We start from the raw sequence: 57,671 nt of genomic DNA, 5'->3' as shown, positions 1-57,671 counted from the left end.
GGCAGCGAGTTTTTTCTCAAACCAGGCCTGAACAAAATGATGGGTGGCGTAACCATCGCGGCAGGCGGACAACAGGTGCTCTCCGGCGCAGCGCAGATGGTCGCGCAGTTGCGATTCCACCGCTTTTGCGCCGAGAAGATTCACCAGCGTCGATTTTCCCTCATCCTGATGGGCATCTTTACCGGTGTCACTCATACCGTCAGTGAGATCGTCCAGCAGCTGAAACGCCTGACCGAGATTCAGCGAAAAGCGGTGCAGCTGTTCGCGGGCTTCTTTGGGGGCTTCCGCAACAATAGAGGCCATCTGCATAGAGGCGCAGAACAGGGTGCTGGTTTTGAAGTGATTGGTCATCAGAATGGCGTCGGCGCTGCGGGGTTTATCTCCCTCCGAGAGATCCTTGAACTGCCCCTGCACCAGCCCCTGCATCCCAACCGCCTGAGACAGCTCTGCAACCGCGTCCGTTCTGGCGCTGGCGGTTAAGCCCTCTGCCACGGCGACCAGACCAAAGGCCTTACTCAGCAGGGCCACAGCAGCGAGGATGGCGACATGTTCACCATACTGACAGTGGATGGTGGGGCGTCCGCGCCGCAGCTGCGCATCATCCATGCAGGGCATATCGTCCAGGATCAGCGAAGCGGCGTGCACCATCTCAACCGCGCAGGCGAGGTCAAGCAGACCGGCTGCGCTGGCATTGCACCCCAGATCGCGCGCGGTCAGCAGCAGCAGCAGCGGACGAATACGTTTTCCCGGCGCCAGCGCGCCGTCGCGCATTGCCGCGCCGACCAGGTCACGTTCACTGTCGACCGGTAAAAGCTGATCGAGCCGTTGCTCGATATCGTTCAACAGAATCGCTGCATCGCTGTGTATGACATTGACGTGTTTTTCTGCGCAGACCGTCATCAGGGCTGTCCTTATCTACAGAGGAAGTCACAGCAGGTCGAAATGATTCGATGCCATCTTCAATCATCGTCCCCGGCTGCCCCGGCATAGTGGGCAGGTTTTCAAAGAACGGCGGGTAAATCCATTACAACTAAGCGTAGCTTACGGTAATAAAAAATGTCGGGAAATTCAGGAGCATTCCGCGATTTGCGGCGTCAGCCGGGTGAAAACTAAGCGGTTATCAGCCCAGCAATGCCCGTAGCTGTTTCATCACGCTGGCGACGTTGTCAGCAGATAATGCGCCATCTTTAGCGAAGCGCACAATACCTTGCTGATCAACGACCACGACGGCTGCGCTTTCTGGCTGAAGATGCCAGCTATGCGCCGTCACGCCGCTGCTGTCGATGATGAATTGCTGCCAGGGAGCGGCTTTTTTGCTGGAGGCGATGCTGCGCACCACAAAAATGGCGCTGCCGGGCAGGGCGTCGTCGGTATTCACGATGGTGGTGGTCTGAAAGCGATCGCGCGGCAGACTGGCCTGCTGAACGGCCTCAATCAGGGCAGCACTCTGCTCTTTGGCTGAAAGACGGCCCGCGACATGGATCACCAGCCGCACTTTGCCGGTCAGCGCCTGACTGTTCCAGCGCTGGTAGCCGATATCGCCCTGATTCAGCACCATTTCGCCTTTATCGGCCACAAAGACCGGCGGAACCGGCTGGCCGGGTGTCAGGGTGTGGGCGGACGCAACGCCGGAAAACAGCAGGGCTATCATCAATCCATAATGGCGCACAGGTTCCTCACTTCTTTCTCGGTTTGCGGTGGGCGAGGCGAGCTTTCTCATCAGCAGGCAGAAGATTAGTACCACATCCATGTTTCAGATCAATAAAAGCAGTAAAGATTTAGCCTGAGAATGCAGAGGAAAGTTAATTGCCGGAGGTGGAAGATGAGTGCTGCACTGATGACGTTGCCTGAATTTGCCCGTTACATTGGTATTGCCACGCCGACCCTGGCGCGCGCCTTTTGCTGTCGGGGTTCACTGGATGGGGTGCCGCTGCCGCAGGCACTGGATGATGCGCCGCTGACGCAGCGCCACTGGTTACTCGACGATGTGCGTCAGTTTGACCACGTCTATAAACGGGTTCAGGCGAAGCAGCCCCGTAACCGGGAGTAAGGACAAACATTGCCGCGCGGGAATCGTCCCGCGTGGCGCTTTTTAATGAAGCGTGGCGCTGCCTGAGACCTCACCGGGAAAGGCAGCGCGTTTTTTATGCAGCGTGATCGGGCCTGATCAGGAAGCAGACCAGATTGGCATCCCGATCACCCGTGATTTCACTCCCGGCCGCCAGCCCGCTGACCGCATCACCCCGACCCAGTCGCGCCTCGCCGATACGAATGCTGCCTTCCAGCACGACGAGATATGCCACAAAGCCCGGCAGAGCGGGCACGTCCAGCGTGTGGTTGCGCTCCAGCAGGGTGTCATAGATATAGGCTGCCTGGCGCAGTTCCAGCGGGGCGTCTGACTCCTCCGGCCCGGCCAGTTCGGTCCAGCCATTACTCATAATGCCCTGATCGCGCTCCAGCACCTGGGTCATCGCTTCACCCCCAGGCTGGGCGGGACGGATAACCGCCTGTAACAGTTCCGCTTCAAACAGAGGCACCGATTCTTCGTACTGAACGCCGTCACCCGCATTGACCACCATCACCCGCTTAGCCGAGAGCTGGGTCCGCTCGCCGTTACTGTCCTGATGCTGCATCGATCCCCGCCACAGATAGGTAAAAACCTCTTCATTCCAGTGCTGCTGCATCGGGATCCGGGCATCCAGCTTCAGCGACATCAGGTCAACGCTGACCAGCGGGCTTAGCGCCTCGCCAGGTCGCTGACGGCGGACGGTAAAGGGGCCGTACTCAAACAGCTGTTCAGGATTAGCACGCAGGATGTTCATGATTTGCCTTTAAACAGAAGGGTCAGTGACAACGATCATAGCCTTTAGTGGGAGAATGAAAAGCCGGGAAATTTGCCCGGCTTCGTCAGTTATGTTGAAGGAGAGACTGCCAGCGGAGGCGGCAGCCTATTTGCCCTGCTCATCGCTTTCACCCAGGAAGAAATACCAGAGTGGAATCGACAGCAGTCCGGTAAAGACCGTCGAGTAGAGCAGAATCATCATCGCCTGCGTGATATACATCGTCAGCGACCAGTGGCTGAAGGGGATCTGATACTGATCAATCACGCCGCCTATCATCGCATTCGCCATCACCGAGATCACAATCAGCGCCAGAACCGTCACGCTGCGCAGAAAATAGCGCATCTCTTTGCGCTTCACGGCGAAGCGGGACTGCACGATCGCCAGCGGCGACTGCTTGTCGGGTGCAATCTCGGTGCGGGCCTGGCTGCGACGCCGGGCGCTGCGCCAGCGCTGAATATCCAGCAGCAGAAACAGCAGCAGGCTGATGCCCATGACCGGCAGGGCATAACCGAGCGCCAGCATCACAATCAGGCTGGTGCCCTGCGCATAGCGTGGCAGTGCCAGCCAGGCGGTTAACAGCGTCTGTGAAGGGTTAAGCTGCGGAACCGCCGGACGACGAATCCACCACATGCGGTAGCCCAGCACAATCATCGTGCAGAGTCCGAAGCCAAAGAGCGCCAGAATCAGCTGATTAGGCAGGCCGAACAGCACACCCATGTGCGCATCGACGCCCCAGCGGGTCAGTTTCGCCACCAGCGGGAAGCTGGCGAACGCCACTTTGTCGACCACGGTAAAGTCGGCCGGATTAAGTGAAACGGCATCCACCTGACTTGGCCAGCTGCGGTCAATCTCCGAAACCGTCCATGCCTGTCCGGCGTTTTTGGGCTGGCGCAGTTCGAGTTTTGCCGCCTTCAGTCCTGCCTGACGGGCGGCAGACAGGGCCTGATCCCAGCGGGCATCCGGCTGATTAGGAATGACCCGCGCGGGAGTCTTAGCGGGCATCGTCATGCCCGACATGGTCATCCCTTCCATTGCGCCGCGATGCTCTGCGTGGGGGTCGGCAGATTCAGCCGGGGCGTCACCGTTCAGCGCGGTTTTCACCTGCGGCGTTTTCCAGTTCAGGTCGCTGCGCATCTTTTCAATGTTGCTGCCCGCCCACTGCGACCAGGTCAGCCCGGTCACCGAAAAGAAGATCAGGCCCAGGGCCAGCAGCAGTCCCAGCGTGACGTGCCAGTGACGCAAGGCGGCAAACCCGCTGCGGACGTTCTTTCGGGTACGGGGAGGGCGGCTACCGGCCCACAGGATGAGCCCGCCCAGCGCGGCGACCCAGAGCCAGGACGCGGCCAGTTCACTGTAGTTACGGCCGAAATCGCCCAGTAACAAGCCACGATGCAGCTGATCCAGCCACATGCGCAGCGGCAGCACGCCGCTGGTGCCATATACGGTCATATCCCCCCTGACCTGCAGGGTATAGGGATCAATAAACACCGAGCGTGACTCAGAGGGACCCGCATCCGCGGCAGTGAACTGCACCCGCGTCGTATCCCCGGGACCCGGCGCGGGACGTACGGCGTAGATGTGCACTGACTGGCCTGCCCAGGCCCGTGCAGCGGCAACCTGCGCGGAGAGCGGCTGCGGCTCGCCCTGCGCACGGGTCGTCAGGGCATCGTGATAGATCGCCTGTTCCAGTTGCGGAGTCAGAACGTAGAGCGTTCCGGTGAGGGCCGCGATAAAAATGAACGGCGCAATAAACAGACCAATATAAAAATGCAGGCGGCGTAGCAGATTAAACAGCGTGCCGCGTGGTGCAGGGGATGTTTCCTGATAAGAGGACATAGCATTCCACACTTTTCAAAAGACAGGGGCGATCGGGTGACGTTGTCACGCAATCGAAATGTTATGGCGTCAGTGTGATGCGTAACAGGGCGGTGCCCGGGGGCGATGAAGGCGCAACGTTCGCCGCCGCCGGAGCGGCGTGACCGCTCGGGGCGGCGGGGCGCGACTGATGAGGCACATCCACCAGATGAACGGGACAAAGTTCCAGAGCATCAGGGGCACATGCACCAGTAAATCACAGTATCCGCAGGCAAAGCCTGCATCGGGCATCATCACAGGGTCCATCATGGACATCTCGCCGTGATGATGCATCATCGGTATCTCTGCGCTCATGCTGACGTGCTGCATCCTGGCATGATCTGCCGCAAGGTTTTTAGAGACCATCGGTGCAACAAACAACAGCAGCACGGCCAGTATCGCAATACCGGCTGTGAGTCGTTGTCTGAATAAGCATTTCGGCATCATTTACACAGGCACAATGGGACAAATTTCCGGGCGGCAGTGTAACGCGAAGGGAATAAAAGGGTTAAATAAAGTGGCTGCTGAAGCAAAGAAATTCGCACTCTTTGAACATATTCACTTTAATTTCAGCTTCATTTAACTTAGTTGTTACCCGCTGAACACATACAGGTAACATCACGGCTGAGCCTGTGGATGACACTCTGAGCAATTAAGGACAGATAATGAAAATAGTTATGCTGGATGGCGATACGCTGCCGATCTCACTGCCGATCTCACTGCCGATCGAACAGCTACAGGGTGAGTGGGAGATCCGCACACACACGCCGGTTAATGAGATCGTGTCTGCCCTGCAGGGGGCGACTATCGCGATCACCAATAAAGTTCCGTTACGCGCCGCCACACTCAGGCAACTGCCGGATCTGCGCTTTATCTGTGTTGCCGCAACCGGTTATGACTGTATCGATCTCGACGCCTGTCGCGATCGCGGGATCACCGTCAGCAATGTGCCCGGCTACTCCACGCAGAGCGTCTCCGAGGCGGTAATTGCAGCCCTTTTCGCGCTGCGCCGGCAGTTATTTGACTATGCCAGCACCACCCGCCGGGACTGGCCGCAGGCGCAACACTTCTGTCTGCATCGTCGGCCGATTCAGGATATCGGCGGGGCTATGCTGGGTATCGCGGGCCGGGGCGAAATCGGTCAGGCGGTAGGAAGGCTGGCGCAGGCGCTGGGGATGCAGGTCCAGTTCGCCGAGCGCAAAGGGAGTCAGACAGTGCGTGACGGCTATGTCAGCTTTGAGCAGATGCTGGCCACCAGCGATGTGATTTCACTGCACTGTCCGTTAAGCGATCAGACCCGACAGATGATTGACCGTGAGGCGCTGGCTAAGATGAAACCGCAGGCGCTGCTGATTAACACCGCGCGTGGCGGATTAATCAACGAAGCCGATCTGGCGGCTGCCCTGGCGCAGGGCGTTATCGGCGGGGCGGCGCTGGATGTGCTGAGTAGTGAACCGCCTGCTGCCGATAATCCGCTGCTGGCGGATCTGCCGGGTCTGCTGCTGACACCGCACATTGCCTGGGCAAGCCGCAGTGGCGCAGAGAATCTGGTGAAGGGCGTGATGAAAAATATCGCCGCCTCTCTTCAGGGCGAGCCGATTAACGTGGTGAGCTGAACCTGGTCTGAGTGGGGCATCTTCGGCATGGGGCAGCGCATGACGCTTTCTGCACTGAAAAGCGGGCCACCTCGTAAATTTAAAGCGTGTCGTTTTACCTGCCTTGTCTGGAGTGATATTCCCGTCATAGCCTGATTCATTACCGCGAAACAAAGAGCAGGTGGATCAGGTTAAGGGGATCAGGAACAGAGCCAGGATGGCACGATGAAAAAGAAGAACGGCACGCCTGTGCCTCATGATGCAACATTCCGGCAGTTTCTGACGCAGCCTGAAATTGCCAGAGATTTTATGGCGCTGCACCTGCCGCCAGACCTGCGGGAGATCTGTGATCCCGACACGCTGAAGCTCGAATCGGGGTCGTTTGTGGAAAAGGATCTCAGGCAATATTTCAGCGACGTTCTTTACAGTCTGAAAACGACTTCAGGTGAGGGATTTGTCCATGTTCTGATTGAGCATCAGTCTGCACCAGACAAACACATGGCGTTTCGGTTACTTCGTTATGCCGTTGGGGCGATGCAGCGCCATCTCGAGAATGGACATAAGCGGTTACCGCTGGTGATACCGGTGCTGTTTTATACCGGTAAACGTAGCCACTATCCCTATTCTAACCGGTGGCTGGATGAGTTTAACGCTCCGGTACTGGCGGGCAGGCTTTATCATCAGGCTTTCCCATTGGTTGACGTCACAGTTATACCTGATGACGAAATTATGCAGCACCGCAGCATGGGGATTCACTTATGACGATTGCACAACAGCTGGAACAAACAGGCATTGAGCAGGGACGTATGGAAGGTATCCGGCTCGGTATGGTAAAAGGTGAACGTGCAGCAACATTTAAGATCGCCCGCGCAATGCCGCAAAGCGGTATGGACCGCCATACCATTCTGCAAATGACCGGGCTGAGCGAAGCGGAACTGGCGGATATCCGTCAAACAGACTGAGACATGCTTTCAGTCTGTTATGCAGACTATGATCCCACTCCCCGGCGTCCGGAGTCGTCGTGCCTGTTCATCATCAAACCGCCTTGCACAGACGACTACTCTACTTCGTCGGGTCCAGGGTCAGAAAATAGAGCGGCCCAGCTTTTCCGTCAGTAACTCCAGCACCGCCGTGCCCGCCAGGGAATTGCCCGCGCCATCGAGTCCGGGTGACCAGACGGCGATGCTCATCTCACCGGGAATAATGGCAATGATCCCGCCACCTACCCCAGACTTTGCCGGCATGCCGACCCGCCAGGCAAATTCGCCTGCGCCATCGTACATCCCGCTGGTGATCATCAGCGCGTTAATCTGGCGCGCCTGACGCGCGGTAATCATCTGGCTGCCATCCAGCGTCCGGCCCTGATTCGCCAGATAGATAAACGTGCGTGCCAGTTCAACGCAGCTCATTGACAGTGAGCAGTAGTGGAAATAGGTCTGCATCACGCTGGTCACGTCGTTATCGAAATTCCCGAACGACTTCATCAGCCAGGCAATCGCCGCGTTGCGGGCCGAGTGTTCAAACTCGGAACGGGCAACGTGGCGGTCATAGTTGATGTCCGGCTGCTGACTCAGCTGCCGGACAATCTCCAGCATACGCTGACGCGGCGCGGTCAGCCGGGTTTCCAGCAGGTCGCAGATCACCAGGGCACCCGCATTAATAAAGGGATTACGCGGTTTACCCTGTTCCAGTTCGAGCTGCACCAGCGAATTAAAAGGCTGACCCGACGGCTCTTTTCCGACCCGCTGCCAGATTTCGCTATCGTCATAGCGGGTCAGCGCCACGGTCAGCGACAGCGCTTTAGAGATCGACTGAATCGAAAAGCGCGTTTGGGCATCGCCCGCCTGAAAGAGGGTGCCGTCAGGCAGGCAGACAGCGATAGCCAGCCGGTCTGCGGCCACATCGGCCAGCGCGGGGATATAGTCCGCCACTTTTCCCTGATGAACCAGCGGACGCACCTCATCCAGGATCGCCTGCAACAGCGCATTATTCAGTTCAGACACACTCGCTTCTCCTGTCGCTTCCCGCTGGACGCTGATGCTGTGCATCGGCGACCGGCAGATCATATTGTTAAGGGCCGATGGCGGCATGGCCGCACGTTCAGCTGATGGGTTTTGACTGTGCGGCCAGGGGTGCCAGCAGCATCTGAAGCAGGCTCAGCAGCACCAGTACGCTGAAGGGGATCGTCCAGTTTCCGCTCTGCTCATGGAGCACGCCAAACAACAAAGGACCGAGCGCGGCCAGCGCATAGCCGACGCACTGGGCCATACCGGAGAGCTGTGAAGCCTGACGATGATTGCTGGCCCGCAGATTAAAGAGGGAGAGGCAGAGCACCAGTGAGGCGCCTGCGCCCAGACCGGCAAGGGTCAGCCAGATCGCCGCCCACAGCGGGTTAAGCAGTAGCCCCAGCATGCCGAGAAAGATAGCCGACGAGGCGATGAAGGCGGTGAGGCGGGCATCCTTCACCCGCTTCAGCGCCATCATGCAGCCAAGATTGGCGACAATCGCGATGGCCTGATACCAGAACAACAGCCAGCCCGCCGTGGCCTGACTGAAACCCTGGTCCTGGGCGAATAGCGTAAACCAGTCGATCAGGGTATAAAACGCCAGCGACTGCAGCGCCATAAACAGGGCAATCTGCCAGCCGCCTGCCGAGCGCCACGGATGGCGATGGAGAACTGTCGTCTCGCCGGATGCCTGCTTTAACGGACGCTGGCGTAGCAGTGGCAGCCAGGCCAGCAGCGCTATCAGCCCTGGGATCGCCCAGACCACCAGCGACAGTCGCCAGCCTGCGGAGGAGAGCTGGCTCAGCGGAACGGCAATCCCGGAGGCCAGGCTGGCAGTAATCGACATGGTGGCGGCGTAAAGCCCGATATAGCGGGCGGTATGAGCGGTGAAATCTCGTTTGATCAGCGGGGGCAGCAGGACGTTGGCGGCAGCAATCCCGGCGCTGAGCAACAGGGTTCCGCCCCATAACGCCGCCTCCACAGGCAGCCAGCGCAACAGGGAACCCGCGGTCATCATGCAGAGTGCGCCCCACAGGCTGCGTTCGAGTCCGATGCGATTGCCGAGCCAGGCGGCTGGTGGCGCAAGCAGGGCAAAGAGGATCAGGGGAATAAAGTTGAACAGACCCGCTTCACCGGCACTCAGTCCAAAGGTCTGACGGATATCCTGAAGAACCGGGCCGACCACAGTCACCGGTGCGCGAAGGTTGGCCGCGGTCAGCAGCAGCACAAATAAAAAAAATGAGGCGCCGGAGAGCGCAGCATGAGATTTAACACTAAGTTGCAGAGGCTTCATGGCAGGGATCATCACAGGCAGCAGCGCTGCGGGGGCGTTGGTTGACGTTAACGCTTACGCATCAGAAATGATGTCTGGGCGCTACTTTACTGACCGGCCATCGGCGTGTAAAGCCTTGTTATGCGATGAAATAGCGCAAATGCGATCCCGTAACACAGTGTGCGGGTGTGTCAGTGAAATTCCGGTTCGGGAAAGTGACCGCAGTCATTCTGGCTGGGATTGGTGCCAGGCTGGCAGGTCTGCTGACGGGTTTCTGCCGCCGGGACCGGTTTTTCGGCGCCCCAGGGTCCGCTGCAGGCACTGAGAAGGGAAATCAGAATCGCCACACTGATTACGCGCATAACCTCTCCTTATATGAGTGATGAGCAAGCCGACATCAGCGATCGGCGCAGAGCGGGTCAGTGACGTCTAATCTGAGTGTGGTCGGTAAGGCGAAAATGTCAATTAAAACAGCGCGAACATCAGCGCGACGGGAAAACTCATCGGCCAGGTGGCACCCACCAGAAAGGCGCTGAGCAGTTTAATGCTGAGCTTATCTTTGGCGATGAAGAAGGTGATCAGCGTAGCGAACAGTGCAACAACGGCATAAAAAATCAGCATACCCTGGTACAGTGTCATCAATATCTCCGCAGCATCGTAAAGGTTTTCGCTGCGCATGATGCGGATTTTTGTGATCCAGATCAAGTGACTCAGGGTTTAGCATCTAAAGAAATTGTCCGGTCAGGTGGCTCATGCACCGGAACCTGCAGAAAACTCGCGGGCGATTTCAGGCTGAAACGGGCATCTGAAAATCGAGAAAACCCCGGCCGTCACCGCGCTGACTGGCTTTATCCGCCGTGGCGAATCGCGACAGATCCAGCGCGATAAAAAGCCCGCTGGCGTGAGCGGGCCTGACGTCAGCGGCGGATAAGCTGGCGCGCGTTAACTCTGACGGTAGAGCGCCATCACCGCCTCAAGATCGGGCGTGCGCGGGTTGCCACCGGTACAGACATCATCCAGCGCGGCCTGCGCCAGGGCCGGGATATCAGCCTGCTGTAAACCCACTTCACGCAAGGAACGCGGGATGCCCACATCCCGACAGAGCTGACGAACGGCATCAACCGCGGCCTCCCGCGCCTGCTCCAGCGAGAGGGTGTCGACCTGCTTCACGCCCATTGCGCGCGCAATGTCGCGATACTTTTCGCCGGTCCAGGCGGCATTCCACGCCATCACCTGCGGCAGCAGAATGGCGTTAGCAATGCCGTGTGGCACATCATAAAAGGCGCCCAGCGGATGAGCCATGCCATGAACCAGCCCGAGTCCGACACTGGAGAAACCCATCCCGGCGACATACTGTCCCAGCGCCATCTGCTCCACCGCGTCGGGATCCCCCGCCACCGACTTGCGCAGTGACTGGCTGATAATCTCAATGGCTTTGAGATGCAGCATATCGGTCAGCGTCCAGGCGCCACGCGTGATATAGCCCTCAATCGCATGGGTCAGCGCATCAATGCCGGTTGCGGCTTTCAGTGAGGCGGGCATGCTCGCCATCATTTCCGCATCAACAATCGCGACTTTCGGAATGGCATGCGGATCGACACAGACAAACTTACGGCGTTTCTCTTCATCGGTAATAACGTAGTTGATAGTGACTTCAGCGGCGGTGCCTGCGGTGGTCGGGATAGCGATAATCGGAACGCAGGGATGGCGGGTGGGGGCCACGCCCTCCAGGCTGCGCACATCTTCAAATTCGGGATTGTTGATAATCATACCGATCGCCTTGCTGGTATCCTGAGGTGAACCGCCCCCGATCGCTATCAGATAGTCTGCCCCCGATGCCCTGAAGGCCGCCACGCCCTGCTGCACCACCCGAATGGTGGGATTGGGTACCACCTCATCGTACACCGTCCAGGCAAGCTGGTGGCTGGCCAGCCGATCGGTCACCCGCTTCAGCGCACCGGCTGCCACCAGTGCACGGTCAGTAACAATCAGGGCTTTGCGCATTCCACGACGCTCTACCTCTTCCGGCAGATGGCGTAACGCGCCGGCACCAAACCAGGCCGTTTCATTCAGAATCATACGTTGAGTCATAAAAACATCCTCTGTTTGTGAATGCGCTCTAACTTCCACCATTCCCTATCAGGGTTCTGCGCAGAACCTCTCAGTTTCGGATAAAAATATTTGATATAAATCAATAAATTAGTCCGTAATGGCGCGATGCTTTTGCCAGATGCCGCGCCGGGCGCTGAACGAGACGGGCTGATACGCCGGGTTTCGCAGTGGATTTCTCCCCGTATGGCGGTTATGTGCAACACTTGTTTACTTCCCCTTCGCACGCCCATGAGGAATGAAGAGATGACCCGATTTGTACTGAATAACAAGGACGACCTTGTCGACAGCGCGTTAGATGGCATGATTTACGCCAGCCCGTTGCGCAATCTGGTGCGGCTACAGGTCGCGCCGCGAATCCGCATTGTCATGCGCAGGGACTGGCAGAAACAGCAGGTGGCGCTGATCTCCGGCGGGGGAGCCGGACATGAACCGGCGCATGTCGGATTTATCGGTAAAGGGATGCTGACGGCCGCCGTTTGTGGCGATCTCTTTGCTTCACCCAGCGTAGACGCGGTGTATCACGCCATCGTCAATCTTACCGGGGAAGCCGGATGCCTGCTGATTGTAAAAAACTACACCGGCGATCGGCTTAACTTTGGCCTGGCGGCAGAGAAGGCGCGTAAGGCGGGATACCGCGTCAACATGGTGATTGTCGGTGATGATGTGGCCCTGCCGGAGAATCCTCAGCCGCGCGGGTTGGCCGGTACCCTGCTGGTACACAAGGTGGCGGGCTTCGTCGCCGAACGGGGTGACGACCTGGCGGCAGTCACCGCGGCCGCGCAGGCGGCCAGCCAGGCCATCGCGTCGATGGGCGTGGCGCTCTCCGGCTGCCATCTGCCGGATGAGCCGGTCAGCGAGCGGGTGCCGGAAGGCAGTGTTGAAATGGGACTGGGCATTCACGGAGAACCGGGTGTTGAGGTGATGCAGAGCCAGAACAGTCAGCAGATTGTTCAGCAGCTGCTGGAGAAGGTGATGCCGGAGAATGAGGAACCCTGCGCGCTGCTGGTGAATAATCTGGGCGGTATGTCCGCGCTGGAGATGAGTCTGGTGACGCGGGACCTGATTGCGTCACCGCTCAGCCGGGGCAGTAACTATCTGATGGGGCCTGCGCCGCTGATGACCGCACTGGACATGAAAGGGTTTTCCGTGACCTGCATGAGGCTGACTCCCCTCTTCGAAGAGGCCCTCTGCGCGCCGGTTGAGGTCACCGGCTGGGTAACCCCAGTGAGAATCGCCCCACTGGAACCGGTAAGTGCCGCCACTCCGGCTTCAGCCCACCCGGTCCAGCCCTCTGCAAACCCCCAGGTTGCCGCCTGCGTGAACACTATCTGTGAAACCCTGATGGCCTGCGAAAGTGAGCTGAACCGGCTGGATGCGCAGGTCGGGGACGGTGATACCGGTTCGACCTTTGCCGCGGGTGCGCGTCAGATCCAGCGCGAATGTGCCGATAATCAGCTGCCACTGAATGCTTTACCCGAGCTGCTCGCGGTCACGGGAGAGCGGCTGGCGACGGTGATGGGCGGCTCCAGCGGCGTGCTGATGGCGATCTTTTTTACCGCTGCCGCCCAGCAACTGGCGGAGGGCGATACCCTGCCTGTCGCCCTGCAGCAGGGGCTGGAGAAGATGAAGGAGTATGGCGGGGCAAAGCCGGGCGACCGGACACTGATCGATGCACTGCAACCGGCCATTGAGGCGCTGGTGGCGGGCCAGTCACTGCAGGCGGCAGCAGAAGCGGCGCAGCAGGGCAGTGAGGCGACGGCCACCATGGGAACTGCAAAAGCGGGTCGCTCCTCCTATCTGAACAGCACAAACCTCAATGGCGTGCCCGATCCGGGGGCCGTCGCGGTCGCACGCGTCTTTACGGCCCTGAACAAGGTGAAGTGAAAATGCTGACGCTGCTGTGCGGCCTCTGTCGCGCAGCCGTCAGAGTAAGCAGGCAATAAAACAGTGTAGCGGGACAATTTTCTCAGGTGCTATCTGATAAGGAGTGACGGTTGAAAAAATTACTCTGCGCGGCGGCGCTGGCCGTTCTGCCCATGACCACGCTGGCGGCATCCGTATTTACGTTGCAATCCCGGGACTTCAACGACAATGCGCTGCTGGACAAAAAGTTTGCCGGTGCCAATAAAAGTAATCCTTCCTGTACCGGTGAGAATGTCTCTCCTGAACTCAACTGGTCGGCTATTCCGGCGGGCACCCGCAGTCTGGCGCTGCTGATGACCGATCCGGTGGGGGCCAGGGGACTTGGCGTCACCCACATGGTGGCTTACAACATTGCCCCCACGCGTTCATCGTTTGCTCAGGGCGCCCTGACGGAGGGGAAAGGGTATACCGGCGGAAAGAATACGCCGGGAACCACACACTATTATGGCCCCTGTCCGCCAGCGGGTAGCGGTCTGCACCACTATAACTTTGTGCTGATCGCCACCGATTTGCCGCCGGGCCAGTTAAAAGCGGGTTTAACCCAGGCGGAACTGATTGCAGAGCTGAAGGGGCATGCGCTGGGTGCGGCCAGTACGGTCGGCCGGTTCAGTAATGAATAAAGGAAGGGAGAGGCACAGAGGCGGTATCGGATAGCTTCTGTGCCCCTTTTGTCAGTCGCCGCTGAACATCTCCCGGATACGCGTTGCAATGTGCTGAGTATGGGTCTCCAGCGCGAAATGCCCGCTATCCAGCATCTCAACCACCGCCTGCGGATTGTCACGCTGCCAGGCTGCTGCCCCCGGCGGGATAAAGAAGGGATCGTGTTTCCCCCAGATCACCAGCGTCGGCAGCTGCTTTTGACGGAAAAAGGCCTGAAATTCCGGGTAGCGCTGCAAATTACTGGCGTAATCGAGAAACAGCGCCTGCTGAATCGCTTTATTACCGGGTCGCTCCATCAGCAGGGTGTCCAGCGTATACGTCTCCGGCGCAATTAACTGCGGATCGCTGACGCCATGCGTGTATTGCCACTTGATCGCTTCCGGCGTCAGGACGGTGTCGCGCACCACCTGACCCTTAGCTTCGCTGGGGTCGTCCCAGTAAGCACGCACCGGCGCCCAGGCTTCTCCCAGTCCCTCCAGATAGGCATTGCCGTTTTGCGATATCAGTCCGCTGACACGCTCAGGCCGGGCGAGGGCCAGACGCAGACCGGCAGGGGCACCATAGTCGAAAACATACAGGGCATAACGTTTCAGACCCAGCGCATCCACGAAAGCGGTCAGCGTCTGACCGAGTGCGTCGAAAGTCCAGCTGTAGTGACGCTCAGCGGGAACGTCAGTAAAGCCAAAGCCGGGCAGATCGGGCGCGATAAGATGAAACCTGTCAGCCAGCAGAGGAATAAGGTGACGAAACTGATGTGACGAGGTGGGAAAGCCATGCAGCAGTAACAGTACCGGGTGGGAAGGATCGCCCGCTTCCCGATAGAAGATATTGACCCCATCGGCCTGCAGATAGCGATGTTGAATAGTGTGGTCGGTCATAGCTGACACTCCTGTAACTGGTAAATTCGTTTATTAGGGGTTACTGATGCTGATTATGCTGCCTTTTGGTAACCTGTCAATGATGATTTAAGTGGTTACATGGTCTGTTTGTAACTGTATAATGCGTCTTTTATCGGTGACACTGGTGTCAGGCGAGACTCCCAGGAGAGGCATTAACATGGCAGAAACACAATCATTCACCGCGCAGGGGCCGTGGTTTCTGGCCGATCATCCGGCGCTGGACTTCATTAATACCGTCGCCATCGTGGACGGTCAGCCGCACGATTTCTGGCAAACCGATGAGGATGTTGACGTATGGCTTCAGCAGGCCGGACTGGCTACAGACGGCCCGGCAGCGCACTCTGAAGCTGGCACGCTGTTGCAGGCTGCCCGTCAGCTGCGGGACAACATTCGCGACATGGTGCAGCAACAGAAGGCGGGTGAAGCGATAGATGTGCGGGTGCTGAATGCCTGGCTGGGCGAGGCGATCAGCCATATGCAGCTCGTCACAGAGCAGGGGACGTTGCAGATCCGCCGGATTTATCCTGCTCAGAGCGCAATGCAGCGACTGGGGCGGGTTGCAGAACAGGCTGCCAGCCTGCTGGCCCAGGCGGATTTCAGCCGGGTACGCGCTTGTGAACATCCCGCCTGTAACCTGTGGTTTTACGATCGTACCAAAGCGCATCGCCGTCGCTGGTGCAGCATGGCGCTGTGCGGTAATCGGGCGAAAGTGGCGCGTTTCCGGCAGGGCGTGAAGTCAGAGGGATGACGACTCCGGGCGCTGAGGTGATGCCGGAAAAAGAGAAAGAGGCGTCAGATAAAAAAACACCCTGCAGAGCAGGGTGTTTTCAGACTTAATGCGCGGCGGGCGCTGAAGGTTTTGAGCGCTTGCGCAGCTTATCAATCAGGCGATGTGCTTCCGCTTTGGTCGCCACCGCTGGCGATGAACCGGTCAGCGGCTGCCGGGCGGTTTCACGGACGGTCAGAATAGTCAGCAGACCGATGATGCCCGCACCCATCGTGTAGTAGGCCGGCATCATGGTGTTTTTACTGGTATCGACCAGCCACGCCGTAATCAGCGGGGTGGTTCCGCCAAACAGGGAGACCGACAGGTTAAAGCCAATGGCCAGCGCACTGTAACGGATATCGGTCGTAAACAGCGCAGGCAGCGTTGAAGGCATGGTGCCGCTGAAGCAGGTGTGCAGCACGCCCAGAATCAGCAGGCCGCCGAATACTGCCCACATGTTACCGGAACCGATCAGCATAAAGCTCGGAATCGCGAGCAGGATCAGACCCACCGCACCAAAGCCAATCACCGGCCGACGCCCGATGCGGTCCGTCCAGCGGCCCCACAGCAGCGTCAGCGGCATCATCACAAACATTGCCACCATCACCAGCAGCAGGCCACTCAGTTCAGGCAGACCCAGTACGCCGGTCAGATAACTTGGCATATAGGAGGTCAGCATGTAGTTAGAGACGTTAAACAGCAGCACCAGACCGATACATTTCAGCATCGGCGCACGGTATTTGCTCAGCATCTGCATCAGGGTCAGGCGCGGTTTGCTCTGCTCCAGCGCCTCCTGTTTTTCCATGTGCTGCTGGAAGGCCGGAGTCTCTTCCAGCTTCAGTCGCACATAGAGACCAAACAGACCCAGCGGCGCGGCGATAAAGAAGGGCACGCGCCAGCCCCAGGACATCATCGCCTCGTTTGACATCAGGGTGGTCATCACCGTCACCAGGCTGGCACCCAGCAGGTAACCACCAATGGTGCCGAACTCCAGGAAGCTGCCCATGAAGCCTCGGCGTTTATCGGTAGAGTACTCCGCAATAAAGGTCGCTGCGCCGCCATATTCCCCGCCGGTCGAAAAGCCCTGGATCAGACGCGCCACCAGCAGCAGGATCGGTGCCATGATGCCAATAGAGGAATAGGCCGGAATCAGGCCGATACAGAATGTGCCAATCGACATCATGATCATCGTCATCGCCAGCACTTTCTGTCGGCCGATGCGGTCACCCAGCGGGCCAAACACCAGGCCGCCAATCGGACGGACCAGGAAGGCCGCTGCGAACGTACCAAAGGTGGCGATCAGCTGCACGGCGTTGTTGGCGTCCGGGAAGAAGACCTTGCCGATGATGACGGCGAGGTAGCTGTAAACGCCGAAGTCGAACCATTCCATCGCATTACCTAACGCGGCTGCGCCAACGGCACGCTTCAGCATGTCGTTATCGATCACGGTAATGTCATCAACAGTCAGCTCTTTTTGCTTCCTGTTCCAGAAATGTTTCTTTGCATGGTCAGACGATCTGTTTCTGGTGTCCATAAACTCCTCAACTACTGAATGAAGGAGTCTTATAGCTTTCGCAGCCGAAAATAAGGGTCAGAAGAAACCGTGGAAATGAAAGCTATAAGAAGCCGAATAAGTTTTAAGTGAAGCGGCAATTAACCGCAGGGGCAAACCTTAGACCACAATTGTAAGGTATTGCAAGTTTTCAGCGGAAATAACTACTTTTACTGACAAAGTCAGCATAGTAATCTTATTCATCTCTGCTTACGGCAATAAACATTTCGTAACATCCGGCGCAGGATGATTCCGGCCAGCAGGCGTCGCCAGGCCAGACGCGCGCCAGAATGTCTCATCCGGCAACCAGCGTAATCTGCGGATCATTTGTCTGGGGTGCAGCGCGATATTTCCGTTCGCCGCATATCCATAGCAGGATTAGTTGGTAGTTAACGCATAAATGCAGTGGCAGTGTACTGCTATTCCAGACCAACAGAGTGTTAAACATGGGCGCGTTAACATCAGCAGAATTACCGGTTATTGATTTCGCACTGTTATCGGGAGATCAACAGCAGCAGCAACAGTCACGCGAGAAACTCAGCCAGGCGGCGCGTGAGGTAGGTTTCTTCTATCTGATCAACCACGGGATCGACCGCGCGTTATCCGATGAGGTTCAGCAGGTCGCACGCCAGTTTTTTGCCCTGCCACAGGCGGACAAAAGCGCCGTCAGGATGGCCAATTCGCCTCATTTTCGCGGTTATAACCTGGCCGGCGTAGAGATAACCCGCAGCCAGCCCGATTTTCGCGAGCAGTTTGATATTGGTGCTGAACGCGAAGCGCTGCCCGTGACCGCCGACTCGCCCACGTGGCAACGGATGCAGGGCCCCAATCAGTGGCCTGAAGCCCTGCCGGAACTGCAGACCGTCGTCACCCGCTGGCAGCAGCAGATGACCGCCGTTGCGCTGGAGCTGCTGCGCGCCTTTGCCGAAGCGCTCCATCTGCCGCGCAACGCCTTTGACAATCTCTATGGCGACTATCCCAACGAACATATCAAGCTTATCCGCTACCCCGGCCGTAGCGAGGGCGAATCCCGCCAGGGCGTCGGCGCGCACAAAGATTCCGGCTTCCTGACAATGCTGCTGCAGGACGATCAGCCGGGTCTTCAGGTGGAAGTGACGCCGGATAACTGGATCGACGCCTTACCCAAACCGGGCGCATTTGTGGTGAACATTGGCGAGCTGCTGGAGCTGGCGACCAATGGCTATCTGCGCGCCACCGTTCATCGGGTGGTATCGCCCCTGCAAAGCCGCGAGCGCCTCTCTATCGCCTTTTTCCTCGGTGCGCAGCTCGATGCCGTTGTGCCGATCTACCCGCTGCCCCCGCAGCTGGCCGGGCTGGCTCAGGGACCGGCCAGCGATCCGCTCAACCCGCTGCTGCGTGAAGTCGGCTGGAATTACCTCAAAGGCCGGCTGCGTTCGCATCCGGAAGTTGCAGAGCGTTTTTATCCTGAACACACCTCCCACTAAAACCATAAGAGATAAATGATGATGATTAAAAAGCGCGTTCTGGCTCTGGCCGGTCTTTCACTGCTGATTGCTCAAAGTCTGCAGGCTGCGCCGCTGCGTGTGGCTGCGGATCCGGTGCCACACGCCGAAATTCTGGAGTATGTTAAAACGCTGGATCCCAAACTCGACATCAGGATCGTGGAGCTGAGCGGTGGGGTAAACGCCAATGAACTGCTCGCCTCCGGGGATGTGGATGCGAACTACTTCCAGCATCTGCCCTACCTGAAAGATCAGGAAAAGGCGCTGGGTAAGACCTTTGCCGTCGTCGCCAGTGTGCACATTGAGCCACTGGGGATCTACTCGCGCAAAGTGAAGTCGCTGGCGGCGTTGCCAGAGGGTGCCAGCATTGCGGTACCCAACAACACCACCAACCTGAGCCGTGCGCTGTGGCTGCTGCAGGATAAAGGGGTCATTAAACTCCGGGCGCAGGGTGAAGCGGGCTCCACGCTGGTGACGCCGAAAGATATCAGCGAAAACCCGAAGAAAATCAAAATCATCGAGATTGAATCGCCTCAGTTGCCACGCTCGCTGGATGATGTTGATGCCGCGATTATCAACGGCAACTATGCGCTGGAAGCGGGGCTGAATCCGGCCAAAGATGCGCTGGGTCTGGAGTCCGCTGCGCATAACCCGTATGCCAACCTGCTGGTCACCACCCCGGCACTGGAAAAAGATCCCCGCGTCGTGCAGCTGGCAAAGGATCTGCGTTCGCCGCAGGTGGCCGCGTTTATCCGGAAAAACTACCAGGGCTCCGTGATTCCGGTCGCGGATAATCAGCATGATTAATATCCGTCACCTCAGCAAACAGTATGCTGGCGCACCCGCGCCAGCGTTAGACGATATCTCTCTCACCATCAGTGAAGGGTCGATCTTCGGCATACTGGGGCGAAGCGGGGCGGGTAAAAGCACGCTGCTGCGCTGCCTGAACCGGCTGGAGAGTCCCTCCAGCGGTCTGATTGAGATCGATGGGGAAGATATCTCCCGGCTGAGTCTGGCGCAGCTCCGTCAGCAACGGCAGCAGATGGGGATGATCTTTCAGCACTTCAATCTGCTCCATTCCCGCAACGTGCGGGACAATATTGACCTGGCGCTGGAGATTGCCGGGATACCCAAGGCCGAACGCCACGCCCGCGTGACTTCGCTGCTGGATCTGGTGGGACTGACAGCCTTTGCAACGGCCTGGCCATCGCAGCTCTCCGGGGGACAGAAACAGCGCGTCGGCATCGCCCGCGCGCTGGCAGCCCGTCCCCGCTACCTGCTGTGCGATGAGGCGACCAGTGCACTGGACCCGGAAACCACCCTCTCCATTCTTGATCTGCTGGCAGATATTCAGCAGCAGCTGAATATCACCATCGTCCTGATCACGCATGAGATGGCGGTCGTGAAGCGTATCTGTGACGGTGCCGCGCTGCTGGAGAAGGGGCAGCTGGTGGAAAGCGGCACCCTCAGCCAGATCATGGGACGCGAAGAGGGCCGTCTCCGCACGATGCTGCTGAAGGATGGCGAGGCGGACAGGGCGTTTATCGAAAAATATCAGCGGGAGGCTCTTACCCGATGCGTAGCATGACCCGCGATCGTTTTCAGGAACTGCTGCTGAATGCCACGGGTGAAACGCTCTATATGGTGCTGCTGGCAGCGCTTTTTACCGTCGCTATCGGATTGCCGGTGGGTGTCCTGCTGTTTCTGACCCGTCCACAGGGTATTCTGCCCAATCGCGCCATCTCTCTCCTGCTGAATACGCTGGTGAATACCGGACGCGCGCTGCCGTTTGTCGTGCTCCTGATCGCGCTTATCCCCTTTACCCGCCTGCTGGTTGGTACCACGCTGGGCAGTACGGCTGCGATTGTACCGATTACCCTGGGGGCGTTTCCCTTCTTTGCGCGCATCGTGGAGAACGCGCTGGATGAAGTCGATCGCGGCCGCATTGAGGCGGTGGTGTCGATGGGGGGCAATCTGTGGCATATCGTCAGCCGCGTGCTGCTGCCGGAGGCGTTGCCTGCGCTGGTGGCAGGGATTACCCTGACGATAGTGATGCTGATTGGCTTCTCGGCGATGGCCGGCGTGGTCGGCGGCGGCGGACTGGGGGATCTGGCGATTCGCTACGGCTATCAGCGCTTCGATAATCAGATTATGGCAGCGACCATTGTCGTGCTGCTGGCGCTGGTGATGCTGATTCAGAAACTGGGCGACTGGCTGGTGCGCTCGCTGGCTTATCGTCGTTAACGACTGACCGTATGGCGTCAGGCCGCCATACGGCTGAACAGGCCGATCTCGCCGCAGAAAGCGTTAATCCCCGCCTCTGTTTCCGTCATCATTAACACATATATAATCCGGCGTGTCTTTTAAGAATAAAAAAAGATGTCTGGAGATATAGTGCAGAGTGACCAGCAAAATCATGTTAATTCATAATGACGTTATCTGTTATCAGCGTCACGATGGCGTGTCGCTAAATAAGGATAAGGGAATAATTTTCCCTGGCTAAGGAGAGGGAGTTACGTAATGACGTTGGGTGAATTTGCTTTCGGACCTGTTTTTCTTTCTGTTTTTGCATTTTGCATTCAGCTACTAAACAAATCAAAACCTGTTACAAATTACAGGAAGTTATTGATTTCACTGCCTGTCACTCTGCTGGTCTGTTTCCTGTATCCACTGACCAGTGTATATCTGACACAGAGATATACCCTGTCTGATTCGTTTTATTTTTATTGTTTAGTGAGTTTTTTATTCTCAATCTGTTTGAACACGGTTATCTTTCTGATCATCAACGTTAAATATAAGAGAAGCTAGTTATCCTGTTTCAGTTATAGCGCCTGCCTTTGTATGTTTCTGACTCTTATTCAGGTAGCCTGCACTGATGATGCGATTGATTTACGCAATTGTTTAATCAACCGACCGCCTGGCGCTTCTCCCTTTTACGTTTAACCGTCCCTGAAACATCCCTGCTGGCGACAGCTTCACCTGAACAGTAAATGCGGTCAGCCGAATCTCTGCATACGTTGCCACTTGCTAACCTACTAACCGTAACCTACCTTTAGTAGCTTAATGGCTAATCAGGTAAGGTGACGACGATGCATGCACTCATAGTAACTGCCCATCCCAATCATGATGCTCACACCCATCGCATTGCGGACCAGCTTGCGCAGGGGGTTCTGGCGTCAGGCCACCATACGGTTGAACAGGCCGATCTCGCCGCTGAGGGGTTCGACCCGCGTTTTACGCTCAGCGATCACCAACGTTTTAACGGTGAGGCTGCAACTCCGCCGGATGTGCTGGCCGAGCAGCAGCGGCTGGATCGTGCTGATGCGCTGGTGCTGGTCTACCCGATTTACTGGTGGTCATTTCCGGCGCAGCTCAAGGGCTGGATCGATCGGGTCTTTATTGCAGGCTGGGCCTTCGACGAGCAGGATGACCGGATAGTGAAGCGCCTCGGACATCTTCCCGTGCATCTGATCGCGCTGGGTGCAGCCGATACGCGAACTTTCATGCGCCGCGGCTATTTCGGCAGCATGCGGAATCTGATCGATCATGGCATCTTTGATTATTGTGGCGCGCCGGTGGTTACCAGCGAGTTGCTACTGACCAGCGACGAGGGATTTCCTGAGTCACACTATCAGCGGGCGCAGCAATGGGGGCAACGGATTTTTGCCCGTGAGGAAAGCGCATGACCGCGAAAAAGTCTTCCCCTAAACGTCTGTCACGCGAGGCGCGTCGCCGACAGCTGGCAGAAGTCGCCTGGCAGATCATGCAGGCCGAAGGCAGCGAGGCGCTGACGCTGGCCCGGGTGGGTGAGGCAGCGGGCGTCAGTAAGCCCGTCGTTTACGATCACTTCACGACCCGTCATGGTCTGCTGGCGGCATTGTATGACGATTTCGATCGCCGCCAGACCGATCGGATGGAAGCGGCCATGGAGGCTGCGCCGATGCAGATGCAGCAAAAAGCGGCCGTGCTCGCAGCCTGTTACGTGGATTGTGTGATGACGGAAGGACGTGAAATTCCTGAACTCCTTTCCGCGCTCAGCACCACGCCTGAACTCGCTGCGGTAAAACGTCACTATCAGCTCGACTTTATCGCCCGCTGTCAGCGCTGGTTTGCTCCATTTACGGGCAGCAGCGGGATGGCCGAAGCAGGCATGTGGGGCTTGCTGGGGGGCGCGGATGCTATCGCAGGCGCGGTGGCACGGGGCGATATCGATAAACAGGCAGGCGAGCAGGCGATCACCGCGCTTGTCGTGGCGCTGGTGGCAGGCAGTCGTACACCGGCAGAGGAAGCGTAAAAAAAGGCGGCCCGCAGGCCGCCGAATCCTTCAACCACAACAGAGGTTGTGTAAGCAGTGGCAACGTACAATGATGATCGTTTAGCCTTTCACCCCGCCCGCGGTTAAGCCGCTGACCAGCCAGCGCTGGGCCAGCAGGAAGACCAGGGTAATCGGAATCGCAGAGAGCACCGCAGCGGCGGCAAAGTCGCCCCACAGATAGTTCTGCGGATTGAGATACTGCTGCATCCCGACCGCAAGGGTGTAGCTGTTAACATCGCGCAGCAGCAGCGAGGCGACCGGCACCTCTGTCACCGCCGCGATAAAGGCCAGAATAAACACCACCGCCAGAATCGGCACCGACAGCGGCAGCAGCACCAGCCGGAACGCCTGCCACGGGGTGGCACCATCCAGCGCCGCCGCCTCTTCCAGCGAACCGTCGATGGTTTCGAAATAGCCTTTTATCGTCCAGACATGCAGCGCAATGCCGCCAAGATAGGCGAAGATCACGCCGCCGTGGGTATTCAGCCCGATAAACGGAAGATACTGGCCGAGCCGGTCAAACAGCGCGTAGAGGGCCACCAGCGACAGCACCGCCGGGAACATCTGGAAAATCAGCATCCCCTTCAGCAGGCTGGCACGGCCGGTAAAGCGCATGCGGGCAAACGCATAGGCGCAGGTGGTGGAGAGCGCCACGATGCCCAGCGCACTGATGGCCGCGATCTTAACCGAGTTCCATAACCAGAGCAGCACCGGGAAGGGTGGCGGTGTGACCCGTCCATCCGCATGTTCCACGCTGAAACCCAGCGCCAGACGCCAGTGCTCCCATGAGATCTGCTCCGGGATGAGGCTGCCGGTGGCGAAATTACCGGCGCGCAGCGAAATCGCCACCACCATCAGCAGCGGAAAGAGAATCGCTGCGATAAATAACAGCAGCAGCAGATGCGTGGTCAGCAGACGCAGCCGTTGCGATTTGGGTTGTACCATAGCCATAACAGCTCCTTAAACCTGATCCATCAGGCGATTTGATTTGTCAGTCTGAACCCGGACCGTGCTTACCATCCTCACGGTCCGGGTCTGCGCCTGTCGGGCCAGACGCTTAGTCGAATTTCATCCGCGAGGCTTTCAGGTTGATCACCGCCAGCGCACCCACCAGCAGGAAGATCAGGGTGGCAATCGCCGCCGCCAGACCAAAGTCCTGCCCGCCGCCGCCTTCAAAGGCGATACGCCAGGTGTAGTTCACCAGCAGATCCGTATACCCGGCTGGCGTGGTGGTACCGAGACGATCGGGCCCGCCGTTGGTCAGTAACTGCACCAGCACAAAGTTATTAAAGTTGAAGGCAAAGCTGGCAATCATCAGCGGCATCAGCGGTTTCAGCAGCAGCGGCAGGGTGATCAGGAAAAAGTTCTGCAATGGGCCTGCGCCATCCATCGCCGAGGCTTCATAGAGATCGTCCGGAATCGCCTTCAGCAGCCCCATGCAGAGGATCATCATGTAGGGGTAGCCCAGCCAGGTATTCACAATGATCAGCATGGTACGCGCCAGCGTCGGATCGCTGAACCAGGCGGGTTTCACACCAAACAGCGCGCTGAGCATCACGTTGATCTCACCGAAGCTCTGGTTAAACAGCCCTTTGAAAATCAGAATCGAGATAAACGCGGGCACGGCATAGGGCAGGATCAGCATCACCCGGTAAACGGCTTTGCCGCGCAGCGCCTCCCACTGCACCAGACAGGCGAGCACCATGCCGACGGCGACGGTGAGCACCACGGTGACCAGCGAGAAGAAGAGCGTCCAGCCAAAAATCGCCAGGAACGGTTTCTGAATCCCTTCGTCGGTAAAGACCCGCAGGAAGTTTTTCCAGCCGGTATTCACGGTGAAGCCGGGGCTCAGCGTTTCGTTGTCCCATTTATTGTCGGCGATGACGGCCTGATAAAAACCGGTCTGCGGATTGGCGCGATAGTGCACGCCACTCTGCTGATTGATCAGCTCATCCGGCGCGCCCACCCGGTAGAGCGGCTGAGTTCCGGAGAACTGGCGCAGCGAACTCATCCGCAGCTGACGGCCATCCGGCAGCTCAGCATGGATCTGGCTCAGCGCCTGGCGATGGGTGGTGATGACCCTCAGGGTCGCCCGCTCACCCGCTGGCGGCGTCGCGGGGGCCATTTTCAGCGTCTGTTCAGCGCCAAACTGAAACGGCGGCGAGACAAAGTCTGCTTTGCCATCGTTCAGCACCAGCTGCCAGCGGTCGCCAGCCGGGAAGAGTGCGAAACTGACGGCGTCCCCCGACTGGAAGGTGCGGCTCAGCAGTACCTGTTGCGCGCGCTCAAAGGTCAGCTGATTGGTGCTGCTGTAGTTGGTGAACGCAATGGCCACGGTGCAGGCGAGGGGGAACAGGACAAACAGCGCCATCCCGGCCACGCCGGGATAGACATAACGCCACGCATAGGCGCGACGGTTGGCGTAAATCCACAGCCCGGTGGCACTGAGGATCAGCGTCAGCAGCGCAAACAGATATTCGCCCTGCGCGTACATCAGCACCAGCAGATAGCCGACCAGCAGACAGCCCATTCCGATGAGAACGCCCTTTAACAGCAGACTGTGCGTTTTCGGTTTTCCTGACATGATGCGGTTTTCCTTAACGGTCACTCAGGCCGGGTTGCCCCGGCGGCAGGGAAAAATTATTTCTTCAGACGCGCCTGGGCATCTTTCAGTGCGGCGTCAACGCTCTGACGACCGCCCAGGGCATTCAGCGTGGCGGTGCGCATCGCGTACCAGAATGCGGCCATCTGCGGGATATTCGGCATGATGTCACCCTGACGGGCGTTGGTCATGGTGGCAGCGATACGGGAATCTTTTTCCAGCGTCTGCTGGAACGATTTCAGCGCCACCGCGCCCAGCGGCTTATCTTTATTGACCGCATCCAGGCCGGCATCGGTCAGCAGGTAGTTCTCCAGGAACTCCTTCGCCAGCTCTTTATTCGGACTGGCGGCGTTGATCCCGGCGCTCAGCACACCAACAAACGCCTTAGAGGGTTTACCGTTCAGCGTTGGCAGCGTGGTCACGCCATAGTCGATCCCGCTCTTGTCGATGTTGCTCCATGCCCAGGGGCCGTTGATCGTCATCGCGGTTTCCCCTTTGTTAAAGGCCGCCTCGGCAATTGAATAATCGGTATCCGCATTCAGGGTTTTAGCTTTGACCTGATCGACCAGGAACTGCATCCCGGCTTTCGCGCCCGCGTTATCCACGCCGACATCCTTCACGTCATAGCGCCCGTCGGTCAGCTTAAAGGCGTAAGCTCCGCCAGCGGCCAGCAGTGGCCAGGTAAAGTAGGGTTCCTGCAGGTTGAACATAATGGCGCTTTTGCCCTTAGCGCGCAGTTGCTTATCGAGACCGGCCATCTCTTCCCAGGTTTTTGGCGGATTAGGCAGCAGCTTTTTGTTGTAGATCAGCGAGAGTGACTCGACCGAGATCGGGTAGCCAATCAGCTTGCCGTCAAAGCGAACCGCATCCCAGGTGAAGGGGAAAATCTTCTGCTGGAAGCTGGCGTCCGGGCTGATTTCCGCCAGCAGGCCCGACTGCGCATAGCCGCCAAACCGGTCGTGCGCCCAGAAGATAATGTCCGGACCATCGCCCGTCGCCGCCACCTGCGGATACTTCTCTTCCATTTTGTCAGGATGTTCAACGGTGACTTTGATGCCGGTCTCCTGCTCAAATTTCTTACCCACTTCAGCAAGACCGTTATAGCCCTTGTCACCGTTGATCCAGATGACCAGTTTACCTTCCTCAATCTTTGCCATCGCGCTGGCCGAAAAGAGCACGGCAGAGAGGGCCGAGAGGGCCGAGAGGGCCAGAATTCTTGCTCCGGTTTTCATCGTCATAAATTCATCCTGTTAGCGGAAGTGGTGAAGACTCTGTCGGCATCATTGTGCGTATCCACACCGGCATCTCATCCTCCTCTGCTCTACGCCCCGCCGCCCATCACTGTGATCGCGCTGGCAAAAAGCGTCCGGAGCGGGAGATGGCGCGGCAAAAAATCGTGCAGGTCTGCGTGAACGATCACAAAAAACCGCGGCGGCGCGCTGGCTGCCTCGTCGGCCGCGGTTTCTCCTCCTCCCGTCTCCTCCCCCAGTGGATTGCGCTGCGGTGGAGGATGTGACCGCCGGTTTCCTCTCGCATAGTGAGCCCCGGAACCCGTCTGCCGCTGAGCAGACACGAATGTGCAGCTAAGAGGGAAGGGATCATGGCGAGCGTTGTGCTACGCAATGTCACAAAAGCCTGGGGCGAAACGGTGGTGTCGAAAGAGATCGATCTCACCATTCGTGAAGGGGAATTTGTTGTTTTCGTCGGCCCGTCGGGCTGTGGCAAATCGACGCTGCTGCGCATGATTGCCGGACTGGAAACCATCACCAGCGGCGAGCTGCTCATTGGCGACCGGCGCATGAATGAGGTGCCGCCTGCCGAGCGCGGCATCGGCATGGTGTTTCAGTCTTATGCGCTCTATCCGCACCTGTCCGTAGCGGAAAACATGTCTTTTGGCCTGAAACTGGCCGGGGTAAAAAAGGCTGAAATCCATCAGCGGGTCAATCAGGTGGCCGAAATTCTGCAGCTGGCGCACCTGCTCGATCGCCGGCCAAAAGCCCTCTCAGGGGGGCAGCGTCAGCGCGTCGCCATCGGCCGCACGCTGGTGGCGGAACCGCGCGTCTTCCTGCTGGATGAACCGCTGTCCAACCTCGACGCAGCCCTGCGCGTTCAGATGCGCATTGAGATCTCTCGTCTGCATAAGCGCCTGAAGCGCACCATGATTTACGTGACCCACGATCAGATCGAAGCGATGACGCTGGCTGACAAAATTGTGGTGCTCGATGCCGGGCGCATCGCGCAGGTCGGCAAGCCGCTGGAGCTCTATCACTATCCCGCCAACCGCTTTGTCGCCGGATTTATCGGCTCACCCAAAATGAATTTCCTGCCGGTCAAAGTGACCGCCACCGCCCTCGATCAGGTTCAGGTCCGTCTGCCGAATCAGCAGCTGGTCTGGCTGCCGGTTGACAGCGCCGGCGTACTGGTCGGCAGCAATATGTCACTGGGCATTCGCCCGGAACATCTGCTCTCCAGCGATATCGCCGACGTCACCCTTGAAGGGGAAGTGCAGGTGGTGGAACAGCTGGGGCATGAAACACAGATCCACATCGAGATTCCCGCAATCCGTCAGAACCTGGTCTACCGCCAGGAGGACGTCGTGCTGGTAAAAGAGGGCGCGATCCTGGCGATTGGCCTGCCGCCCGAGCGTTGTCACCTGTTCCGCGAGGACGGGAGCGCGTGCCGCAGGCTGTACCAGGAGCCGGGTGTGTAGCCCTGCCAAAACAATAAAAGCCATGACCTCAGGAGATAGAAAATGTTAACTCTGCGCAAACTTCCCGTTGCCGTTGCCGTCGCGGTGGGCACGCTCTCCGCCCCGACGATGGCGGTCGATTTCACCGGCTATGCCCGTTCCGGCATCGGCTGGACAGGCAGCGGTGGTGAACAGCAATGTTTTCAGGCCACCGGTGCTCAAAGTAAATACCGTCTGGGTAACGAATGTGAAACCTACGCCGAACTGAAATTAGGTCAGGAAGTGTGGAAAGAGGGCGACAAAAGCTTCTATTTCGACACCAACGTGGCTTACTCCGTAGCCCAGCAGAACGACTGGGAAGCCACCTCACCGGCATTCCGTGAAGCCAATGTGAAAGGGAAAAACCTGATCGATGCGCTGCCAGGATCGACCCTCTGGGCCGGTAAGCGTTTCTATCAGCGTCATGACGTTCATATGATCGACTTCTACTACTGGGATATCTCCGGACCGGGTGCCGGTCTGGAAGATGTCGATCTCGGCTTCGGTAAACTCTCCTTCGCGGCAACCCGCTCCTCGGAAGCGGGCGGTTCTTACACCTTCTCCAGCGATCGTATCCGTGACTTCGCCACCAGCACCGCGAATGACGTGTTTGATGTGCGCCTGGCGGGTCTGGAAACCAACCCGGATGGCGTGCTGGAGCTGGGGGTCGATTACGGTCGTGCCAATGCCCGTGACGACTACCGTCTGGAAGATGGCGCCTCAAAAGATGGCTGGATGTTCACCGCCGAACATACCCAGAGCATGCTTAAGGGCTACAACAAATTTGTACTGCAGTACGCCACCGACGCGATGACCTCGCAGGGCAAAGGGGTGCCGCAGGGCACCAGTCTCAATAACAACGGTGACATGTACCGCATCCTCGACCACGGAGCGATCTCGCTGGCAGAACGCTGGGACCTGATGTACGTCGCCATGTATCAGAACATCGATCTGGATAACGACCGCGGCACCGAGTGGTACACCGTCGGCGTGCGTCCGATGTACAAATGGACGCCGATCATGAGTACGTTGCTGGAACTGGGCTATGACAATGTGAAGTCACAGCAGGCCAGCGAGCGCAACGGCCAGTACAAAGTGACGCTGGCACAGCAGTGGCAGGCGGGTGACAGCATCTGGTCACGTCCGGCGCTGCGTCTGTTCGCTACCTATGCCAAATGGGATGAGAAGTGGGGCTACAACAAAGACAGCGCCGGCGATCTCACCACCTTCGCCTCGGCTGACTCTACCGGCAACGGCATCCTGACCAACAGCCGCGGTAATAACGACGAATTTACCTTCGGCGCGCAGATGGAAATCTGGTGGTAAACCCGCACCGTTTCTGACGGGCGTGCCTGCACGCCTGATGAATCTCTCTGGTCGCGGTGTGCCATTGCCTGGTTCATGCCGCGACCTGTAATAAGGTACGCATAATGAAAATGAAAAAGACGCTGACCGCACTCTGCCTGAGTGCAACATTACTGGCCGGACAGAGCCTGCCCGCCCTGGCGGACGTCAACCTGGTGCCGCAGGATCTCACCTCCGCCCCGGTTGTCCCTGCTGAAACCCTGCAACATCTGAGCTGGCAGCCGCTGGCCGCCTCACAGACCCAGACGACCAGACTCGCCAGCAGCGGGCAGACGCTCAACGCGCCGCACATTGCCGGACCGGTGGCGGCCTACAGCCTGCCAGCGAATATCGGCGAACTGACGCTGACGCTGAGCAGTGAAGTGGCCAACGGGCAGGTTTTTGCGCCTAACGTGCTGGTACTGGATGAAACTCTGCGGCCCGCCGCCTGGTTCCCCAGCCGCTACTTTACCTACCAGAAGCCAGGCGTGATGGCGGCAGACCGGCTGGAAGGGGTGATGAAACTGACCCCGGCGCTGGGCCAGCAAAAAATTTACCTGCTGGTGTTCACCACCGACAGCGATCTGACCCAGACCACCACCTTGCTCGATCCGGCTAAAGCCTACGCGCAGGGCACCGGCCATGCTGTGCCGGACATTCCCGACCCTATCGCCAGCCACAGCCGGGAGGGCACCCTCAAACTGAAAATGCAGACCAGTTCCGGCTCCTCCATTCTGGTCGGGCCGCTGTTTGGATCGTCCGGTCCCGGCCCGGTCACCGTCGGTAACACCGCGCCTGCGCCCGCTTATCGTTCGGCCCCTGCCGCCACGGCCGCGCCTTTGCCAGCGACGAAAACAGCGGCAGAACCGATCATGAGTGACACTGAGCGCTACTTTAATCAGCAGATCACCCAGGCGATTAACAGCGGCAATATCGACAAAGCGCTGAAGCTGCTGGATGAAGCTGAACGGCTGGGTTCTACCTCTGCCCGGCAAACCTTTATCCGTGGTGTTAAAGGCAAGGGGTGAAACTGCCCCGACACCAGGGATGTTGTCCCATCTGGTGCGCTCCGGCGCACCTTTTTTTGGTGTAAAAGTTTCCAGGTGAAGGGATCAGGCAGCGGACTTCATGATTGGCTGGCAAGCGTTGGTGCTCAGTCTGAAAGTGACTGTCTGAAGAAATCTGAAAGATCTGAGGCGGAGGTAGCGGCTTTAGCCTCTCTGAGAAGTTGTTCCCAGTCGTCAGGGGGATTGCCCGCTTTTAACATTTTAGCGAACACATTATAGGCGTCCGATTTAGATCCGTAAGCGCGAAGTGAATCAAAATCATTCACCCAGCCAATGACGATTATTTTATGCTCAGCACTGCAGCGATAAAACAGGCGAAATTGCTGCAAAAACTTTACGCGGAACCAGTGTCTGAACTCATCACCTAACGTATCACCCTGACGATACTGAGCGTTGAGAGGATTAGACGCGATGCATTCTTCAATCACGCGTTCAATCGCACGCAGAAGCTTAGCTTCCTTCCTGCGCATAAATTCATCAGGTTTTGCAGCCCTGAGCGCTGAGACCTTTTGAACAAGTTCTTGTATCTGATTCAAAAAACATGCGTGAAAGCAGATTTTCCAGCCATTTATTTCCAAATCTTCCATGTGTTACCGCCGTATTAATCAGGTTAATCATCGGTAAGCGGCGCGTCTAAATCGACCTCAACTCCAGCAGTCAATGTTTTAATACTTTCCCAGACGGCCACGGGTACGGCATGAATGTGCTGTGGGTTTTTCTTCATGTCATTCTCAAGGAAATTCAGAAAATTCGATACAACCGGATCCTCCTGTTCATCCTCCTGGCGGGACATAATGACTTTGCCGCCTGGAAGCAGGCTATATCGGATGTATTCACCGGGCTTGAGATGCAAAGCATCGCGTATTGCTGCCGGGATGGTGGTCTGGCTGCGTTCAGTGAGCCGGGACTCAGCGTACAGTGATACGTCCGCGTCTTGTGTTTGAATAGCCATTGTTTGACTCCTCTTCATTTCCATCTCTTTCATTACAGGGATAAGAATGACCGGATGGATAAGACACTATAATGCAATTGCATTTCGCAATGCAATTGCATTACCTGAGGTCTGCTTCAGAGCAGGGATTCAGATCCGCTTCCGTCGCGCCGTCAGATCCCGCAACAGTGCACGGGTTTCCGCATCACTGAACAGCGCCTCCAGCGTGACGCTCAGCTTGCGTCGCCAGTTCGGGTATTCATCGCTGGTGCCGGGGATATTGACCGGCGTAGCCATATCCAGCCAGTCCTCCGGTTGCAGACCCAGCAGGGCGCTGTGACTGTCCGCCAGATAACGCTGCATCGCCCGGTTCAGCGCCTTGCTCATCCCGGTACGTCCGGCAGACCGTCCGGCCCGTTTCGGCAGGGCGCCCACCTGATGCAGGCTGTTCAGCAGCGCCTGCTTTGCCCGCAGCCGATCCTGATACAGCCCGGCCAGCACCACCTTGTCCGGGTAGAGGCCCAGCCGGGCACCCGTGGTCAGGTCGTCGCTTTGCCACCAGCCGCGCAGCGTCGGGAGATCGTGGGTGGTCGCGACGGCCATCGCCTGCCGCGGCCAGGCGGCGGGTGGACGGAATCCCGACGGAGAGGTCTGTTCAAACCAGAGCACTTTATAGGAGTAAACACCGCCATCCCGCAGCTTATCGACAATCGCCTCCGGCACCGTACCGAGATCTTCCCCAATCACCATGCAGCGATGTCGCTGGCTCTCCAGCGCCAGAATTGCCAGCAGATCGTCGATGGGATAGTGAACATAGGCTCCGTGCATCGCCGGTTCCCCGGCCGGTATCCACCAGAGTCGCATCAGCGCCATCACATGATCGATGCGCAGTGCGCCACAGTGGCGCATATTCGCGCGCAGCAGGGCAATCCACGGCTCCCAGGCGCGCTGCTGCATCACCTGCGGGTCCATCGGCGGCAGTCCCCAGTCCTGACCGCGCGGACCAAGGATATCGGGCGGGGCTCCGATACTCGCCTCCATGCAGTAGAGGTCGCGATCGCTCCACGTCTCGGCCCCTCCTTTGGCCACCCCGACCGCCAGATCGCGATAAAGGCCGATTTGCATTGCCTGCTGCTGGCAGCCCTGCCAGCAGTCAGCAAACTGCTGCGCGGCCAGCCACTGCAGCCAGAGCCAGAAACGCACCTGATCGGCATGCTGCTGCAGAAAGGTTTTCACCGCCGGGCTGGCAGGGTCCTGCAACGCCTCCGGCCACACCGGCCAGCCCCAGCGCTGGCTATCCTGCGCAATCTGATCGGCGTGCAGGGCATCAAACAGCGCCTGATGCTGCAGACTGACGCCACCCTCTTTGATAAAGGCGTGGAATGCCTGCACCTCAGGATCGCTGGCCTCACGCCGGCTGAACTGCGGCCATGCCAGGCTCAGCGCCGTGATTTTCAGGCGGGTGACCGCCGCATAGTCGACCCACTCCGCGGCGCGCGCCTGCGTCAGCGCCTGCTGTGTCTCCGGCTGCTGCCACCAGGCCTGGGCGGCGCTGCTCTGCCGGAAGTCACTGACCGCATTCACATCGATATAGAGGACATTGAGCCAGCGCCGGGAGGAGGGGCTGTAAGGACTGGCACTCTCCGGGCTGGAGGGAAACAGCGCGTGAATGGGATTCAGCCCGATAAACGCGCCGCCGCGTGCCGCGACAGCGGGCAGCATCCGGCGCAGATCGCCAAAGTCGCCAATGCCCCAGTTCTCCGCCGAACGTAATGTATAGAGCTGCACACAGGCTCCCCACAGCGATTCCCCCGCCTGCAACGCTGGCGGCTCATAGCAGCGGGGCGGAGCAATGATGATCCGGCACGACCACTGTCGGGCGCCCTGCTGCAGCGTCAGCTGATGGTAGCCTTCCGGCAGCGGCGGCAGATGCAGCGGCTGAGCGGGATGACAGCGACCCGAAGTGACTTCTCCCGCCTCACGGGTGAGTTGCCACTGCGCATCCCCCGTCAGCTGAGGTGACAGGCTCAGCAGATCGCCGCTGCGAAAGATCACCACCGGCGGCAGCGGCGTGCTCTGCTGACGCGGTGGCTGCATTACCGCCAGCAGACGCTGGCGGGTCAGGGCCGGGATCGCCTGCGGCCTGCCGTGGGCGTTAATATATTCCGCAGCGATACCCGCCACGGAAAAATCATCCTTAACCGGATTCGTTTTCATGGCGTTCCTCAGCGTTTCGCTTGCCAGATGCGCTGCTGGTAATCGCGGATAGCGCGGTCGGCGCTGAACATTCCGCAGCGCGCGGTATTCAGGATAGTGGCACGGGTCCAGGCTTCCTGATCGCTCCAGAGCGCTTCCACCTGCGCCTGGGCCTCCAGATAGGGCTGGAAGTCGGCCAGCACCAGATAGGGGTCACTACCCTCCGGGCCAAGACTGTGCAGCATCGCGTCAAAGGCGTGACGATCGCCCTGGCTGAAGGTGCCATCCTCCAGCGCCTGCAGCACCTGGTTCAGCTGCGGATCTTTTTTACGCCACTGAGCGGGATCATATCCGCCAGCTTTTAAGGCCACGACCTGTTCAACGGTATGACCAAAGATAAAGATGTTGTCACTGCCAACCTGTTCAGCGATCTCAACGTTTGCGCCGTCGAGGGTGCCGATGGTCAGGGCACCGTTCAGCGCCAGTTTCATGTTACCGGTGCCGGAAGCCTCTTTGCCGGCGGTCGAGATCTGCTCGGAGAGATCGGCGGCCGGGATCAGCCGTTCCGCGACGGAGACGTTGTAGTCGGGGATAAAGACCACCTTCAGACGGTTACCGATGCGGGGATCGTGATTGACCACCTCAGCCACTTTATTGATGGCATAGATGATGTTCTTCGCCAGGGCGTAACCCGGCGCGGCTTTGGCGCCAAACAGCACCACGCGCGGCACACGATTCGCCTGCGGATCGATCACCAGCGTCTGCCACAGGGCGATGATATGCAGCAGGCTCAGATGCTGGCGTTTGTACTCATGCAGGCGCTTAATCTGCACGTCGAACAGCGCCGTGGGATCGATCGTAATGCCGGTGCGGTTTTTGACCCAGCCGACCAGCGCCTGTTTGTTCTGCTGCTTGATGGCGTGGTATTCGGCGCGGAACGCGGCGTCATCCGCAAAGGCTTCCAGCCCCTGCAGCGCATCCAGATCGTTCAGCCATGGCGTGTTGAGGGTTCGGGTGATCAGGGCACTTAGCGCCGGGTTGCACTGATTGATCCAGCGACGCGGGGTAATACCGTTGGTCACGTTGTGAAATTTCTCCGGCCAGAGCTGGTGATACTCCGGGAAGAGATCCTGCACCACCAGTTTCGAATGCAGCGCGGCCACCCCGTTTACCGCAAAACCACTGGTGACGCAGAGGTTCGCCATCCGCAGCTGATTATTGTGGACCAGCGCCAGCTTCGCCCATTTCGCCTCATCCTCCGGCCAGCGTGCTGAGACCACGGCTTTCAGCCGGGCGTTGAGCGTGTTAATGATCATCATATGGCGCGGCAGCAGGCTGCGTACCAGCCGGACATCCCAGCACTCCAGCGCTTCCGGCATCAGCGTGTGGTTGGTGTAGGCAAAGGTGTGGCGGGTAATCTGCCAGGCCTGATCCCAGCTCAGCTGGTGCTCATCCAGCAGCAGACGCATCAGCTCCGGGATCGCCAGCGTAGGGTGGGTATCATTCAGCTGAATGACTTCATGATCGGGCAGGGTTTCAATCGACCGTCCGGCCTGATGATGGCGGCGCAGAATGTCCGCCAGCGCACAGGCGCACTGAAAATATTGCTGCATCAGACGCAGTTTTTTACCGTTCTGATGGTTGTCATTGGGGTAGAGCACCTTCGTCAGTTTTTCAGCGTCGATGCCCTGCTGCTCTGCGCGCAGAAAGTCGCCGTCGTTGAAGCGATTGAGGTTAAACGGCTCAGCGTGTTTCGCCTGCCACAAACGCAGCGGCTGGGTAATGCCATTCCGGTAGCCAACGACCGGTAAATCCCAGGCCTCACCCACCAGTTCAAACGCCGGTTGCCACTGAGGCTGCCCCTCTGTGGTGACCACTTTGCCGCCGAGTCCGACCCGAACGTTAAGCGCCGCGTTATGATTGAACCAGGGGTAACGATCGCGCTGCCACTCATCCGGCGTTTCGTGCTGCGCCCCCTGTTCGAAGCGCTGGCGGAACAGGCCATATTGATAATTGAGGCCATAGCCGGTTGCAGGCTGGCCCACACTGGCCATAGAGTCGAGAAAGCAGGCGGCCAGCCGACCCAGTCCGCCGTTGCCCAGCGCCGGATCCGTCTCATTTTCCAGCACGTCAGTCAGCGAAATATGCCACGCAGAGAGCGCGTCATTGACCGCGTCATACCAGCCCAGATTCAGCAGGTTGTTACCGGTCAGACGGCCAATCAGAAACTCCATCGACAGATAGTTAACGTGGCGCTGTGTTGCGGGTGCCGGGGCGCCTGGCTGTGCGGCCAGCATATCCGCCAGCGCACCGCTGAGGGCCTGCCACCACTGTGATGGGGTCATCTCCTGCGGTTCGCGCAGGCCAAAACGCTGCCACTGACGGGTCAGGGCGGCGTTGAACTGAATCGGGTTAAATTCGGGCTGTGTCATGGTTGCTCTCCTGGAAAAACAGAAAAAGGGGTCAATATGGCGACAGTGTGCCCGCGCGAAAGCTGGCGCTCCTCCTCCTGAACAGAATTAGCGCAGGAGGATAGGGAGGGTGGAGAGGATGAGGCTAATCCGAAATCGGTTCAGGAGTGTGATAGCGCACACTTTTGTAAAGTTTAATTAATGGGTTTGCTTGCATTCATCTGACGAAATGCTGAACCTGTGTAAGGAATAATTACGAAGCGTAAAATAATGCTGCGCTCGACAAACGGAGATACGCGCGCCCATGTTAATACCCGCTAAACTCAGCCGCCCGGTGCGTCTTGATGGCACCGTCATCCGTGAGCGCCTGCTGCAAAAGCTCACCGCAGCCGGAAACTATCGTCTGGTGCTGGTCACCAGTCCGGCGGGCTACGGCAAAACCACGCTGGTGTCACAGTGGGCGGCGGGGAAAAGCGATCTGGGCTGGGTCTCTCTGGATGAGGGCGACAACCAGCCGGAGCGTTTTGCCGATTACCTGATTGCGGCCCTGCAGCAGGCCACCCACGGTGGCTGTCCGCGCAGCGAACAGCTGGCGCAGAAGCGGCAGTATGTCAATCTTAACGCCCTGTTTTCACAGCTTTTTATCGAGCTGGTGGAGTGGCAGCAGCCGCTGTGGCTGATCGTCGATGATTACCACCTCATCACCAATCCGGTGATCCACGATGCAATGCGCTTTTTCCTGCGTCACCAGCCTGAAAATCTGACGCTGATCCTGATGTCGCGCAATCTGCCCCAGCTGGGTATTGCCAACCTCCGGGTGCGCGAGCAACTGATTGAACTTGGCAGTCAGCAGCTGGCGTTTACCCATCAGGAGGCGCGGCAATTCTTCGACTGTCGTCTGGCGGCCCCGCTGGAGAGCGAAGAGAGCAGCCGGTTATGTGACGATGTGGCGGGCTGGGCGACCGCGCTGCAGCTGATTGTGCTGTCGGCGCGGCAGGGAGCCAGTTCGGCTCAGCATTCGGCCCGGCGTCTCTCCGGCATCAATGCCAGCCACCTCTCTGACTATCTGGTGGAGGAGGTCCTGGATCATGTCGATCTCCCCACCCGCCATTTCCTGCTGAAAACCGCGCTGCTGCGCTCCATGAATGATGAACTCATCGCCCGGGTTACCTGCGAAGAGAACGGCCAGATGCGGCTTGAAGAGATCGAGCGTCAGGGGCTGTTCCTGCAGCGCATGGATGACTCCGGCTGCTGGTTCAGTTACCACCCGCTGTTCGGTAATTTCCTGCGGCAGCGCTGTCAGTGGGAACTGGCGGCGGAGCTGCCCGCGCTGCACCGGGCGGCGGCTGAGAGCTGGATGGCGCAGGGTTTCCCTGGCGAGGCGATTCATCATGCGCTGGCGTCCGGCGACGCCAGCATGCTGCGCGACGTGCTGCTGGAGCACGCCTGGACACTGTTCAACCAGAGTGAGCTGCCGCTGCTGGAGAACTCCCTCAGGGCGCTGCCGTGGGAGATGATGCTGGACAACCCGATGCTGGTGCTGCTGCAGGCCTGGCTGATGCAGACTCAGCACCGCTTTTCCGAGGTGGACAGCCTGCTGGCACGCTTTGAACAGGCCAGCCGCTGCGAGATTGACGCGGCGCTGCGCGGCGAATTTAATGCATTACGCGCTCAGGTAGCGATTAACGACGGCAACATCGACGAAGCGGAGCGACTGGCAAAAGTGGCGCTCGACACGCTGCCCGGCAATCGTCACTACAGCCGTATTGTGGCGATGTCGGTGCATGGCGAAGTGATGCATTGCAAAGGCGAGCTTGAGGATTCCCTCAAGCTGATGCGTCAGACCGAGCAGCTGGCGCGCCGCGATGAGGTGTGGCACTACGCCCTCTGGAGCCTGATTCAGCAGAGCGAAATTCTGTTTGCGCAGGGCTTTTTGCAGGCAGCCTACGAAATCCAGAGTCGCGCCTTTGTGCTGGTGGAAGAGCAGCATCTGGCGCAGTTCCCGCTGCATGAGTTTTTGCTGCGCATTCGCGCTCAGTTGCTGTGGGCCTGGGGACGGCTGGAAGAGGCGGAACAGGCCGCCCGCGACGGCATCAGCGTACTGAACGGTTTTCAGCCGCAGCAGCAGATCCAGTGTCTGGGCCTGCTGGTGCAGTGCTCGCTGGCGCGGGGCAATCTGGATAATGCCCGCAGCTACCTGAACCGGCTGGAAAACCTGCTGAACAACGGCAACTGGCACAGCGACTGGATTGCCAATGCCGATAAGGTCCGGGTGATCTACTGGCAGATGACCGGCGACAGTCAGAACGCACGCGACTGGATGCGTCAGACGCCAAAACCTGCCTTTGCCAACAACCATTTTCTGCAGGGGCAGTGGCGCAACATTGCCCGTGCGCAGATCCTGCTGGGCGATGTCAGCCAGGCGGAAGTGGTGCTGGAAGAGCTGAACGAGAATGCCCGCGCCCTGCGCCTGATGAGCGATCTGAACCGCAACCTGCTGCTGCTGAATCAGATCTACTGGCAGACTGAACGCAAAGCGGAGGCGCAGCGTGTGCTGATTGAGGCGCTGAAACTGGCGCGCAGTACCGGTTTTATCAGTCACTTTGTGATTGAAGGCGAGATGATGGCGCAACAGCTGCGGCAGTTGATTCAGCTGAATACCCTGAATGAGCTGGACAGCCATCGCGCCCGCCGCATCCTGCTGGAGATCAATAAATATCACCGTCACAAGTTTGCCCATTTCGATGAGGGGTTTGTCAGCCGGTTGCTCAACCATCCTGACGTGCCGGAGCTGATCCGCACCAGCCCGCTGACACAGCGTGAATGGCAGGTGCTGGGGCTTATCTATTCGGGCTACAGCAACGATCAGATTGCCGGGGAGCTGGCTGTGGCCTCCACCACCATCAAGACCCATATCCGCAATCTCTATCAGAAGCTGGGCGTTTCTCACCGCAGTGAAGCGATGAACCAGGTGCAGTCGCTGCTGAAAATGATGGGCTATGTCTGACGTCTGACGCGATGTCCGTCTCCCGGTCAGCATCGCGTCACAATCCCGGTGACAGAAAGACAATATAGTTTTCCACCACCCTGTTTAATTATTCATCCGGTACAATTCTTATTAACGCTGTGTTAATATTCCGGCGCTTATTCAGGTGTCCTGCCGAGCGATCTATTTCCGGGAACGCAGTATGACCGTAAAATATCCTTTTTATCTGAATGCCTGTTTGCTGCATTCCCTGCTCCCTGTCTGCAGAAGCGTCCTGACACTCATTATTCTGCTGCTGCTCATTCCTCATCTGGCTTATGGCGAAATACGGGATGGCAAAGCCAATCGTATCGTCAGCGGAATTATCAGCTTCAGCCACTGGCCCGGCCTGAACAGTCCGCCCCAGTTATGTGTCTTTTCATCGGCACGGCATCTCTCCCTGCCGGAAAATATCACTTCGCCTGCTGCAACCTTTACCGTTGTCTATATAGCGACTGTCAGCCAGCTTGCGACGCGCCGGTGCGATGCACTCTATTTTGGCGCGGAAACCTCGCAGCAGCAGGCAAAAACTATTCAGCAGCTACAGGGCAGAGCGGTGCTTACCCTTGCAGAGAGCAGCCCGGAGTGCACCGTGGGGGCCGCTTTTTGCCTGATATTTCAACCGGACCGAACGCTTTTTTCCGTTAACCTTGATTCGCTTGCCAGAAGTGGCGTCAGGGTGAGTCCGGATGTGCTTTTGCTCTCCCGCCAGAGAGTCGAATAATATGAAATTCGATAAAGTAAGAAACGACAAATCATCAATACGTAATAAGCTGCAGAAAATAAGCACCATCAATGCGGCGGTAATATTACTGTTGTGCTGGCTGCTGCTCTCCTCGACCTCGCTGCTCTTCATTAAAAATTATGAGAAATGTAATCTCGAACTGATCGGCTCCACGCTCAGCACGACGCTGACCGCCGCGACCGTTTTTGCCGACAGTTATGATGCGCGTAATAAAATTGAACAGCTCGGTGAGCAGGGCCTTTATGCCTCTGCAAAGCTCGTCACCCGGGATAATATTGAACTGGTCCGCTGGCATGCGCAGCAGGAACCGACGGGCTGGTATTCACGCTGGTTACGCGAGTGGATGTATAGCAAACCGCTTAATGTCGCCATCAATCACGCTGACGTCACGGTCGGCACACTGACGCTGGAAGGGACCGTGACCGGCGCGATGCGATTTATTCGCTACTCCTTCCTGATCCTGACCAGCGGAATGCTGTGTGTGCTGATTGTCTCGCTGATGCTGAGCGCCTTCCTGCATCGGGGTATCGTCGCGACGCTGCGCAACATTACCAGTTCCATTCACTATGTGATTCATTCGGGCGATTTTTCCCTGCGCATACCCGGCAGCCCGACGAGTGAGTTTCAGCTGTTCTCCGATGATCTCAATTCGCTGCTGAAGGAGATGCAGTCGCTGAAGGCTTCGCTGATCCGTGACAATCGCTCGCTGGCGGCCAAAGCGCTGGAAGATCCGCTGACCGGGCTGGCCAATCGCAGCGCCTTTACGGCGCATCTCGCCCGGCTTCTGGATCGACAGCAGGAGAAGGGGCGCTTTGCTCTGCTGTTTCTGGATGGCGACCGTTTCAAGAGCATCAACGACAGCTGGGGGCATGCCGCAGGCGATGACGTTTTAAAAGCGATAGGCTCACGCCTCCTGTCTCTGGCGGCCGATCAGGATCTGGTTGCCCGCCTGGGGGGAGATGAGTTTGCCATGCTGGTGAGCAGTCGCGTCAGTGAGGAGGAGCTTCAGCGTCTGGTGCAGTGCATTCATGAGGTTATCACGCAGGCGATCACGCTTGCCGGGGATACGCAGATAACGACCTCGGTGACCGTTGGCTATGCCTGGTCACAGCAGGGTGACACGGTCGCGGCCATTCTCGAACGTGCCGATATGAACATGTACAGGAATAAACGAGCAGGTAAGGCGAAAAGATGAGAATGAAATTTTCCCTGGTATTACTTGTGATGGCGCTGGCGGGCTGTCAGTCGACGGCGCGCTTCAGTGAGGCGCAGATCGCTGCGATGAAAAGCGCCGGCTTTACGCAGAACATGGAGGGCTGGGGATTGGGCCTGTCCGATAAAATCCTGTTTGGTATCAACGAATCCGAACTGACCCCTGCCAGCAAAACGACCATTCAGACGATGGCGAGAAACCTGGCCTCGACCGGTATTAAGCATGTGCGCGTTGACGGGCACACCGACAACTATGGCAAACCGGATTACAACCAGCAGCTGTCACTGAAAAGGGCAAACGCGGTCGCGGCACAGTGGGCGCAGGGCGCCGCGATCCCCCCTGAGAATATCATCACACGCGGGTTAGGCATGAGCGCCCCGGTGGCCAGCAACAGCACTCCTCAGGGGCGGGCGCAGAACCGCCGTGTGGCCATCGTGATCACGGCGCCGTAATCCTTCTGGCAGGCCGGGCCCAGGGTTCCGGCCTCGCTATGACACGACGCTGGCAGCGTGGCGCGCCTGCCGCACGAAGAGAGATTAGCGGATGGTCAGTTCATTCAGCGCCGACAGCAGCGCGTCCACTTTGGGCAGGAACTGTTTGCGCCGTGGCCATACCACGCTCAGCGTCAGCCCGTCAGGCTGCAGTTCCGGCAGAATAATGTCGAGTTCACCCGCGTCCACGGCGCGCTGGATCAGCCAGGATGGCATCTGTGCCACACCCAGCCCGGCGATAACCGCCTGTAACTGCGCATCAACGTCCCCGACAGCCAGCCGCCAGGGCACCTCCCGCCAGTGCGCCTGCCCATCCTGGGTGGTAAACAGCCAGGGTTTGGTGCTGCCATCTACCCGCTCATAAAGGATGGCGGGGTGATTCAGCAGCGCCGCCTCATCTTCCGGGCGTCCCTCACGTGCCAGATAAGCGGGTGACGCACAGAACTGCATCTTCTCGCGACCCATATTGCGCCAGCCCAGTGAGGCAGGCAGGTCAGGCGCCCCGCCAATCCGTACCGCGACATCCACCCCCTCTTCAAACAGGTCAACAAAGCGATCGGACAGACTCAGGCTCAGCGCCAGTTCGGGGTGCTGCTGACAAAAGGGCATCAGCAACGGCATGACGTTAAGGCGGCCATAGGTGGTGGGCACAGCCAGCCGCAGGCGGCCGGAAGGAATGGTGCGCTGCGCCGCCAGCACCGCTTCTGCTTCGGCCAGATCCTCCAGCACCCGCAGGCAGGTCTGGTAATAGGCGCTGCCCGCGTCGGTCAGCTGCAGACTGCGCGTCGTGCGTTCCAGCAGGCGCGAGCCTAAGCGTGTTTCCAGCCTGCTGAGGCTTTTACTGACCGCCGAGCCGGTGACATGCAAACGTTCGGCCGCCGCGGTGAAACTGCCGCACTCGACGCTGGCAACAAACGGCAGGATGTCTTTCAGGCGATGATCGTGCATCGATTCGTGAACTCAGGTTGAGAATGATGTGAATAAATGACAGAGATAAGAACTGAATTCTCTATTAGGCTTAGCATTACGCAAATTGAGGAGAAATCAAATGAAAAAGCACGCTTTGATTGTGGGCATCAGCGGCGTAATCGGTCGCGCACTGGCAGACAAATTACAGCAGGAAGGCTGGCAGGTCAGCGGCCTGTCACGCGGCCGTGGTGCCGTGCCAGCGGGCGCGACCAGCCTGACCGCCGATCTGACCGACGCCGATGCGGTGCGTGACGCGCTGAAATCGGTCAAACCGGATGCGCTCTTTTTCAGCGTCTGGGCGCGTCAGGAGAATGAAAAAGAGAATATCCGCGTCAACGGCGGCATGGTGCGCAACGTGATTGAAGCACTGAGCGACCGCCTGCAGGGTTCTCACGTGGCGCTGGTCACCGGACTGAAGCACTATCTGGGCCCGTTTGAAGCCTACGGTAAAGGTGCGGTGCCGGTTACGCCATTCCGCGAAGAGCAGGGCCGTCAGCCGGTTGATAACTTCTACTACGCGCAGGAAGATGAACTGTTCGCGGGCGCTGAAAAGTATGACTATCGCTGGAGCGTGCATCGTCCGCACACCATCATCGGCTATGCGGTAGGCAATGCGATGAACATGGGGCAGACGCTGGCCGTTTACGCCACTCTGTGTAAAGAGAAGGGCTGGCCGTTTATCTTCCCGGGTTCGCCTGAGCAGTGGAACGGTGTGGCGGATATGACCGATGCGGGTCTGCTGGCTGAGCAGCTGCTCTGGGCCGCCACCTCGCCTAATGCCGCTAACCAGGACTTTAACGCCGTAAACGGCGATGTCTTCCGCTGGAACTGGATGTGGCCGAAACTGGCAGAATACTTTGGTATTGAGGCCGCGGACTATCCGGCGCAGATGATGCCGCTGGAAGGGCGGATGGATGAGGCCGCCAGCGCATGGCAGGCGATTGCAGAGAAGCATCAGCTGCGTGAGGCGGATATCAATAAACTCGCCTCCTGGTGGCATACCGATGCCGATCTGGGACGTCCGATGGAAGCCTTTACCGACATGAGTAAGAGCCGCAAAGCGGGCTTTACCGGCTACCGTAGCACGCTGGACTCCTTTACCCAGCTGTTCGATAAGCTGAAAGCGGAAAAAGTGATCCCTGAGTAAAAAACCGCAGGCGCCCTATCCGGCGCCTGTTTTGTTTCCGGCATATTTGATCATTCAGTGGAGGTTCAGAACCCATGGCGAGATGTTTCATTATCGGGGCTGCGGGCAAGGTGGGTCAGCAGCTGACCCGTCAGCTGAGCAGCAAAGGGCACAGGGTAACGGCACTGCACCGCAAACCGGAGCAGGCTGAGACGTTGCAGGCAACAGGCGCAACGGCTGTGTCAGGCGACCTTCAGCAGCTGAGCGTCCCGGAGCTGGCACAGCTGATGGCTGAGCATGATGTCGTGGTGTTTACGGCGGGGGCCGGTGGTGCCGGAATCGCGCTGACCAATGCCATTGATGGTGAGGGGCTGACACTGGCCGTGGCGGCGGCAGAGCAGGCAGATGTTCCACGCTTTATGCTGGTTTCGGCTTTTCCCGATGCAGGTCGCGGCAAAACCCCTTCAGAGGGTTTTGAGAACTACATGCGGGTCAAACGACAGGCTGATGCTGAGCTGGTGGCGAGCCGCCTGGAGTGGGTGATCCTGCGCCCTGGCACGCTGACTGACGAAGCGGGCAGCGGACGGATTCATGCCGACCTGGCGATCCCCTATGGCGTGGTGCCGCGGGCAGATGTGGCGGCAACCCTGGTCGGACTGATCGAACAGCCAGCCATTAAATATCAGATCATCGAACTGACTCAGGGCGACAGCCCGATCGATGAGGCGTTGCAGCGGTTGCAGCGTGGCTAAAAAGAATTCGATAGCCTTTTTTGCAGACCGACGCTGAAGACAAAGCAGGGTGAATCTGACAGCAGTAAATTCGCTCAGGGCGCGGGGAACGGGGTCAGAGGAGGAAAGCGGCCCGCGCCAGGACGGCGCGGGCCGAGCGTGTCATGGATGACGGCTTTTGCGTCTTTCCGATCTGACCCCGTTCCCTGCGCAGGCTCGCTACCACAGCCAGCTTTTCCTTTGAGATCTTCAAAAAAAAGCCCCCGAAACCGGGGGCTTTTTCATAACTTAACGCATCTCTTACTTCACACATTTCGCGCAGTGCGCGCGCTCAATATGCTGGAAGAAGTCGTTACCTTTATCATCGACCAGGATAAAGGCCGGGAAGTTCTCGACCTCAATCTTCCAGATCGCTTCCATCCCCAGCTCCGGATACTCCACGCACTCCAGACTCTTAATACTCTGCTGCGCCAGCACCGCTGCCGGGCCGCCGATGCTGCCGAGATAGAAACCGCCATGCTTGTGACAGGCATCCGTCACCTGCTGGCTGCGGTTGCCTTTTGCCAGCATGATCTTACTGCCGCCGTGTGCCTGCAGCAGATCCACGTAGGAGTCCATGCGTCCGGCGGTGGTCGGGCCGAGTGAACCGGAGGCGTAACCTTCAGGCGTTTTGGCCGGGCCAGCGTAATAGACCGGGTGATCCTTAATGTACTGCGGCAACCCTTCACCGTTATCGATACGCTCTTTGAGCTTCGCGTGCGCAATATCACGCGCCACAATAATGGTGCCGGTCAGAGACAGACGGGTAGAGACCGGGTAGGCGGAGAGCTGCGCCAGAATCTGCTCCATCGGACGGTTCAGATCAACCTGTAAGACTTCACCTTCGCCCTGCTGACGCAGCGCTTCCGGGATCAGTCGGCCCGGGTTAGCTTCCAGTTTCTCAATCCAGATGCCTTCGCGGTTGATCTTCGCCTTGATGTTACGGTCAGCGGAGCAGGAGACGCCCATGCCGACGGGGCAGGAGGCACCGTGGCGCGGCAGGCGAATCACGCGAATGTCGTGCGCGAAATATTTGCCGCCAAACTGTGCGCCCAGACCCAGCTTCTGCGCGGCTTCCAGCAGTTCCTGCTCCAGCTGCACATCACGGAATGCCTGACCATGTTCGTTGCCTTCGGTCGGCAGACCATCGTAGTAGTGGGTCGAGGCGAGCTTAACCGTCTTCAGCGTGCTTTCCGCTGAGGTGCCTCCGATAACAAATGCGATATGGTACGGCGGACATGCAGCCGTGCCCAGGGTGCGCATCTTATCCACCAGGTAATTTTTCAGCTTGCCGGGACTCAGCAGCGCTTTGGTCTCCTGATAGAGATAGGTTTTGTTGGCAGAACCGCCCCCTTTGGCAATACAGAGGAATTTGTACTCGTCGCCATCCACGCTGTAGAGGTCAATCTGCGCAGGCAGGTTGGTGCCGGTGTTCACCTCTTTGTACATATCCAGTGCGGCGTTCTGGGAGTAGCGCAGGTTATCTTCGATGTAGGTGTTATAGATACCCTGCGACAGCGCGGCCTCATCCCCGCCGCCGGTCCAGACGCGCTGACCCTTTTTACCCATGATGATAGCGGTGCCGGTATCCTGACAGGTTGGCAGCACGCCTTTGGCGGCAATCTCAGAGTTGCGTAAAAACTGCAGGGCGACATATCTGTCGTTGTCGCTGGCTTCCGGGTCAGCAAGGATTGAGGCAACCTGCTGCTGGTGAGCCGGACGCAGCATAAAAGAGGCGTCGTGGAAGGCCTGCTGAGCCAGCAGCGTCAGCGCCTGCGGGTCAACTTTCAGGATCTCCTGACCTTCAAATTCGGCGACTGAGACATGCTCACGGCTCAGCAGATAGTATTCGGTTTCTTCGTGGGACAGCGGAAAAGGGTTCTGATAGACAAAAGGTTTGTTCGACATTTTTTCTCACTTAATGACCGGCTGAACCACCGCGAGCAGGCTGCGGGGCGCAACATCATAGGCGAATTAATCGTTTATTATCCTTCCCCGCCGCGGGTGCCGCGGGGAAGTGCAGGAATGGTATCTTATAACGCGTTGATCTGCATGTTGTATCCGTCAGAACATCCACACCATCCACGGATAAGCAATCACCATCATGGAGACCAGGAAGATAGCGCCGAAGATGGTACCCAGACGCCAGTAGTCTTTAGTCGGCAGATAACCGCTGCCGTAGTAAATCGGACTTGGGCCGGTGCCGTAAGGGGTGATGATGCCCATCACACCCAGAGAGGTACAGAGCATCAGGCAGAAGACCGGCATATTGATGCCAGGAATCGAGGCGGCAATGGTCAGCATGGCCGGTAACAGCGCAGTGGTGTGCGCGGTGGTACTGGCAAACAGGTAGTGCAGCAGGAAGAAGGCGATTAACAGGACGACGGCTGAAATCTGCGGGTCATAGCCCTGCAGCAGCATGCCACCTTCTTTACCTAACCAGGTGATGAAACCGACGCGAGCCAGACCGTCCGCCAGCGCCACCAGGGTAGCGAACCAGGCAAAGGTGTTCCAGGCGGGTTTATTGCTGGTGATGTCGTTCCAGCTGAGCACCCCTGTCCACAACATCAGGACCACGACCAGCAGTGCCGCCAGGGCGGGCTCAATCCACGAGGTCGCGAAGATCCACATCAGCAGGGCGCAGACCACGAACACCAGCAGCAGGATCTCATTGCGGGTCAGTCTGCCCAGTTTCTCCAGTTCAGCCATCGCCCATTTTGGCACTTCATCGTTGATTTTGACTTCAGGCGGATAGAACCAGTAAGCCAGCAGCGGCATGGTCAGAATCAGCAGCAGACCCAGCGGCAGGAAGGCCAGGAACCACATGCCCCAGGAGATATCAAAACCGATGATGCTTTTCACCAGCGCCAGGGCCAGCAGGTTGGGTGCCAGTGCAGAGAGGAACATAGAGCTGGTGATACAGGCGGCGGTAATGGCGACCCACATCAGATAGGAACCAATTTTGCGGGCGCTTGGGTCATTCGGTTTAGAGCCGTAGAGCGGAGGCAGGTTGGCGATAATCGGATAGATGGTGCCGCCACTGCGCGCGGTGTTTGACGGGGTAAAGGGTGCCAGCAACAGGTCAGCAAAGGTGATGGCATAACCCAGCGTCAGGCTGCGGCGACCCAGATATTTCACCAGGATCAGCGCCAGGCGACGACCAAACTGCGTTTTGTCATACCCTGCGGCGAACATAAAGGCACCGAAGATCAGCCAGACCGTGGAGTTACCGAAACCGCTGACCGCCCACTTAAAGGATTCACTGGCGACTTTGAATTTCGGATTAGCCAGCTCTGCCGGGCTGAAAAGCAGGAACTGACTGAACAGCGCGATGACGACAACGCCCGTCAGGCCGATCACGGCACCGGGCAGGGGTTCAAAGATCAGGCCGACGATGACGCCGACGAAGATGGCGAAGAAGTGCCAGGCGTAGGGTTCAAGGCCCGCAGGTGTCGGCACCAGTAACAGCAGCACGGCCACCAGCACCGGCAGAGCCAGCATGATCGCTTTCTTTTTCCCCGCACCCGCAGGTGCGGCTTTTGGGGGTTCAGTTACAGCTGAGAGTGTTTTCATAGTGTTTTATCTGCAAGTTAAGAAGAATACGATTTGCGCCCCGGACCTTCACTGATGAATTTCGTTCTTATTCTTGACAGTGTGAATAAACCGCGATGCACTGATTTTTTTAATCCGCTGCCTGAGGATTGAGCAGCATTTTTAAAAGCCTGTAAATATGATGCGATTTCTGCAAATATAAATTTTGATCCAGATCAAAGAAATTAATTCATTATTCGCGATTTTTTAACATTTATTTTCTATTTATATTTCTGCCACCGGCATTCTGACACTTTTGTGAAGCGGGTCAACAATTGAGCAGGGCGGAAAAGCAGGAAGATATCACATAACTTTATGATAATGAATGATCTTATTTCAATGTAAACAAATGGTTGATTTTTGGTTACCCTTGATTAACAATAAATATAACTTTAGTTCCGCCATTCAGCAAATAAAAACTCCAGATGCTTTAAAAGTTAAATAAGTAAATTTATAGCTTACGTAAGCAAAGAAAGGCGTATATTAACAGCATGACATCGGACCACTTAATTAAGCGATAATTTGCGTCCGCTAAAAAATTTCCAGACTTTTAAATCTTGGAGTTTATCGCAATGAATACACTCACTCCCATCCTTAATCCACTGACCCTGCCAAATGGCGCCGTGTTAAAAAACCGACTGGTGATGGCCCCGATGACCACCTGTACCGGTTTCTATGACGGCACGGTCACCAGTGAACTGGTTGAATACTATCGCGCACGGGCAGGCAGCATCGGAACCGTGATTGTCGAGTGCTGCTTTATCGATAACCGCGGCCCGGCCTTTCCGGGTGCCATTGCCATCGACAGCGACAATAAAATCCCCGGTCTGAAACGCATTGCGGACGCGATCAAATCTGAAGGTTCTACCGCCATTTTACAGATCTATCACGGCGGCCGTATGGTCGAGCCGGAGCTGATTGGCGGGAAAACCCCGGTTGCGCCGAGCGCCATCGCGGCGCCGCGAGAAGGTGCCACCAAACCCCTGGCGCTCAGCGCAGAAGAAGTCGACACCATGATCACCAAATTTGGTGATGCGGTGAACCGTGCGATCAAGGCGGGTTTCGATGGTGTGGAAATTCATGGCGCCAATACCTATCTGATCCAGCAGTTCTATTCACCCAACTCTAACCAGCGCGATGACAAGTGGGGCGGCAGCCGCGACAACCGCGCCCGCTTCCCGCTGGAAGTGCTGGAAATCACCCACAAGATGGCGGAACGCTTCGCCCACAACTCCTTCATCATCGGCTATCGCTTCTCGCCTGAAGAGATCGAAGTGCCCGGCATTCGCTTTGACGACACCCTCTATCTGCTGGAAAAACTGGCCGCGCGTGGCCTGGATTATGTCCACTTCTCTGTGGGCCAGCTGCTGCGTCCGTCGATTGTGGATACCCAGGACCCGACGCCGCTGATCGAGAAGTACCTCGCCATGCGGTCGCCTGAACTGGCAAAAGTGCCGGTGATTGGCGTCGGCGGCGTTGTAAACCGGGCCGATGCCGAGATGGCGCTGGAAAAAGGCTACGATCTGGTGGCGATTGGTAAAGCCTGTATTGCCTACCCGAACTGGGCTGACCGGATCATCAACAACGAGCACCTTGAACTCTATATCGACAGCAACAAACGCGAAGAGCTGCAGATCCCGGAACCGCTGTGGCGCTTCTCGCTGGTCGACGCGATGATCCGCGACATGAGCGAATCGGGCCGTAAATACAAAGCGGGCGTTTATCAGGAAAAAGTGGAAGCAGAAGCGCTGAAGCTGAAAATCAACGTGACGCTCGACACGGACCGTATCACCGACATTTCACTGGTGCCGGATGACACCCTGGATGTCGATTTCACCACCACGTTTGAAAGCCTGCGTAACCGCATTCTGGTAGCAAACAGCCCGCACGTCGACGCCATTACCGGCGCAACCACCCAGAGTGAGGCGCTGAAAAAAGCGGTTTCACGCGCCATGACCACCTCCAGCAAAGCGCATGTGATTGAAGAGGGGGGCAACCCGAATGCACCGCAGAATTACGATGTGGTGATTGTCGGCAGTGGCGGGGCAGGTCTGGCTGCGGCGATTCAGGCGCACGACGAGGGCGCTCGCGTCGTCATCATCGAGAAGATGCCGACCATTGGGGGTAACACCATCAAGGCGTCGGTCGGTATGAATGCTGCCGAAACCCGCTTCCAGAAACTCAAAGGCATCGAGGACAGCAAAGAGCTGTTCTATGAAGAGACGCTGAAGGGCGGTCAGTTCAAAAACAACCCGGTGCTGCTGCGTGAGTTTGTGGATCTGGCACCGGAAGCGATCGAATGGCTGGCTAACCACGGAATCGAACTCAACGACATTACCATTACCGGCGGGATGAGCATTGACCGGACTCACCGTCCGGCTGACCGTTCCGCGGTGGGGGGCTTCCTGATCAGCGGTCTGGTGAAAAACATCAACAGCCGTAACATCGAAGTCCTGCTGGAGACCTCAGTCGCAGAAATCCTGTATGAAAATGGCGCGGTCACCGGCGTGAAGGTGGTCGATGAATACAACGACAGCCGCATCCTCTACGCGAAAAGCGTGATTGTGGCGACCGGCGGATTCAGTGCCAACCGCGAGCTGGTGGTGAAATACCGTCCTGAACTCGATGGCTTTGTCACCACTAACCATAAAGGCGCTACCGGCAGCGGGATTGCGATGCTGGAGAAAATCGGCGCGGGCACGGTGGATATGGGTGAGATCCAGATTCACCCAACGGTGGAGCAGACCACCTCTTATCTGGTCTCTGAATCCATTCGCGGCGGCGGTGCTATCCTGGTCAGCCAGGCGGGCAAGCGCTTCTATAATGAAATGGAGACCCGCGACAAAGTCTCGGCGCAGATTATCGCCCTGCCTGAGAAGAGCGCCTGGATTGTGTTTGACGAACAGGTGCGGATGAATAACAAAGCGGCCGACGAGTATATCGCTAAAGGCTTTGTCATCAGCGCGCCTGCCGTGGCGGAGCTGGCGGTGAAACTTAACATGGGCGAACATCACACCCTGGAAGCGACACTGGCCCGTTACAACAACTTTGTTATCCAGCAGAAAGATGAAGATTTTGGTCGTCAGACCGCGCTGCGTCACCCGCTGAGTGAAGGCCCCTTCTACGCGATTCGTATCGCACCGGGTGTTCACCACACCATGGGGGGCGTGACCATCGACACCACGACAGCGGTGCTGGACACTCAGAAACAGGTAATCAACGGTGCCTGGGCCTGTGGTGAGGTGGTTGGCGGTATCCACGGCGCGAACCGTATCGGCGGGAACGCCGTCGCCGATATCATCATCTTTGGTATTCTGGCCGGTGGTAATGCCGCCGCTTACGCCCGACGTTAACGGTCCTTTCCGGCATCCGCCTCTGGCGGGTGCCGGTTTTCCCATTCTGAAGCAGAGTCGCCTATGTTAACTGAAGCGCGTGTCTATGCTTACTCCGCCGTCCTGATGGGATCGCCCATCCTGCTCAAACTCTTCGAAGACAATCAGACCCTGGCCGCACAGGTTTTCCGGCTCATCAGACAGCAGGAGAATCTCTTCACCGTGAACCGCGCCACGTCTGAGGTGATGGCGATCAACCATGCAGCAGGGCAGCATCCGGTGGTGGTCAGCCAGCCGGTGTTCGATCTTATCGCCTGCGCGCATGCGGTGAGCCTGCTGCCCGACAGCCTGTTTAATCTGGCGATCGGTCCACTGGTGAAGTGCTGGAAAATCGGCTTTCAGGGGCACAGCGTGCCGTCACCAGCGGAGCTTCAGGCTCGCAGGGCGCTCATCGATCCCCATGAGGTCATTCTTGACGCCGACGCCCGCAGCGTAATGCTGGCCAGACCGGGCATGGAGATTGACCTGGGGGCCATCGCCAAAGGCTATATCGCCGATCTTGTGCAGGCCTTTCTGCGTCAGCAGCAGGTCAGCCATGCGCTGATCAATCTGGGTGGCAACGTGCAGACCGTGGGGGCACCCCCTGATGAACAGGCGTGGGCAATCGGACTGAAAAAACCGTTTGGCGCAGCCGACGAGCTGATCGGCGTGATTGGCGTGAACAATCGCTCCGTGGTGACATCCGGCATCTATGAACGTTACTTCGAGCTGAACGGGATCTGTTATCACCACATTCTGGACCCGCGCACCGGGTACCCGCTGGATAACGAACTGCTGAGCGTTACCGTCATTTCTGACCGGTCGCTGGATGGCGATATCTACACCACGCTGCTATACGGTCTGGGCGTGGAACAGGGCATTGCCTGTCTGGCGGACAAACCGGGTATTGAAGCCCTGTTTGTGACCCGCGACAGGCGGGTCATCTGTTCGTCACAACGTCACTTTTCGTTTCAGCTGCTGGATGACGATTACCGGCTGGTTCACTGACAGTACTGTTTGAGCAGGGTGTGATATTCCGGCTGCAGGCGGTAGCGGTAGACCGGGCGACCGGTGACGCCATAGTGAATGCTGGTGAACAGAATATTGATCTGCGCCAGCCAGATGAGGTATTTGCGGCAGGAGACGCGGGAGATATTCACCTCGGTTGCCAGTTCGTCGGTCGAGAACTCGGTCCCCGGATGGGCGTCGATCCACAGGCAGAGCGTCCGCAGCGTCTGCGGCGTCAGTCCCTTCGGCAGGCGTTTCTGTTCGCTGGCCCCCGGCGGGTTGCCATGCAGAAGCTGGTCCACGTCTGACTGCTGGTAAAACTGATGATTATCCATCAGCGACTTCTTCTGTCGCCAGCCGGTGAGCGCCTCTTCAAACCGGGAAAACTGGAAAGGTTTGATCAGGTAATCGACCACCCCGTAGTTAAGTGAGGTTTTGATGGTGGCGGCATCGGCAGCGGACGAGATAATAATCACGTCAACAGGACGGCCTGCGCTGCGCAGCTCCGGGAGCAGGTCGAGGCCGTTTTCCTGCTGCATGTAGATATCCAGCAGAATCAGATCCACCTGCGGCTCGGCCTGGGCCAGCCGCTCTTTCGCCTGCTGTAACGTCGAGGCCGTTCCGCAGCAGGTAAATCCCGGGATCTGCCCGATATAGCAGCGGTTCAGCTCCGCGACCATGGCGTCATCATCGACAACTAACACATTAATCATTGGGTAATCATTCCTCTCTCCCACGGAAGTTGTACTAAGAATTGGGTAAAGACGCCGGGTTCTGACTCGACGCTGACGCTACCCCCCAGGCTTTCGGTCTGCTGTCTGACCAGAAACAGTCCGACACCGCGATCCTCACCCTTTGTGGAGACGCCCCGTTCAAAGATGGTGTTCAGCTGCGCGGCATCAATGCCGGGACCATCATCACTCACTTCGCAGGCTAACCAGCCATTCTGATAGTGCAGCATGAGGTGGATTTCACCCTCGGTCTCCGGGTCGAGCGCCTCAAGCGCATTCTCAATTAAATTGCCCAGCACCGTAATCAGTACCGCACTCTGCTCCTCACTGCCGCAGTCAGGCAAAAAACTGGCCTCATCGATAATCAGCTGATGGCCCTCATCGGTAACCCGGTTGATTTTACTGAGCAGGAAACCGGCAATGATCGGCGATTTGATCTTCTGCAGCAGCGAACCGATCTCCGTCTGATAGGCGTTGGCAGTTTTGAGAATGTACTCTTCCATCTGCGCATAGTTTTTCATATGCAGCAGGCCCAGAATGACATGCAGTTTGTTCATGAATTCATGGGACCGCTCACGCAACGCATCCACATAGTTTACCATGCCGTCCAGACGCTGCATCAGCTGGCTGATCTCGGTTTTGTCCCTGAAGGTGGTCACCGCCCCGATAATCCGGTCACGGCTGCGCACCGGTACGGTGTTAGTGATCAGGATGCGATTTCCCAGCGTCAGCTCTTCATCATACCAGGCTTTCCCCGCATGCAGCGCATCCTGCTGGTGGCGGTGCATCACGCTCTCTTCAGCAATCAGATCGCCGCTGGCTGGCGTTTTCTGCGTGGTTTCATGCAGCAGTTGCTGCGCAGCCTGATTGATCAGGCTGACGCGGGAGTGATCGTCTACCGCGATCACCCCCTCTTTGATGGAGTTAAGAATGGCCTGGCGCTGCTCAAACAGACTGGAAATCTCGTGTGGCTCCAGACCCAGCAGGATGGTTTTCAGCCGCCGGACCAGAATCAGGATACCCAGCAGCCCGACCACGCCGCCAAACAGGCTGGTCCAGACGATGTTCCAGCGGCTTTTCGCTATCTGCGCCGCCACATCATTCAGCGCAATGCCGATCGCCACCACGCCAATCTGCTGATGCTGCGCGTTAAACACAGGTGTAAAGACCCGCAACGCTTCCACCAGCACACCATGATTGACCGCCACATTCTCCCGACCGCTCAGGGTGGGATAGATATCGTTACCGACAAAGTGCTTGCCGATCACCGCAGCATTGGGATGCGAAAAGCGAATGCCGCGCATATCCGTCACCACCACAAACAGCAGGCCGTTGCGTTTACGCGCCGCCTCGGCCAGCGGCTGGATCTGGCTGCTGCCGTCAGGCAACAGCAATCCCCGCTGAATTTCCGGGCTGTCCGCCAGCGTTCGGGCGACCGCCATCGCCTTATCTTTCAGGTGCGACTGGGCAAAGTTATCGATCTGAACGAAATAGAGCAGATGGACAGCCAGCAGTACGGTGAAGATAACCGCGGTCATCATCAGTGTGGTCAGGGTACTGAGTTTCATGGGTCGTTTCGTCACGGCGTGTCGGTTCTGTGGTTGGCTTGTCATAGGCTTTCAGTACGGATGGGAGATCGCCGGGAAACATACGCTAACTCGCCGCATCAGTACAGTTTTAGCGGCCTGACCGCCGTCGGTTTCAGTAAGAATATTTGTGTTAGGGGATTGTATAATTCAAAGGACACCCTTAATGTGTGGTTAAAATAATCGCTCAATAAAGTAAGCCTTTTGTAATTAAATTAAGGCTGAATTGCTATTTTTAATTTTATAACTAATTTCGCATTAACTCGTAAATAACATTATTTTAAACTTTGAGGACTTTTTTTAACCAGTACGGTCCGAGCTGTAGATTAAAATGATGAATTCACAAAAAGTTATTCCCGCGCTGTCTCTTGCGGCCCTGTTAGTTTCATCCGCACTTCACGCTGAAACCTCACCAGAAAAAACCGATGTTCTGTTAATTGGCGGCGGCATCATGAGCGCCTCCATGGGCACCATGCTGGAAGAGCTGCAGCCTGGCTGGAAACAGATCATGGTTGAGAAGCTGGATGGCGTGGCGCTGGAATCCTCAAACGGCTGGAACAACGCCGGTACTGGTCACTCTGCTAACATGGAGCTGAACTACACGCCTGAGCGTAAAGATGGCTCTATCGACGTGTCCAAAGCGCTGGAAATTAACGAAGCCTTTATGGTTTCACGTCAGTTCTGGACCGCACAGGTCAAAGAGGGCGTGATGCACGATCCGCGCTCTTTCATCAACTCTACACCACACATGAGCTTTGTCTGGGGCGACAACGTTGACTTCCTGACCAAGCGCTATGCTGCACTGCAGAAAACCGCGCTGTTCCAGGGCATGAAATTCTCCACCGATCACAAGCAGATCGAACAGTGGGCGCCGCTGGTCATGGAAGGTCGTGATCCGCAGCAGAAAGTCGCGGCAACCTGGACCCCGGTCGGCACCGATGTTAACTACGGCGAAATTACCCGTCAGCTGATCGGCAGCCTGAAGAAGAATAACAACTTCCGTCTGGAAACCTCATCTGAAGTCACCGAGTTCAAGCGCAACGGCGACAACTCCTGGCACGTCACCATCAAAGATGTCAAAAATGGCAGCGAGCGCGCGGTCGATGCGAAATATGTCTTTATCGGTGCCGGTGGCGGCGCGCTGAAGTTACTGCAGAAAACCGGCATTCCGGAAGCGGACAACTATGCGGGCTTCCCGGTTGGCGGCTCGTTCCTCGTGACCGAAAACAGCGCGATTGCGAATCGTCACCTGGCGAAAGTCTATGGTCAGGCTTCCACCGGTGCACCACCGATGTCTGTTCCGCATCTGGATACCCGTTATCTGGATGGCAAGCGCGTCGTGCTGTTCGGACCGTTTGCGACCTTCTCAACCAAGTTCCTGAAAAACGGCTCGCTGTTTGACCTGCTGAGCACCACCACGACCCATAACATCGTGCCAATGACCGATGTCGGTATCGATAACTTTGACCTGGTGAAATACCTGATCGGTCAGGTGATGCTGAGTGATGAAGATCGCTTCGACGCGCTGAAAGAGTACTATCCGGACGCGAAGAAAGAGGACTGGAAACTGATTCAGGCCGGTCAGCGTGTTCAGATCATCAAGAAAGATGCTGAGAAAGGTGGCGTGCTGAAACTGGGTACAGAAATTGTGACCGATCAGCAGAAAACTGTCGCAGCCCTGCTGGGTGCCTCGCCGGGCGCGTCAACCGCTGCTCCGATCGCGTTAAGCGTGATGCAGAAGCTGTTCCCGGAAGAGTTTAAGTCAGCAGAGTGGCAGGCCAAGATCCACAAAATGATCCCTGGTTATGGCCAGAAGCTGAACGACAACGTGCCGTTGCTGCAGCAGGTTTGGAATGACACTGCGGCAACCCTGCAGCTGACCACGCCGCCTGTGATCAACATGGATGGCAAATCAGCACCGGCGCAAGCGGCTCAGCCTGAGCAGGCAGCGCCTTCAGCCAAACACGACATGGCGCTGTAATCGCGTCCTGATGTGAAAAGCCCGCGCGGGTTACCCTGCGCGGGCTTTTTTATTGCGCGCTATTCAGTGCCTGACGCTGACGGCTTGCCGCGTTACGGGTTCCCGGCAGGCGAGCAGTTACGGTTAGGGTCAACTAAAGCGGGTGTTTAATGGCTTGTGGTGGTTTCAGGTGATGGATGTCTGATTTGAGCGAGGAGCGGAGGTCAGGTGTTTCGCTCAAAACAAGTGTTGTCATTGCAGACATAGCAGTCTTTTAATCCAGGTGAAACGGGTCAATTTAATTGTTCGCGGAAGTCAGGTATAGTTGTAAACTAGATTAAATATGTATCTGGTAAAGGAAATTTGTATGCAGGAAAGAATTCAAAGTGCGACATCTTTTGTGGAATCATATATTCATCGACTCCCCCACGAGAATCATAAAAGACGTCAGTGTTTCCTGCTTTTTCTTACCGGCATCATTTGTTGCGTTGGTGGGGTTGGTTGGTCTGGTGCTTATTTTTATA

At 57.6% G+C, this 57,671-nt stretch carries 48 protein-coding genes and 1 pseudogene (2 of these 49 cut by a window edge); 25 read left to right on the top strand and 24 right to left on the bottom strand.

Translation table 11 applies throughout. The features are described 5' to 3' along the window. Together AC6I7A_RS21060 and AC6I7A_RS21055 are read right to left on the bottom strand one after the other, a co-directional pair. Nucleotides 1-900: the 5' portion of a polyprenyl synthetase family protein gene (locus tag AC6I7A_RS21060; protein WP_009093081.1), read on the bottom strand. The gene continues 9 nt to the left of window position 1, outside the view; 900 of the gene's 909 nt are visible here — the first part of the coding sequence; the start codon lies at nt 898-900; the stop codon falls past the left edge of the window. Nucleotides 901-1,120: 220 nt separating this feature from the next. Next, nucleotides 1,121-1,651 (bottom strand): YtfJ family protein, encoded by a 531-nt coding sequence (locus AC6I7A_RS21055; protein WP_009093080.1) that lies wholly within the window; start codon nt 1,649-1,651, stop codon nt 1,121-1,123. Nucleotides 1,652-1,822: 171 nt separating this feature from the next. Here AC6I7A_RS21055 and AC6I7A_RS21050 point away from each other — a divergent pair, with 171 nt between their 5' ends. Then, nucleotides 1,823-2,050: a hypothetical protein gene (locus AC6I7A_RS21050; protein ID WP_009093079.1), complete on the top strand. Its 228-nt coding sequence runs from the start codon at nt 1,823-1,825 to the stop codon at nt 2,048-2,050. Between the two features lie 94 nt (nt 2,051-2,144). Here AC6I7A_RS21050 and AC6I7A_RS21045 read toward each other — a convergent pair whose 3' ends face one another. From AC6I7A_RS21045 to AC6I7A_RS21035, 3 genes are all read right to left on the bottom strand, one after another. Then, on the bottom strand, nt 2,145-2,822 hold the full coding sequence (locus tag AC6I7A_RS21045; protein ID WP_058957206.1) for a pirin family protein: 678 nt from the start codon (nt 2,820-2,822) through the stop codon (nt 2,145-2,147). A gap of 126 nt (nt 2,823-2,948) precedes the next feature. Then, nucleotides 2,949-4,679, bottom strand: coding sequence for a DUF2534 family protein (locus AC6I7A_RS21040; RefSeq protein ID WP_058957205.1), 1,731 nt, complete (start codon nt 4,677-4,679; stop codon nt 2,949-2,951). 69 nt (nt 4,680-4,748) lie between these two features. Next, nucleotides 4,749-5,141 (bottom strand): DUF2946 domain-containing protein, encoded by a 393-nt coding sequence (locus AC6I7A_RS21035; RefSeq protein WP_058957279.1) that lies wholly within the window; start codon nt 5,139-5,141, stop codon nt 4,749-4,751. A 221-nt stretch (nt 5,142-5,362) separates the two neighbouring features. Between AC6I7A_RS21035 and AC6I7A_RS21030 the strand changes: the two genes are divergently transcribed. Both AC6I7A_RS21030 and AC6I7A_RS21025 read left to right on the top strand, forming a co-directional pair. Further along, the gene (locus AC6I7A_RS21030; protein WP_058957204.1) at nt 5,363-6,313 is read left to right on the top strand and encodes a D-2-hydroxyacid dehydrogenase; all 951 of its coding nucleotides are present in this window, start codon (nt 5,363-5,365) and stop codon (nt 6,311-6,313) included. A 204-nt stretch (nt 6,314-6,517) separates the two neighbouring features. Next, nucleotides 6,518-7,254 (top strand): annotated as a pseudogene (locus tag AC6I7A_RS21025) (Rpn family recombination-promoting nuclease/putative transposase). A 120-nt stretch (nt 7,255-7,374) separates the two neighbouring features. Here AC6I7A_RS21025 and glsB read toward each other — a convergent pair. From glsB to fucO, 5 genes are all read right to left on the bottom strand, one after another. After that, nucleotides 7,375-8,340 (bottom strand): glutaminase B, encoded by a 966-nt coding sequence (gene glsB / locus AC6I7A_RS21020; RefSeq protein WP_058957278.1) that lies wholly within the window; start codon nt 8,338-8,340, stop codon nt 7,375-7,377. 52 nt (nt 8,341-8,392) lie between these two features. After that, nucleotides 8,393-9,592: a CynX/NimT family MFS transporter gene (locus tag AC6I7A_RS21015; protein ID WP_498004887.1), complete on the bottom strand. Its 1,200-nt coding sequence runs from the start codon at nt 9,590-9,592 to the stop codon at nt 8,393-8,395. 170 nt (nt 9,593-9,762) lie between these two features. After that, on the bottom strand, nt 9,763-9,933 hold the full coding sequence (locus AC6I7A_RS21010) for a YdgH/BhsA/McbA family protein (RefSeq protein ID WP_167428668.1): 171 nt from the start codon (nt 9,931-9,933) through the stop codon (nt 9,763-9,765). 103 nt (nt 9,934-10,036) lie between these two features. Then, nucleotides 10,037-10,210, bottom strand: coding sequence for a GhoT/OrtT family toxin (locus AC6I7A_RS21005; protein WP_009093071.1), 174 nt, complete (start codon nt 10,208-10,210; stop codon nt 10,037-10,039). Between the two features lie 303 nt (nt 10,211-10,513). Beyond that, nucleotides 10,514-11,662, bottom strand: coding sequence for a lactaldehyde reductase (fucO, locus tag AC6I7A_RS21000; RefSeq protein ID WP_058957791.1), 1,149 nt, complete (start codon nt 11,660-11,662; stop codon nt 10,514-10,516). A 264-nt stretch (nt 11,663-11,926) separates the two neighbouring features. On the opposite strand from fucO, the gene AC6I7A_RS20995 reads away from it, so the two are divergent. Continuing rightward, complete coding sequence (locus AC6I7A_RS20995; protein WP_058957792.1) at nt 11,927-13,567, top strand: dihydroxyacetone kinase subunit DhaK; 1,641 nt, start codon at nt 11,927-11,929, stop codon at nt 13,565-13,567. A 110-nt stretch (nt 13,568-13,677) separates the two neighbouring features. Continuing rightward, on the top strand, nt 13,678-14,226 hold the full coding sequence (locus AC6I7A_RS20990) for a YbhB/YbcL family Raf kinase inhibitor-like protein (protein WP_058957793.1): 549 nt from the start codon (nt 13,678-13,680) through the stop codon (nt 14,224-14,226). 51 nt (nt 14,227-14,277) lie between these two features. On the opposite strand, the gene AC6I7A_RS20985 is transcribed toward AC6I7A_RS20990, so the two are convergent. After that, complete coding sequence (locus AC6I7A_RS20985; RefSeq protein WP_058957794.1) at nt 14,278-15,144, bottom strand: alpha/beta fold hydrolase; 867 nt, start codon at nt 15,142-15,144, stop codon at nt 14,278-14,280. 178 nt (nt 15,145-15,322) lie between these two features. Here AC6I7A_RS20985 and AC6I7A_RS20980 point away from each other — a divergent pair, with 178 nt between their 5' ends. Continuing rightward, nucleotides 15,323-15,913, top strand: a complete 591-nt coding sequence (locus AC6I7A_RS20980) for a CGNR zinc finger domain-containing protein (protein ID WP_058957795.1) — start codon at nt 15,323-15,325, stop codon at nt 15,911-15,913. An 85-nt stretch (nt 15,914-15,998) separates the two neighbouring features. Here the strand turns inward: AC6I7A_RS20980 and proP are convergent, their stop codons facing one another. Continuing rightward, nucleotides 15,999-17,465 (bottom strand): glycine betaine/L-proline transporter ProP, encoded by a 1,467-nt coding sequence (gene proP / locus AC6I7A_RS20975; RefSeq protein WP_058957796.1) that lies wholly within the window; start codon nt 17,463-17,465, stop codon nt 15,999-16,001. 464 nt (nt 17,466-17,929) lie between these two features. On the opposite strand from proP, the gene AC6I7A_RS20970 reads away from it, so the two are divergent. The 6 genes from AC6I7A_RS20970 to AC6I7A_RS20945 all read left to right on the top strand — a co-directional run bounded on the left by AC6I7A_RS20970 (nt 17,930) and on the right by AC6I7A_RS20945 (nt 23,261). After that, nucleotides 17,930-18,949, top strand: coding sequence for an isopenicillin N synthase family dioxygenase (locus AC6I7A_RS20970; protein ID WP_046102905.1), 1,020 nt, complete (start codon nt 17,930-17,932; stop codon nt 18,947-18,949). Nucleotides 18,950-18,970: 21 nt separating this feature from the next. After that, the gene (locus AC6I7A_RS20965) at nt 18,971-19,774 is read left to right on the top strand and encodes a MetQ/NlpA family ABC transporter substrate-binding protein (RefSeq protein WP_033736835.1); all 804 of its coding nucleotides are present in this window, start codon (nt 18,971-18,973) and stop codon (nt 19,772-19,774) included. Beyond that, the gene (locus AC6I7A_RS20960) at nt 19,767-20,555 is read left to right on the top strand and encodes a methionine ABC transporter ATP-binding protein (RefSeq protein ID WP_058957797.1); all 789 of its coding nucleotides are present in this window, start codon (nt 19,767-19,769) and stop codon (nt 20,553-20,555) included. Before AC6I7A_RS20965 ends, AC6I7A_RS20960 begins: the two co-directional genes overlap by 8 nt. Next, entirely contained in the window at nt 20,543-21,211 is a 669-nt protein-coding gene (locus AC6I7A_RS20955) for a methionine ABC transporter permease (protein ID WP_033736777.1), read from the top strand. Before AC6I7A_RS20960 ends, AC6I7A_RS20955 begins: the two co-directional genes overlap by 13 nt. A gap of 845 nt (nt 21,212-22,056) precedes the next feature. Further along, nucleotides 22,057-22,653 (top strand): NAD(P)H-dependent oxidoreductase, encoded by a 597-nt coding sequence (locus tag AC6I7A_RS20950; protein ID WP_058957798.1) that lies wholly within the window; start codon nt 22,057-22,059, stop codon nt 22,651-22,653. Next, nucleotides 22,650-23,261 carry a TetR/AcrR family transcriptional regulator gene (locus AC6I7A_RS20945; RefSeq protein WP_058957799.1) on the top strand — a complete coding sequence of 204 codons (612 nt, stop codon included), beginning with the start codon at nt 22,650-22,652 and terminating at the stop codon, nt 23,259-23,261. Before AC6I7A_RS20950 ends, AC6I7A_RS20945 begins: the two co-directional genes overlap by 4 nt. An 81-nt stretch (nt 23,262-23,342) precedes the next feature. Here the strand turns inward: AC6I7A_RS20945 and malG are convergent, their stop codons facing one another. The 3 genes from malG to malE form a co-directional block, all read right to left on the bottom strand. Continuing rightward, a complete protein-coding gene (malG, locus tag AC6I7A_RS20940) occupies nt 23,343-24,233 on the bottom strand; it encodes a maltose ABC transporter permease MalG (protein ID WP_009093054.1) in 891 nt (296 codons plus the stop codon). A gap of 106 nt (nt 24,234-24,339) precedes the next feature. Beyond that, nucleotides 24,340-25,866: a maltose ABC transporter permease MalF gene (gene malF, locus AC6I7A_RS20935; protein WP_058957800.1), complete on the bottom strand. Its 1,527-nt coding sequence runs from the start codon at nt 25,864-25,866 to the stop codon at nt 24,340-24,342. Nucleotides 25,867-25,922: 56 nt separating this feature from the next. Then, nucleotides 25,923-27,122 (bottom strand): maltose/maltodextrin ABC transporter substrate-binding protein MalE, encoded by a 1,200-nt coding sequence (gene malE, locus AC6I7A_RS20930; RefSeq protein ID WP_058957801.1) that lies wholly within the window; start codon nt 27,120-27,122, stop codon nt 25,923-25,925. Nucleotides 27,123-27,484: 362 nt separating this feature from the next. Here malE and malK point away from each other — a divergent pair, with 362 nt between their 5' ends. From malK to malM, 3 genes are all read left to right on the top strand, one after another. Then, complete coding sequence (malK, locus tag AC6I7A_RS20925; RefSeq protein ID WP_009093048.1) at nt 27,485-28,594, top strand: maltose/maltodextrin ABC transporter ATP-binding protein MalK; 1,110 nt, start codon at nt 27,485-27,487, stop codon at nt 28,592-28,594. Between the two features lie 42 nt (nt 28,595-28,636). Continuing rightward, nucleotides 28,637-29,938, top strand: coding sequence for a maltoporin (locus AC6I7A_RS20920; protein WP_058957802.1), 1,302 nt, complete (start codon nt 28,637-28,639; stop codon nt 29,936-29,938). Between the two features lie 104 nt (nt 29,939-30,042). Then, on the top strand, nt 30,043-30,984 hold the full coding sequence (gene malM / locus AC6I7A_RS20915) for a maltose operon protein MalM (protein ID WP_058957803.1): 942 nt from the start codon (nt 30,043-30,045) through the stop codon (nt 30,982-30,984). A gap of 125 nt (nt 30,985-31,109) precedes the next feature. On the opposite strand, the gene AC6I7A_RS20910 is transcribed toward malM, so the two are convergent. The 4 genes from AC6I7A_RS20910 to malP all read right to left on the bottom strand — a co-directional run bounded on the left by AC6I7A_RS20910 (nt 31,110) and on the right by malP (nt 36,582). Further along, nucleotides 31,110-31,610, bottom strand: a complete 501-nt coding sequence (locus AC6I7A_RS20910) for a type II toxin-antitoxin system YhaV family toxin (protein ID WP_058957804.1) — start codon at nt 31,608-31,610, stop codon at nt 31,110-31,112. Nucleotides 31,611-31,633: 23 nt separating this feature from the next. Continuing rightward, nucleotides 31,634-31,975, bottom strand: coding sequence for a type II toxin-antitoxin system PrlF family antitoxin (locus tag AC6I7A_RS20905; RefSeq protein ID WP_058957805.1), 342 nt, complete (start codon nt 31,973-31,975; stop codon nt 31,634-31,636). Nucleotides 31,976-32,104: 129 nt separating this feature from the next. Then, nucleotides 32,105-34,171 (bottom strand): 4-alpha-glucanotransferase, encoded by a 2,067-nt coding sequence (gene malQ, locus AC6I7A_RS20900; protein ID WP_058957806.1) that lies wholly within the window; start codon nt 34,169-34,171, stop codon nt 32,105-32,107. A gap of 8 nt (nt 34,172-34,179) precedes the next feature. Then, complete coding sequence (gene malP / locus AC6I7A_RS20895) at nt 34,180-36,582, bottom strand: maltodextrin phosphorylase (protein WP_058957807.1); 2,403 nt, start codon at nt 36,580-36,582, stop codon at nt 34,180-34,182. A 283-nt stretch (nt 36,583-36,865) separates the two neighbouring features. Between malP and malT the strand changes: the two genes are divergently transcribed. The 4 genes from malT (at nt 36,866) to yfiB (ending at nt 41,996) form a co-directional block, all read left to right on the top strand. After that, complete coding sequence (gene malT, locus AC6I7A_RS20890) at nt 36,866-39,568, top strand: HTH-type transcriptional regulator MalT (RefSeq protein WP_058957808.1); 2,703 nt, start codon at nt 36,866-36,868, stop codon at nt 39,566-39,568. A 181-nt stretch (nt 39,569-39,749) separates the two neighbouring features. After that, on the top strand, nt 39,750-40,310 hold the full coding sequence (yfiR, locus tag AC6I7A_RS20885; RefSeq protein WP_058957809.1) for a regulatory sequestration protein YfiR: 561 nt from the start codon (nt 39,750-39,752) through the stop codon (nt 40,308-40,310). Nucleotide 40,311: 1 nt separating this feature from the next. Then, nucleotides 40,312-41,526 (top strand): diguanylate cyclase DgcN/YfiN, encoded by a 1,215-nt coding sequence (dgcN, locus tag AC6I7A_RS20880; RefSeq protein ID WP_058957810.1) that lies wholly within the window; start codon nt 40,312-40,314, stop codon nt 41,524-41,526. Continuing rightward, nucleotides 41,523-41,996 carry an outer membrane lipoprotein YfiB gene (gene yfiB, locus AC6I7A_RS20875; RefSeq protein WP_082668203.1) on the top strand — a complete coding sequence of 158 codons (474 nt, stop codon included), beginning with the start codon at nt 41,523-41,525 and terminating at the stop codon, nt 41,994-41,996. Before dgcN ends, yfiB begins: the two co-directional genes overlap by 4 nt. Nucleotides 41,997-42,080: 84 nt before the next feature. Here yfiB and AC6I7A_RS20870 read toward each other — a convergent pair whose 3' ends face one another. Next, nucleotides 42,081-42,983, bottom strand: coding sequence for a LysR family transcriptional regulator (locus AC6I7A_RS20870; RefSeq protein ID WP_009093037.1), 903 nt, complete (start codon nt 42,981-42,983; stop codon nt 42,081-42,083). Between the two features lie 100 nt (nt 42,984-43,083). Between AC6I7A_RS20870 and AC6I7A_RS20865 the strand changes: the two genes are divergently transcribed. Both AC6I7A_RS20865 and AC6I7A_RS20860 read left to right on the top strand, forming a co-directional pair. Beyond that, nucleotides 43,084-44,151 carry an SDR family oxidoreductase gene (locus AC6I7A_RS20865; RefSeq protein ID WP_058957812.1) on the top strand — a complete coding sequence of 356 codons (1,068 nt, stop codon included), beginning with the start codon at nt 43,084-43,086 and terminating at the stop codon, nt 44,149-44,151. 74 nt (nt 44,152-44,225) lie between these two features. Next, entirely contained in the window at nt 44,226-44,882 is a 657-nt protein-coding gene (locus AC6I7A_RS20860; RefSeq protein WP_058957813.1) for an SDR family oxidoreductase, read from the top strand. A gap of 279 nt (nt 44,883-45,161) precedes the next feature. Here AC6I7A_RS20860 and fumA read toward each other — a convergent pair whose 3' ends face one another. Together fumA and AC6I7A_RS20850 are read right to left on the bottom strand one after the other, a co-directional pair. Continuing rightward, nucleotides 45,162-46,808, bottom strand: coding sequence for a class I fumarate hydratase FumA (fumA, locus tag AC6I7A_RS20855; RefSeq protein ID WP_009093034.1), 1,647 nt, complete (start codon nt 46,806-46,808; stop codon nt 45,162-45,164). Between the two features lie 156 nt (nt 46,809-46,964). Beyond that, nucleotides 46,965-48,473, bottom strand: a complete 1,509-nt coding sequence (locus tag AC6I7A_RS20850; protein WP_033736769.1) for a DASS family sodium-coupled anion symporter — start codon at nt 48,471-48,473, stop codon at nt 46,965-46,967. Nucleotides 48,474-49,063: 590 nt separating this feature from the next. Here AC6I7A_RS20850 and AC6I7A_RS20845 point away from each other — a divergent pair. Together AC6I7A_RS20845 and AC6I7A_RS20840 are read left to right on the top strand one after the other, a co-directional pair. Further along, entirely contained in the window at nt 49,064-51,844 is a 2,781-nt protein-coding gene (locus AC6I7A_RS20845; RefSeq protein ID WP_058957831.1) for a flavocytochrome c, read from the top strand. 63 nt (nt 51,845-51,907) lie between these two features. Next, nucleotides 51,908-52,870: an FAD:protein FMN transferase gene (locus tag AC6I7A_RS20840; protein WP_058957815.1), complete on the top strand. Its 963-nt coding sequence runs from the start codon at nt 51,908-51,910 to the stop codon at nt 52,868-52,870. Here the strand turns inward: AC6I7A_RS20840 and dcuR are convergent. Together dcuR and AC6I7A_RS20830 are read right to left on the bottom strand one after the other, a co-directional pair. Further along, nucleotides 52,864-53,583 carry a two-component system response regulator DcuR gene (gene dcuR / locus AC6I7A_RS20835; RefSeq protein WP_058957816.1) on the bottom strand — a complete coding sequence of 240 codons (720 nt, stop codon included), beginning with the start codon at nt 53,581-53,583 and terminating at the stop codon, nt 52,864-52,866. The genes AC6I7A_RS20840 and dcuR overlap by 7 nt on opposite strands. Next, the gene (locus tag AC6I7A_RS20830) at nt 53,580-55,214 is read right to left on the bottom strand and encodes a sensor histidine kinase (RefSeq protein WP_071987833.1); all 1,635 of its coding nucleotides are present in this window, start codon (nt 55,212-55,214) and stop codon (nt 53,580-53,582) included. Before AC6I7A_RS20830 ends, dcuR begins: the two co-directional genes overlap by 4 nt. Nucleotides 55,215-55,518: 304 nt before the next feature. Here AC6I7A_RS20830 and mqo point away from each other — a divergent pair, with 304 nt between their 5' ends. Then, complete coding sequence (mqo, locus tag AC6I7A_RS20825) at nt 55,519-57,168, top strand: malate dehydrogenase (quinone) (RefSeq protein WP_058957817.1); 1,650 nt, start codon at nt 55,519-55,521, stop codon at nt 57,166-57,168. 346 nt (nt 57,169-57,514) lie between these two features. After that, nucleotides 57,515-57,671 carry the beginning of an EAL domain-containing protein gene (locus AC6I7A_RS20820; RefSeq protein WP_195910814.1) on the top strand. Its footprint extends 1,214 nt past the window's final position, so 157 of the gene's 1,371 nt are visible here — the first part of the coding sequence; its start codon is at nt 57,515-57,517; its stop codon lies off the right edge, out of view.

The organism is Type-F symbiont of Plautia stali, assembly GCF_059731105.1.
This window is presented reverse-complemented; position numbering and strand designations above follow the sequence as displayed.

Coding starts and splice junctions, on each gene's coding strand:
- AC6I7A_RS21055 (WP_009093080.1), bottom strand. CDS start 1,651: ATGATAGCCCTGCTGTTTTCCGGCGTTGCGTCCGCCCACACCCTGACA.
- AC6I7A_RS21050 (WP_009093079.1), top strand. CDS start 1,823: ATGAGTGCTGCACTGATGACGTTGCCTGAATTTGCCCGTTACATTGGT.
- AC6I7A_RS21045 (WP_058957206.1), bottom strand. CDS start 2,822: ATGAACATCCTGCGTGCTAATCCTGAACAGCTGTTTGAGTACGGCCCC.
- AC6I7A_RS21040 (WP_058957205.1), bottom strand. CDS start 4,679: ATGTCCTCTTATCAGGAAACATCCCCTGCACCACGCGGCACGCTGTTT.
- AC6I7A_RS21035 (WP_058957279.1), bottom strand. CDS start 5,141: ATGCCGAAATGCTTATTCAGACAACGACTCACAGCCGGTATTGCGATA.
- AC6I7A_RS21030 (WP_058957204.1), top strand. CDS start 5,363: ATGAAAATAGTTATGCTGGATGGCGATACGCTGCCGATCTCACTGCCG.
- glsB (WP_058957278.1), bottom strand. CDS start 8,340: ATGCACAGCATCAGCGTCCAGCGGGAAGCGACAGGAGAAGCGAGTGTG.
- AC6I7A_RS21015 (WP_498004887.1), bottom strand. CDS start 9,592: ATGAAGCCTCTGCAACTTAGTGTTAAATCTCATGCTGCGCTCTCCGGC.
- AC6I7A_RS21010 (WP_167428668.1), bottom strand. CDS start 9,933: ATGCGCGTAATCAGTGTGGCGATTCTGATTTCCCTTCTCAGTGCCTGC.
- AC6I7A_RS21005 (WP_009093071.1), bottom strand. CDS start 10,210: ATGACACTGTACCAGGGTATGCTGATTTTTTATGCCGTTGTTGCACTG.
- fucO (WP_058957791.1), bottom strand. CDS start 11,662: ATGACTCAACGTATGATTCTGAATGAAACGGCCTGGTTTGGTGCCGGC.
- AC6I7A_RS20995 (WP_058957792.1), top strand. CDS start 11,927: ATGACCCGATTTGTACTGAATAACAAGGACGACCTTGTCGACAGCGCG.
- AC6I7A_RS20985 (WP_058957794.1), bottom strand. CDS start 15,144: ATGACCGACCACACTATTCAACATCGCTATCTGCAGGCCGATGGGGTC.
- AC6I7A_RS20980 (WP_058957795.1), top strand. CDS start 15,323: ATGGCAGAAACACAATCATTCACCGCGCAGGGGCCGTGGTTTCTGGCC.
- proP (WP_058957796.1), bottom strand. CDS start 17,465: ATGGACACCAGAAACAGATCGTCTGACCATGCAAAGAAACATTTCTGG.
- AC6I7A_RS20970 (WP_046102905.1), top strand. CDS start 17,930: ATGGGCGCGTTAACATCAGCAGAATTACCGGTTATTGATTTCGCACTG.
- AC6I7A_RS20965 (WP_033736835.1), top strand. CDS start 18,971: ATGATTAAAAAGCGCGTTCTGGCTCTGGCCGGTCTTTCACTGCTGATT.
- AC6I7A_RS20960 (WP_058957797.1), top strand. CDS start 19,767: ATGATTAATATCCGTCACCTCAGCAAACAGTATGCTGGCGCACCCGCG.
- AC6I7A_RS20955 (WP_033736777.1), top strand. CDS start 20,543: ATGCGTAGCATGACCCGCGATCGTTTTCAGGAACTGCTGCTGAATGCC.
- AC6I7A_RS20950 (WP_058957798.1), top strand. CDS start 22,057: ATGCATGCACTCATAGTAACTGCCCATCCCAATCATGATGCTCACACC.
- AC6I7A_RS20945 (WP_058957799.1), top strand. CDS start 22,650: ATGACCGCGAAAAAGTCTTCCCCTAAACGTCTGTCACGCGAGGCGCGT.
- malG (WP_009093054.1), bottom strand. CDS start 24,233: ATGGCTATGGTACAACCCAAATCGCAACGGCTGCGTCTGCTGACCACG.
- malF (WP_058957800.1), bottom strand. CDS start 25,866: ATGTCAGGAAAACCGAAAACGCACAGTCTGCTGTTAAAGGGCGTTCTC.
- malE (WP_058957801.1), bottom strand. CDS start 27,122: ATGACGATGAAAACCGGAGCAAGAATTCTGGCCCTCTCGGCCCTCTCG.
- malK (WP_009093048.1), top strand. CDS start 27,485: ATGGCGAGCGTTGTGCTACGCAATGTCACAAAAGCCTGGGGCGAAACG.
- AC6I7A_RS20920 (WP_058957802.1), top strand. CDS start 28,637: ATGTTAACTCTGCGCAAACTTCCCGTTGCCGTTGCCGTCGCGGTGGGC.
- malM (WP_058957803.1), top strand. CDS start 30,043: ATGAAAATGAAAAAGACGCTGACCGCACTCTGCCTGAGTGCAACATTA.
- AC6I7A_RS20910 (WP_058957804.1), bottom strand. CDS start 31,610: ATGGAAGATTTGGAAATAAATGGCTGGAAAATCTGCTTTCACGCATGT.
- AC6I7A_RS20905 (WP_058957805.1), bottom strand. CDS start 31,975: ATGGCTATTCAAACACAAGACGCGGACGTATCACTGTACGCTGAGTCC.
- malQ (WP_058957806.1), bottom strand. CDS start 34,171: ATGAAAACGAATCCGGTTAAGGATGATTTTTCCGTGGCGGGTATCGCT.
- malP (WP_058957807.1), bottom strand. CDS start 36,582: ATGACACAGCCCGAATTTAACCCGATTCAGTTCAACGCCGCCCTGACC.
- malT (WP_058957808.1), top strand. CDS start 36,866: ATGTTAATACCCGCTAAACTCAGCCGCCCGGTGCGTCTTGATGGCACC.
- yfiR (WP_058957809.1), top strand. CDS start 39,750: ATGACCGTAAAATATCCTTTTTATCTGAATGCCTGTTTGCTGCATTCC.
- dgcN (WP_058957810.1), top strand. CDS start 40,312: ATGAAATTCGATAAAGTAAGAAACGACAAATCATCAATACGTAATAAG.
- yfiB (WP_082668203.1), top strand. CDS start 41,523: ATGAGAATGAAATTTTCCCTGGTATTACTTGTGATGGCGCTGGCGGGC.
- AC6I7A_RS20870 (WP_009093037.1), bottom strand. CDS start 42,983: ATGCACGATCATCGCCTGAAAGACATCCTGCCGTTTGTTGCCAGCGTC.
- AC6I7A_RS20865 (WP_058957812.1), top strand. CDS start 43,084: ATGAAAAAGCACGCTTTGATTGTGGGCATCAGCGGCGTAATCGGTCGC.
- AC6I7A_RS20860 (WP_058957813.1), top strand. CDS start 44,226: ATGGCGAGATGTTTCATTATCGGGGCTGCGGGCAAGGTGGGTCAGCAG.
- fumA (WP_009093034.1), bottom strand. CDS start 46,808: ATGTCGAACAAACCTTTTGTCTATCAGAACCCTTTTCCGCTGTCCCAC.
- AC6I7A_RS20850 (WP_033736769.1), bottom strand. CDS start 48,473: ATGAAAACACTCTCAGCTGTAACTGAACCCCCAAAAGCCGCACCTGCG.
- AC6I7A_RS20845 (WP_058957831.1), top strand. CDS start 49,064: ATGAATACACTCACTCCCATCCTTAATCCACTGACCCTGCCAAATGGC.
- AC6I7A_RS20840 (WP_058957815.1), top strand. CDS start 51,908: ATGTTAACTGAAGCGCGTGTCTATGCTTACTCCGCCGTCCTGATGGGA.
- dcuR (WP_058957816.1), bottom strand. CDS start 53,583: ATGATTAATGTGTTAGTTGTCGATGATGACGCCATGGTCGCGGAGCTG.
- AC6I7A_RS20830 (WP_071987833.1), bottom strand. CDS start 55,214: ATGACAAGCCAACCACAGAACCGACACGCCGTGACGAAACGACCCATG.
- mqo (WP_058957817.1), top strand. CDS start 55,519: ATGATGAATTCACAAAAAGTTATTCCCGCGCTGTCTCTTGCGGCCCTG.